Genomic DNA, 57,285 nt, shown 5'->3' on the forward strand with positions numbered 1-57,285 from the left:
GCTAACAAAGGCAATCCGACCGAACTTGCCAAGGGAATGGTGGCATTCATGGGCGGGGTGGCTTCCGGGTTTTCGCCCACGGCTTTTGGCAATCGCTTCGTGACCGAAGCCCAGAACGGCTGCGCCGCAAACTGCACCGGCAAACCGCTGCACCTGCAATCTATGGCTAGGCATATAGTCGATGCCCCTGACCATCGAGGGATTGGCAACGCATTGGCGCGCTTGCGTGACCTGATCGCGAACGAGGCTGCCTTTTCAGATGTCAGGGTCCATCATTCCCGAGAGTTTGCCGAAGCAATCCAGCTCGTCAGGTTCGAGGATCCCGATGAAGGCTTCGCCGAAATCGCGCGGAGACGCACCCATGCCCGACCCAAACTGCCCCCGAAAGCGATCAGCACCATTCATAAAGCCAAAGGGCTGGAGTTTGAGAACGTCATGTTGATGCCCTGCGATCTGCGGAATTTCAGCCAGACCCGCGCGGCTAGGGCGAAGCTCTATGTGGCTCTCAGCCGCGCCACCAGCAATCTCATGCTGATCGTGTCACGGGGCCAGCCCAGCCCTCTATTCAAAATCTAATGAATCCTGCGATTTTGACGCGGCCAAACAACATGGGCAGCGTCTCTAATTGCACCGCTATCTGCCTGATGCGCTCAGCGCCCCCGTCCGGGATCTTTGGGCAGTCGGTCAGGTGCGGGCGACACCGCCCTGTTTTGCTCCGCCTCAATTCTGCGCGCATGGTGGGCCGCGAACACCTCGGGCGTGGCATTCATGCCCTGATGCATGTCGAGGAAAGCACGCACGTCAGTAGCAAGCGCCCGGTCGTCGGATTGGCCGGTGGCGTCCAGCGCAGCGGCAGTTTGTTCATAGGCACGGCGTATCTCTCGCCAACGGACGGTGCCGGCTGCAATGAACGGCGGCAATTGATCCTGGCCGCGCGCGACGGCGATGGCTTGTTCGTTGGTGCGGCGGTCGGATTGGGTAATCTGGCGACTCCCTTCGGTTCGCAGCCGCGCCCTGAGCTTGACCAGTGCCATGCTTGATCCGGCAATCCCCTGTCCCCGCGCGCGTCTCGGCGTTGCTTCGGCAGCCACGCCCCGCGCCCGCAGTTCACGGGCAAAGCGTTCGCGGAAGCGATTGAGCTGAACCGGACGGGGATTGAAGCGGGTGCGATCCAGCCCCTCGGCCTGAACCGTCAGATGGACATGGGGGCGCGGTGTGTCGGTGTGGAGCGCCAGGGCATAATCGTGGTTGTCGCTCAGCTCGGCATGGGCAACCGCGCGAACGGCTCCCAAAACTTTGTCGGGGTCAGTGCCTTCGGGCATGGAGAAGATTAGCGACACCGACGACACCGTAGGCCGCGACCGCCATTGGACGGTATCGCTCCACTCCGCCGCGCGTTCGGCAATGTCTTCCTTCGCTGTAAGGGTTTCGCCGTCGCGGGTTTCGATGTCCACTTCGCCCTTGCGCCCGATATAGTCGAGATGGGCTTTGACATGGCTACCGCCGCGCTGGCGACCCGTGACCTTGACCACGACCTCGGGTGCCTTGCGGACAATCCGTGCGAGTTTGGCCCGCGCGGTCGGGCCGGTGGCAACACCGTAGCTGGCATAGAGCGGCACGCGCGGCGTGCTGGTGGGGTCATGGATATAGCGCACCCGAAATGCCGGACGAGTTGCTTCCCACAAGGCGGATTCCAGACCCATCAATCAGCCACCGTCCAGTAGCTCGCATCGCCGCGCATGGCATCGCCAACTGCTGTGACCTGCTCGGAAATCTCCATCCGCATATCCGCGATACGTTGCAGCTCGGGTTCGATCTGCTTGTCGCCGGACTCTAGCATGGCCGCATTGGCGGCCTTCATCGCCTGATTGAGATTGCGGCCGATGCGGAGCAACTGCATCCTGATCGGTGCGAGTTCGGCAAGCAGGCCATCATCGACGCGCGACTTCAACGCGAGGTGGCGGCGCACCAGTGCCTTGATCCACCCAGCGCGATCGGTCGACCGCTGGGATGCGCGGTGCGCGATCACGGCAATCTCGACATCGGTAAACCGCAGCGAAACACGATTGCGCGCCGCGCCTTCGGGCCGGTCGATATGAGGACGACCGGCACTCTCGCGCACCGTCTGTTCGATCATCTCCCGCAACACTGCGCTTCGTCCACCACGACCGACGGCGAAGCTGTCGAACGCCGTGAGCGCATCGGCATCGAGCCGGATGCTCAGCATCGCAGTGTTCGGAATTGGATTTGTCGCCATCAAACATGCCCGAGTGAAACAAGGGCAATGTATGACAATGCGCGCCGCTAGGCATATCCTGCATTGAAGACAAATCAGACAAACCCCCTAAGACAAGCGCCCCCAAAGCGCGTTTCCACTTCGATAAATGAGGGGCTTCGGGAGCGCTTGGGGTTTGAGTTTTCAGGCAGGATGGGAAGCACTACTTCCCATGCAGGCCTAAGATCGCCACACTATTTCATGCGGACGGCCGGCGGTCGCGCGCTCCCATTCGGCGATCTGGCCAAATGAGCGACCGCAGCCGGTGCAGACGCTGGCGTTAGTCCAGCGCGGTCAGAATCCTTGCGGCGCCCCCCGCACTATGACCCGTGCCGACATCATGGTTCGGGTGTGTCAGCGGCAAAGAGATAGCCTCCGACCCAAGTCGCGATCATCGCCCCTGCCAACTGCGCGACGATGAACATCGGCACATCGCTCGGTGCGATACCGGCAAAGCTGTTGCTCAAGCTCCGTGCGATGGTGATGGCGGGATTGGCGAAGCTAGTGGACGACGTGAACCAATAGGCGGCAGCGATATAGAGCGCGACGCTTGCCGGAATCCATTGAGGCCGGTGTCGCTCAGTGCCGATGATAGTGAGGATCAATCCAAATGTGGCGATGGCTTCTCCCGCCCATTGCCCGATGCCGGTGCGAGCCTTCAACGAAGTCTGGAGTATCGGCAAGTCGAACATAAGATGCGCGGCCCATGCGCCCACTATGCCAAAGCCGATTTGCACGGCGATGAAGGGCAGGACATCGCGCCACGCGATGCCGCGTCGCGCAGCGACAACCAGCGTGACGGCGGGATTGAAATGCGCCCCCGATATTGGCCCGAGCATCGTAATCAGGACGAACAGCATTGCCGCCGTCGCCATCGTGTTGCCCAGCAACGCGACAGCGACGTTACCGCCAGCCAGCTTCTCGGCCATGATGCCCGATCCGATAACGGTTGCGAACAGCAGGGCTGAACCGAGAGCTTCGGCAAGCAGGCGGCGCGCGAGTGGCACCGTCACTGGCTGCTCGCCGCGATCGCCGCGAGGTGCGCGGCTCCTGCTGGCGGACGGCCTTCCGACTTTCGTTCGGAATAACGGTCGGTTAGATAATCGCTCCGGTCGCGCGTCAGCAGCGTGAACTTGACCAGCTCCTCCATCACATCGACGACCCGTTCATAGAGCGGCCCTGGCTGCATCCGCCCGTCCTCGTCAAACTCGGTATAGGCTTTGGGGACGCTCGATTGGTTGGGGATGGTAATCATCCGCATCCAGCGCCCGAGCAATCGCAGCGTATTGACCGCGTTGAACGACTGGCTTCCGCCCGATACCTGCATCACGGCAAGCGTGCGGCCCTGGGTGGGGCGCACGCCGCCTTCTTCCAGCGGGAGCCAGTCAATCTGGGTCTTTATGATGCCGGTGATCGCACCGTGGCGTTCGGGCGAACACCAGACCTGCCCCTCCGACCAGAGCGACAAGGCGCGCAATTCGGCAACCTTGGGATGATCGCTCGCCACGCTATCGGGCAGCGGCAGTCCGGCGGGATTGTAAACCCGCGTATCGCAGCCCATCGCGCGCAACAGCCGTTCGGCTTCGAGCGTGAGGAGCTTGCTGAAGGATTGCTCGCGCAGCGACCCGTAGAGCAGCAAGATGCGCGGCGGGTGCGATGCGACCGGCGCGATGCCAAGGACAGAGGTTGTCGGGATATCGAAAAACGGGCCTTCAACATTGGGCAGGTCCGTCATGCGGGTATGACCTCACCGTCTTCCTTGGTGAAGTCGCTGCTCAAGCCCACGGGCAGGATCTCCAGCACCCGTTCTGAGGGACGGCACAGGCGGACGCCAAGCGGCGTTTCGACGAGCGGGCGGTTGATAAGGATGGGGTGCGCCATCATCGCGTCGATCATCGCATCATCGCTTAAGTCCAGGTCGCCAAGGCCGAGTTCCTGAAACGGCGTGCCCTTTTCGCGCAACAGCGATCGCGGCGAAATCCCGGCATCGGCGATCAACTGTATCAGTTTCGTCCGCTGCGGCGGCGTGTTCAGATATTCGATAACATCCGGTTCGGTGCCAGTGGCGCGGATCATGGCCAGTGTGTTGCGCGACGTCCCGCACGCCGGATTGTGATAAATGACAATATCGCTGGTCATGCTGGTGTCTCGTCCCGGATCGTGGTGCCTTCGGATTGCCCGATTTCTTTGATTTTTCGCCGCATCGCTAGTTCGTCGAGGCTCGCGTGCGGCAGGGCCAGGAACAGGGAAATCCGGTTCTGCAAATAGCGCAGCGCCTGAATAAAGGCATCGCGTTGCCCCTCGCCTTCGACGGCAGCGGGATCTTCAATCCCCCAATGCCCGGTCATTGGCTGGCCCATCCAGACCGGGCAGCTCTCGCCCGCCGCATTGTCGCAAACCGTGAAGATGAAATCGAACACGGGCGCGTCGGGGCCGGTGAATGTGTCCCAGCTTTTGGAGTGCATTCCCCCGGTGTCAAAACCCAGGCCATTGAGAACGGACAGAGCCATCGGATGCACTTGGCCTTTGGGGTGGCTTCCGGCGCTCCACGCCTTGAAACGACCTTCGCCGAGTTTGTTCATAAGCGCTTCGCCCAGAATCGAGCGGGCCGAATTACCGGTGCATAGGAACAGGACATTGTAAGGCCGGGACATCTCGTTTCCCTTGATTTTGTGTGTCACGCGGGATGATTTGAAATGGCTGGTTCTAGCGTGGGATCGCACATCATGTCGGGCAGACAGGCGACCCCACCGCAGCAATTTTCCGTGAGATAGCCAACTAGGGCGTTCATCGCCGCATAGTCGGCAGTATAGATCAGGGAACGGCTTTGCCGTTCCTGCTGGATCAGCCCCGCGCGGGTCAGATGGGCCAGGTGAAACGACAACGAACTGTTGGGCAGGTTCACAGCGTCGGCAATTGCTCCTGCCGCCATGCCTTCCGATCCGGCCTGAACGAGCAATCGGAATACCGCTAGCCGATGCTCATGCGCCAAAGCGCCAAGAGCCGATACCGCTGCCACTGTTTCAATTTGATCTGTCACAAGCCCGACTCACATTTCGACATTCATCGAACTATAAGTGCGAGCAACTCCGGTCAACGATATTTCCAGTATTATCGAAGCTATATGCGATATCGACTAAACGGGGCGGCAAAGCCGCCCCGCTGGGTGGTCAGTCGTGCTTTTCGTCATCGGCAGGGCCACCATCCTTCTTGGCGAGTATGGCGATGCCGTCGGCTATCAGATCGACGCCGTAGTGGGTGCTGCCGCCTGCCTCATACTGGTTCTGGCGGACGCGACCGGTGATGTGGACCAGGTCGCCCTTGCTGGCGGTCAGACGCTTGGCGAGCTTGTCGAACAGCGTGACGCTGTTCCAGTGCGCGTCGGTCTTCCAGTCGTCGCCGTCCTTGCGGTTGTAGTTCGAGGCCACCGAAAGATAAGTGACCTTCTCCTTGACCTCGACCTTGCCGATGCGGCCGATGATCCGAAATTCTGCGATGTTCTGCATGGGTCTTGCTCCGTCTTGGATTGCAGGGTGATTTCCTGACGGTCTTCAAGGGGGCCGCGAAGGAGCCGCGATCCAGCCAAAAAACGGAGGCTCCTCCCCATGCAATGGGGTGGAAACCGTAGGACGCCTCGCCCGCCTTGGCGGGCATCTGGAGGCGTCCGGTTTTTTGCTTGATCGTATTAGGCGACGCGCGCGGCCACGAAACCGGCAAACAAGGAAATCGTCCTGCCACCCCCGAACAAGAGAAGCTGCCGATCCGTCGCGGGATTGGTTCTGGCCGTATCGCCACCGAGGTCTGCGATGTCACAGCCGGTGCCAGCTCACCCGCCACCCACGGCACCACCAGGCCGCGTTCACCCGAACAGTCTCGCCGTCCACAAGCACGCGCGCGCTGCGCGCAGCGCCGCGGCCTTCAACCCATCCCGGCGATCCGCCACAACCACGGCAGCGGTATCATCACCAGCGGCGATTGCTTTCGGCTGGGCATGATCCCGACGAGGGCGGCGGCATGACGATCACAGCATGACCGGCTTTCCGGCATCAAGCTGCGCCATCCGCTCCGGCAACAAGGCAAGTATCGCGCACTGCCGTTCGGCAGTCGCGCCGCCCCATTCGCCGATCTCGTCTATGGTGCGACCGCAGCCAGTGCATAACCCTGCGCGCGCATCGAGCGCGCAGACTGCAACACAGGGCGATTGAGGACGGTCGATCATGCCCTTCCCCTAATCGCGAAGCGGCTGGCTCGCTATCCTTCGCGCGCAATCGGCACGGCAGCAATAAGCTGCCGTGCCGATTTGAGGCCGGTCGGAACGTCCGGCCTTTGCCCGTCCAGCAGGGACGGGCCGCGCGAACGATTTGCAGGGCAATGCGGCAACAAGAAAATGTGGGCGGGCCACTCGGCCCGCCCTCTCGATCATCAAGCCGCCTCTTCATCCTCGAACTCGGCGGCTTCGTCGTCCTCGCCGCCATCGTCGTCGTCGTCGAATGCGGCGCGCTCCTGCGCGACCTCGACGGGCGGCTCCGCGATCACAAGCGCGGGCGGCAGCCATCCGCGCCCTGCCATCCGCTCGGCGGCGGCAGTGGCAAGGTCGCCTTTCTTCATCTTGGCGCAATTGTCGGCAGCGGCCTTGCCCAGCGCCTCGGTCATGATCTTGGCAATCACAGGCTTTTTGAGCCGGTCGTAAAAAGCGACCGGTGCTTGCCACTTGGCGACCATATCGACGCCAGAGGCAAAGGCGATCTGGTCGAACCGCTGGTGGCGACGGTCACGGCGCGAACCGGACGTCTCGCCGCCGTTGATCTGGCGGGCGACAAGCAAAGCCAGCAAGCGGCCTTTGGCGTCCGCGTCCATCGCCTGAATAGCCGCGAACCGGTTAACCTCGGGCAATGCAGCGAAGTAGCCCCCCCCGATCTCATCTACCGATGCAATGTCGGCCATTGTCATCATGTCGTCGGGGACGGCAGCATTGAACCCTTCAAGCCGAAGCGACAGCGGGGAGTAATAAGACGGTTCGCTGTGGATGCCCTGCCCGACAAGACAATCGAGCAAGATGTCGAGCGCAAGCGCCGGATTGGTGGCAACCGCCTCCTGCACGGCCAGCGTCTTGATCTTCGATAGCGTTTCGATCATCGCCCCCGAATAATCGGGCTTGATCGCTGGTGCATCGCCGCTGCCGCCTTTGGCAATCCGCTTGGTGCGGATAGCCTTGGCCTCGATCTCGCCGCCATTGCCGACGAACAGCACCATCGCACTGTCTGCCTTCTGCGCATCGGTGAACACGCAGAGGCGGTTTTCAAGGATGCGGGCTTCGCGCTCCAGCCCGTTGAACACCCTGTCGCCCCACTGGTTGCCCTTGCCCAGTTCGGCAAGCCGCGCGTCGGCTGCTTCCTGAATACGGGCGCGCTCGGCCTGTTCGGTTTCGGTCGGCTCGCGCTTCCCCTCGGCGTGGACAGTGACAAGGTTGTAATAGTCGTCCGGTCGTTCGAGCGAGGCCCGAACATCGCTCCAGCCTTCCGCACGATAGCCCGCTTCTACCTCGGCCATTTTCACGGTCGCCAGCGTCTCGACCAAGGCAGGGTCGTTGGCAAAGCCGTCGCCGTCTGCCGCGAACAGGTCGGCCGTGATCGTTCCGCCCGCCGCGACATAGGCATCATGCCCGGCGAACAGGAACAGAGCGCTGGTCGTGCCGATCTTTTCCTCGGTCAGCATCCGCCTGATCTGATGCGCGCTGTTTCCGCACCGCTTCAACGCATCCAGTTGGCGCTCGTGATCGTCGGTCAGCGTCAATGCCTGTGCGGCTTCCATGCCGATCTTGTCCTGCGCTAGATATGCGAGCGCATCTGGGTGCAATGCCGATAGCCGCAACACCTTCCTAACATACGACAACGCCACGCCGAACCGCGCCGCAATATCCTCGGGCGATTTACCCTCGGCGCGGAGGTCGCCATAAGCGATCACCGCATCGGCAACGTGCATGTCCTCGCGGCTCACATTCTCGGCCAAGGACAGTTCGACCGCCTCGGCCTTGTCGCGCACGTCCACGCTGACAGGATGGCATGACGGAATCGCCCTGGCCTTCTCAAGCTGCTTGAAGGCGCGATAGCGTCGGCCTCCGGCGGCAACCTCGAAGCGATTGCCTTCGGCGTAAACGACAAGATTCTGCAACTGACCATGCGCCAGCATATCGGCGGCAAGCTGGTCGATGGCCTTGGGCTTCACGCGCCGCACGTTGAGCGGGGACAAACGAAGCTGCGAAAGTTTGACGGTCTGTAGGGTCATCGGAAACACTCCTGAAAATAGTTGGAAACGGGGAAGTCAGAACATCTCAAGCTGGTCGCGCATCGGGTTCCAAAACCCGATGTCGAGCGGGCGCTGTTCACGGCGGGGCTGCATCGGTTGCGCGGCAAGCCAGCCAAGCCGTTCGCCCATGCTGACGGGCGCGATGCCCGCAATCATGATCTGATCGGGGTCGGGTGGTGTGACGCTGGCAAGGTCTTTGCGTTTCATGGGGCTGCCTCCGCTCAATATTCATCGGACAGCATGATGGTCAGGACGCGCCGCGTGATCGCTGGGTTCGCCGCGTCGTCGCTGGCAAACTCCATCTGGCGGTCGTAGTAATCGAGTTTCCAGAACACCCGTTCGTGCTCATCCTCGCGCAATCGCGGGCGCTCGGTCGTCCAGACACCATCGGCAAGCTGGTAGATCGTCCCGAAATCGCGTTCGCCGTGCGGGTCGTTGTCCTCGTCGAAGGCGTCGAAGGTTTCGATCAACTCGCGGACGCATGATTGATCGGCATCGGGCAGCGAACGAAAACCGACCGTTGCAACGGCGGTGCAGGCAACGCCCATCGCGCGCCGTGCCAAGTCATTCAGACGGGCAATGCGCTCGCGCTGGCTGGTGAGGGTCGCGCTCATTGCACCCGCCCCTGTGTCTGATTGGCGCTCCGCGCTCCGCGCCCTTCGCAAATCAGGATCAACGCCCCGAAATCCTCGCGCTCGCCAAGCCGGTCAGCGATCTTGCGAACGCAATCCAGCGGCAAGCCGTTCTCGTTCGCGATCTCGCGCAAATAATCGTCGCGGCACTCCGCGCCGCAAGCACGGTAGTTCAAGAGTAAATCGGTCATCTGAAACCTTCCTTCCTCGGCAGGATGCCGCACTGGCTGCGACATGCGGCTCTGCCTTCCGGCGAGGATGGGAGGGGGAGGGAAAGCTGAATCGACGCCCTGGCGCGGGCCAGCGGGCGCGCAGCGACCGCCACACGGGGGCGGCTATTCTGCTTTGGGAACGAGAGGGCAAAGCCCTTGGCGTTCCCGCAACATCAAATGTACGGAGGCGGTCAGCCCCCCTCAGCCGCAGCGCGGCACAGGCAACGGCACCCTTGCACGGCGAGACGCTGACGGGCGACGTGGCGGCAAGCAGAGCAAAGACAAGGATGTTGCGCCATCGGCGCAGCGCCGCCCGTCGAAGCGAAAGCGCGGCCGGCGCTCGCACGGCAAGGAGAGAGGCATGAGTGCCTGCGGGTCAGCGCAAAGACTCCGCACCCTCAAGGAGCGCAGCGGGAAAGAGTGCGACCTTAGAAAATCCCGCTCATTTTCCCACGCTCCCGATCGTCACCCGAAGGGCCAAGACTACAGGCTTGGTGCGCGCAGCGCATAGAGCGGGTTGCCGTTAGGCAGCGCTATAACACAGAAGCATCTTCATCAGGACTCCATGATGGCCTTCAAATCCGCCATGTGCGTCCCGGTAAAATAGACCGTAGCGTCACTACCGGCCAAAATTATTTCGAGATTTCCATCATCGCAAGCCAGGAACATTTCGTGGATTACGTCGCCTGATCCGAGCGCATGTTGAAACATCGCAGCGTGGTTAGGACAGAGCGCTAGATAGTTCTGAAAATACCGTTTTTCAGCGTCGTCGAACAATTCAACTTTCTCGACATAATGCCGGCCGTCTGGAAGCCGAAAAGGCAACGGCTTGCTGCAAATTTGGCAGATCATTTCACCGTCGGGATTCGTATATTGCTGCCGCAGATATTGCTCAGCTTCATCCTTTACCGCCCCGATTCCGACCGAAACAGATCGTGTCCGCTGTTCACTGACTTTTCCCGGCGCATCGGCTGCCTGGGCGCTCACCTTAAGTGCGCGCCGCTCAGGATTCCTTGGTTCATTTTCCGGCATTTGAAAATTTTTTCGATGCTCCCATTCCGCGTGGAAACGGTTCAACTCATCAGGCGGAATTTCAGCGACCTTGCGGGCTGTTTCCGCATCGGCAAAACCCAACGCTTTAGCGGCCTCGTTCTGCGTTTTTTCCCGATCGGCGACGGTAGCAGCCTGTGCCTTGGCGGCGGCACTCTGCGCCTCGATATTCTTGCCAAAGTGGATCGCCTTTAGCCACGGCCATCCGGCATCGAAGGTAAACCCTTCCGGAAGCAGTTCTGATCGAGCGAGCGCAGGCTTTACGAATTCAGCCTCGCCCTGCGGCACCCATGCGTGGTTTCGAAGCTGATGGACAAGGACGGAATCGGCAAACCTCGTCCCGTTGCTTTCGTTCTTGCGATACGTCGCTCGCAGCGGGTTTTCATAAGTGGCCCAGTCATATCCGTGATGTGTTTCCGGCAATAGGCGCATCGTCTCCCAGACAAGCTTTGATAGTCTCACCGACTTTCGTTCTGCCAATTGTGTGAAGCGCTGGATGGCAAAATCCCGATCTATCGGTGAGGTAAAGCGCTCCCCAGGAACAGCTCGCAAAACAGCCCAGCTTGGATTATTTGCGCACCGCTGTTTTGTGACGCTGATCCGCGTCATGCTACCGAGCTTTTCGGCAAATCGCGCAATTTTCGGCGTGTCTATAGGTATGGACACATAGCCTTCAGCCAAGGCGAATATTTTGTCCGAATTACCGAGGATTTCGATATATTCACCAACACCGGTTTCTAGGAAGGGTGCATCAAGATATATGTTGGCCGGTTGGTGCCATTTATCATCTTTTCCGAGGAAGAGCTGATACGATGACAACCAGGATGCTGACGAGGGTTCATCATCCAAAAGCTTCATAAATCGGCGCAAATGCGTCGCATATTCGCGCTGGTTTAGTGTCCGGGTGTCGCTCGTATAACCGTCTTTGAGGATCGCTTCCACGAACTGCCGCTCGCCGACGCTGGTTACACCAAGATCATCAAGAAATTTTCGGGCGCTTTCCTGCTGGGCTTTGCCTTTTCCTGCTGTGTAGACAGCATGATCGACCCAAAGCACGGCAGTAGATTTCAGGCCGCTGTCACTCGGAAAATGACATTTCGGCCCCACGCTATAGCGCCCGTCAGCAAGCCGCACTATTCGGCACCGCTTCAGCCGCCAGATTGCGCTTTGTGCGTCGGCCTCTTTGGCCAATAGAGCATAGAATTGCTGGTGCCACTCGCCGTTCTTACCAGCCAGCCATTGCATAAATTCGGCGTTCACACCGCGCCAACTGCCTTCCGAAGCTTTCTCGTCGATGCAACTGACAAATTCGTCGATGTCCCAATCAGTGATTGCGAGACCATTCATGAATTTTTCGACATTGGTTCCCTGCAAGGCTCGGCTCGCGGCCCATTGCGGCGGGTCGTCGTCGTAGTCGATCAGGAACTCAATATCGTCGTGTGAGAGCAAATCTTTGAGTGCGGATTTGGCCTGAACCAAAGTTCGAGCGGGGGCGTGTCCCTTTGCGTGGGTCGGCGTTAACGGCTCGTTGTTCATCGCCTCGCAAATGGCGGCACGGATTGGAACGTATCGGGCACCCAACGAGTCTTGGGGGTTGGGCAAGACGCCCAGAAAATCATTCGAGAGTAACCCCAACTCCCGGATCGAATGAAGCGATGATGCGGTCAGAATCGCTAGCTGCTCGAACAGAGGCTTGTTGGCCGGGGTCTCTTTTATGCTGGCCCGACTTAGCTCAGGGACAAAAGGGGCGTGCAGATGGAAACGCAGACCTGATGTCTCTTTGCCGGCGGGGAAAAAGACGGCAACTTGGCCAGGAACGGGAACGATTTTTAGCTGGGCCGAGAGCGGTTTTTCGTTGGAGACGTTCTTGGTGCTGGGCAGCAATTCGAGTGCAAAAGCTATCGCAACACGTTGCTTCTCCAAACCTGCTACCGGCTGACTGAATTTGAGAAAGTGGTCGCTTGTCGTCGTGCGACCATCCACCTGCTTCATGACCTCAATGTGCGAATCAGTGTGAGAAATCCGGAGAATTTCGCCGGACATCTCGCCCTTCAATTCCCATTTGATCGATTCTATTTTCGGCAGAAATAGCAGCGTTGTTTCAGCTAGCTCGTTGAGACCTGTCTGGATTTCCTGATGAGCATCAGCGGCCGTCTTTTTGGGGTTATCAAATGGGAACTCAAAACGTGTCTGGCCCTGTAAGCTGTCGGGGCCTTCTAGCTCAAAGGGAAGAACCAATCGGCAGATTTTGAACGAGAATGTCGGCGACCAGATGTGTGGAGTTTCAGAGTAAGCGAACACGGCTTTGAATCCGACGCCGAAGCGGCCGATTTTGTCATCATCATGGGCCTTGGTACCTTCGCCAATATCTGTGATCGCATAAATATCCTGTGGGCGAAACGGCTCGCCATTATGCTCGAATATCAACTTATCAGGCGTGAGGATAAACTTGACCTCGGTAGCGCCACGATCCTCAGCGTTCTGCAAAAGTTCGTATATGAAGTGGGCGCTGTCCGGGTAAAGATCTTCAACGATCTTACGAATTCCGCTATGTTTCTCAAGTACGCGGGCCAAATCCTCGCGTTCCGCGCGGACATCATTAATGACGCTCATGCCGATGCCTTCACGATCCGCAACAAGCCAAACACAATGGGGGACGCACGGACATCACCGCCGCTAGTGGCTTGCTCAAGTTCAACGATGCGGCGATCAAAGTCCGCGTTTGCTCGCGCCAGCTCACCTTGGCGCATGACACGAATTTTGTCGTTCGTAGCGCGTCCAATTTGATCTTCGATGACAGTTGAACGGGCGCGGTGGCTAACCGTGAGGCTCTGAACCCTATGGTCAACTAACTGACGATTTGCGTCGATATGGTTTGCCTGAGCTTCCACCCATTTTGCATGATGGCGGAATTCCAAACCCTCAAAAATATCGAGTCCGGGCAACGCCAAATCGACATGATTGACTTGCGACAGAACCTCTAGCAATGAACTTTCTAGCGCCATGTCGGACGCAATGGCGACAAGCGCCTCATCTGGTCGCACGCCGTGTTTCGTCCAACGATATAGCGCAAAGGGGTGATCCCCAACGGGTAAATCGACGCTGTGGAGTTCCAGGGTGCAGAACTGGGGTTCATCGACATCGAGAAAGCGCGCCGCTTGACGCACAAGGGGATGGATGACCGAAATGTGGACTGTTTTGGGATTTTCGGATGCAGCTTCCTGATCGAACGTGACAGCCAAGGTCGGTTGCCCACCCTTAAGCCACTTTTCCCATTCCCGTGAGATCGGGTCAACCGAACGAGCTAGCCGACTAAAGTCTGACAAGAGGGCGGCCCGTGATTCTTGGCTTAACCTAAGCGTCTTGAGCGGCCCTGCGCCAAGGAGATGTTCGCCCTCGCTTTCCAGCCTTCCAGAAAGATAGGCTTCAACGGCGGCAGCGATCGCGGCAGGAGAAAGCCAAAATGTCTCCGCAGCCTCAACGTCGTCCCGCCATGACGGCTTTGGAACGTCTAGGCCAAAAAGCTCAGATTGCTTGTTTTCCAAGTCCTCCTCTTCCCGGAGTTGACGAATGACGTTGTCCGACAGTTGCCTTAGCCGGTTACGTTTTTCATCTTCGTTCAGACTGAAGCTTTCGGCAATGTCGTGAATTTCTCGGGTGATGGTCCCCAATATCTCTTCGTTGCCGCCAACCGCGTGCTGGAAAACACCGATCCTCCAGAGACAGCGCTGATAAATGTCGCCGTCAACCGTTCCCGGCGTGACAAGGTTCATGATCGCCACCGTCTGACTACGCTGGCCGTATCGATCAATTCGACCGATACGTTGCTCAATGCGCATCGGATTCCAGGGCAGATCATAATTTATCAGAAGGTCGCAAAACTGGAAATCGAGTCCCTCGCAACCGACTTCAGAAGATAGCAACACGTCGATTGCCTCGGGGTCGTCCTTCGCGAGTGCAAAGCGCCGCCTCAAATTCGCGCGTTCTTCATCGGGAATACCACCATGAACCACACCGAACCGCAGGCCGGTTTCGGCGGTATGTGCCGCAAGGTAGGAAAGCGTATGCCTGAACGTGGTGAAGACGAGAGACTTATTGTTTTCCAAACACCCCTTGTCGGCGAGAATTTTCTTGAATGCCTCAATCTTGCGATCCTCGGGATTCAAATTTTGGGAAAGGGCTAAGAGTTCATCAATTTCGCGACGCACGGACTGCACAAACCCTAGATCAACGTCACTGTCGCTGTCTGCCGCTTCCATCATTTCGAGCTGATCCAGCTTGCCAGCCAGAATGTCGGCGAGCAGTGGCGCTAACCCGTAAAGGCAACTGGCGGCTTGGCGACGAATCGTCGTCATCATGAATTTTACATTCTGCTGACCGTGGCATTTTGCGAGAATTCGGCCGATCAAATCCAAAAGCTTGTCGTGCAGCTCGCGCTGCTCTGACGTAAACTCGACCAATACGGTCTCAGGTTTTCGAGTTGTGAAATCGCCGATGTCGCGGCGACGGGTTCTATTTATGAGCGGGCTAAACGTGTAGAGTTCTTCCAGCTCCCTAATCAGCGGAATCCGGTCGGCATCCTCAAGCCCTTGCTGTCCTAGTCGATCATATACAGCTTGAAAATTGGGGGACTCCCGAAGGAAAAGCCGCCCCCATTCAGTTGCCGCCGCGTCGTTCAAGGCATCGACCGCACTCTGTTGCCAACCGTCCTCGACTGACCGGCAATGCTGAATAGCGGCGTTGATCGGTCGGTTAGGCTCGGCCATTTGTTCAAAGCTGGCGTGATCGATAACGAGATCAGGACGCAAAACATTTAGAAGCGTGAATAGGTCATCGCTACCAAGCTGAACGGGCGTAGCCGTTAGCAGCACGACCGCCTGTGCATTGTCGCAAAAATATCGGACGCCTTGGTGCAAGAACGTCTCGCTATTACGGATGTGGTGCGCCTCATCGACGATCACGAGATCGAATCTTGGGGGTGGGTCAAGCTCCAGTAGGCCGCGAACCTTTCGTCGGCCACGCCCTCCAGGTGTGCCAAGAAGCATATCGGAATCGAATAGTGAAAAAGGCAAAATTGCTTTGGAGTGCTGCTCAGGCCACTCGCCATCCAAGTCCATTTCTTGAATGCAATGACGGAGCATAGCACCATCAAGGGCATTAAAATGCTCATCGAAGCGCTTCATTTCGTTGAACCATTTTCGCTCAGCGACCAAGGCTTTCGGGCAAATTACGAGAACGGACTTGATGTCCATTCGCGCGCGCAACTCCTTGATGATGAGGCCCGCTTCAATCGTTTTGCCAACGCCCACTTCGTCAGCCACCAACAGGCGCGGTCGGTCAGCTCGTATGAGTTTTAGAACGGGCCGGTATTGGTAAGGGACAAATTGCACCCTGCCCGAGCGCAAAGAGTAGAGATTGGCTGTCGAACCCGACAGGATTTGAAATGCAGTCAGCCTTGCCCGCAACTGCGCCGCATTGAGCGGCGTAGGTCGCTCGGTGTCAGATTGTTCGGATTGGAGTTGGCTTTCATAAAAGACAGACTTCATGCCATTTTGGAAAACCCGATAGCGGGTTTCCGCACCCCCGAGCATCACCTCTATGACAGGCAACAAGAGAGTGGGAGCCGATCGCAATGCGACCAGATCGCCAACCTTGAACAACGATTGGGCGGCTGCACCTTTTACCTGCACGGCCTCTTCAGGCACCCGATTGATTGAGGCAGGGGTCAGAGCATCGTGTGGCTGACCATTCGAGGATGGAGGTGGGCTCATTGCCGCCATCGCCGCGTTTTTGGCCGCGTCCACCGCTAAGCGTGTCTCCGCATTCCCATCTATGGCTTCCAGAAGGCGGCCGAGCGTATCAGCGTCTCGATACGATTCACTGGGGGGGAGGTCGGTTGACGACAGGTGCGCCCACTTGTTCCTGACGGTTTGCAATTCCTTCAGCCACGAACGGGCTTCACGCGGCAGGCTAAGCGTCGAGCTGATCTCGAACCAATTCTGATCCAGAATACGCAATAAAGCGGCAAAGTCGAATTGATCTAACTGCTTAAACCCCCGCTCGCGGGCAGTGCGCTGTTGCTGAAAACTAAGCCGATCGATGACCAGCTTGTTCCACCAGTCAGGCGACAGTTTGGGAAGTTGGTTGGATAGGAAGCGCGAAACATCCCTTGTCGCTGCCCGAAGTAACTCGTTCATTAAGCCCCCTCAGCAATTTTTCCGGAGCGCCAAAGCCCTACCCAAACTGCTTCATCAAAAATTCCAGCGTCATATTTTCAGCAATCGCATCATGCGGGATCAGGGCATACTGCCACGGCTTCCCGCCATACGAACGCGCATGTTCACTCGCCCAGGCGCACCACTGGATCGCAACATCGCGCTTCGCCAGAACATCCTTGTCCTTCATCTGCGTTGCCATCTTGGGTTCGAGCATAAGAATGCGATCGTCAGTCTCAGCGACGAAATCGGGCTGATATTCGAGATGATCGTGACCGCTGCGGTAAAACATCTGGAACTGGCCCTTTGCGGGCCGCAGCCATTTGAGCGCCTCGCGTTCGAGAATGACCGCCAGCTTGCGTTCGGTGTCCGAATGAAACTTCGCCACCGTCGAAAGGCATTTCGTAAACCCGCCAAACAGATACCGCGCCATATTGCTCTTGTCGGCGGGCGGCACACGGAAATCGAGCGGGGCTTCGCGTGACGCCGTAAATGCGGTTTCCCTAAGTTCCGAGAAGCCCTGCCGGATCTCGTGATGATATTCGACCGCTTCGTCTTTCCAGAAATGATCCTGCATCTGGGCATGAACCGCACGCGCAATCTCGCGCTGGTGCAATGACAAGACCTGCCCCGCGTCGGTCTCGGAAAGGTAGGTGAGAAAGTGCCGCGCGACCTGTCCGGCAAGCTCATAGAGCAAGTCGGCATGTTCATCATAGGCAATGTCGGAAAAGTCGATCAGCCCGCTGACGACATAATCCTCCAACCGGTCTTCAAGCAGATTGCCTTGCGACAGGCCGATAATATCGACCTGATCCGTGCGCAGATGCTTGGCCCATAGCTCATCGCTCGGCGCGGGATAGCGCATCCCGGATAGGTCGAGTGTGAACGGCTTGAAGCCCGCCTTGACCTCGCCCTTGGGCATGACAGTAATGCGGGGGATGTCGATGGTGCGTTCGACCATCAATTTCGCGGTTGCGGCAATAACGGCTTCCATGTCGGGCGCGGGCTTCGCGATTCCGTCAAGTTCGAGCTGCGGTGCCTGATACTGACTGCGCACCTCGCGCACGACCTGTGCTTGAACATCGGCGCGAGAGAGATATGATACGCTCGGCACCTTGTCGGGTTCACGCGCGAGCTTTCGGAAAGCATCATAGGCGAGCTGCGCGACACGAATATCATTCGGGTCGGTGAAAGCCGGGGTCTGCGCGGGGCCGGAGGCCGTTGCCGCATCCACGCTCGGCGCGGGTTGTAGGCCAAGGCTGCCCAGGATCGTCGGCGAAGCCACGACGGTCACGGTCTTGCGCGACAAATCGGCCTCATCGAGCACAAGCTGCTTCAAACGGATTGTCGATTTGGGATCGTTCGCCGCGTCCACAATTTCTTGAAATCGGTCATGCGCGACGATGTTGAGACGATCCACTGCGGCAACGCCGGTGCGTTTGCCGTAAGGCAAGCGAAGCCCGCGCCCGATGCTCTGCTCGATCAAGGTGCGGGCGTTTGCAGCGCGCAGCGGAATGATTGTGTAAAGGTTGGTTACGTCCCAGCCTTCCTTGAGCATATTGACGTGAATGACGATCTCGACCGGATTGTCATTCTGTTCGACGGTCAACAGCTTCTCGACCGTCTCCTCTTCCTTCACGCTCGAATCGACCTGGATAACCTTGTCGGCGTAGCGGCCCTCGAAAAAGGCGTCGGACTGGATCAACCGAGTCAACTCTGCCGCGTGGGTCGTATCGCGTGCGATGACCAGAACGAAGGGCTTCACGATACGCTCGCCATTTTCGCGGGCGTAGGTTTCCAGATCGACCTTGACGCTTTCGTGCAGGCGAACGCCATCCTCCAGCTTCATAGTCTGGATCGCTTCGGGCGATTTTCCTACCGGATTGAAATCCTTGCGGGTGACGACGGCTGGCTCCTTGACGAAGCCATCCTCCATCGCGCGGGCGAGCGGATAATCAAAGATCACGTTGCTGAACGGCACCGGCCCGCGCGGGCTTTCGACGAACGGCGTCGCGGTCAGCTCAAGGCCAAGCACCGGCTTCAACTCGTTGATCGCACGCATTCCGGCCGTGGCGCGGTAGCGGTGCGATTCATCCATCAACAACACCAGGTCGGGCAGGCTCGCCAGATAATCGAAATAGCTCTCGCCGATCTCCTCGCGAAAAGAGCGGATACGCGGGCTTCGCCCGCCGCGCACTTCAGACGATATTTTGGCGATGTTGAAAATGTTGATGGTGGTCGGGAAGAGATTGCCGCCTGAGGCAATCTGCCGCTCATAGGTTTCGCCGGTGGTCAGCACCGGCGGCGAAATCGCGAACTCCGCGATGCCCTTGAACACATATTTGGACGTGTTCGGCGTGAAGTCGGCGATCAGCTTGTTGTAGATGGTGAGGTTGGGAGCGAGAACGAAGAAGTTGTTGATCCCGTGCGCGATCTTCAAATAGGCGATGAACGCCCCCATCAATCGTGTTTTGCCAACGCCGGTGGCGAGCGCGAAGCAAAGCGAGGGAAAGTCGCGTTCAAAATCGACCACACCGGGATATTCGCTCGCGATTATGTCCTTGGCGGCGGCAAGGTCAGCGGTTCGGGCCAGCGGCACAATCTCGGTAATCCGGTCAAGGATTTCGAGGCTACGACGCTGCGGCGGACGCAGGCTCAAGCGACCGGCGACGGCGTTGACGTGGCGCACATTGCTCATGCCACATCCTCCCCGTCGAACAGGCCGGATTGCGCGGGCGGCGGAGGCAGCGGTTCCTTCTCGGCCATAGGCAGGTTGGCGACGTTCAGCGAATAATCGTCATGCCCCCATTCGCACTTGCTGCGGATGTGGTTGGGGATTTTACGCAAGGTGAGGTTCGACCAGAGGTCGGCATTGCCCCGGAACGCGGCGCATAGGATCAGCAGCGAGCGGCCTTCGCCCACTTCATCGCTGAGCGCCGCCAGTTCCTCCGGCCCCAATGTCTGGGTGGTGACATAAAGAAAGTCACTTTCGGACGAATGGCCCTGCTGCCAATATACGCTATCGCTCGGATCGTAGGTGAAGCCCTCCAGTTTGCAGATAGCCTGCGCTAGCATCGCCGCGTCATAATCGCGCGAGATGACCTCCCGACCCCATTTGTCGGTTTCGAGCAACGACGGCGCGAGTTCATAATAGCGAAAACCGCCACCACCCTTCCAGTTCGCAGCTGTGCTGATTCCGCCTTGATCGCCGTCGATGACCTTTTGCAAACGCGGCACGATATGCGTGGTGCAATGGTCGCCCAACTCAACCATTATCCAACGGCGACGCATCTTCTGAGCGACTGCACCAGTCGTGCCCGAACCTGCGAAGGAGTCGAGAACAATGTCCTGATCCTCTGTGCTGATCTGCAAAATGCGCTGAATCAAACGCTCCGGTTTGGGCGTAGTGAACTGATCTCCGCCATCGAAAAGCGCTTGAATTTCAATCTTTGAAGTTCGGTTGCTCCCAACTTCGTTGTGAGGCCAAATCGTCTCCGGCGGCCGTCCGGTCGATCCATCTGCATAAATGCGGTAATATGCCGACCACCCGGCGCGACCGTTCACCCAGTCAATCCGATCGGCTTCTGCGGTAATCTTGTTCTGCGACCATCGCCAACGACCCTCAACGCCATCGGGCCTCATGGGGAAAACCTCAGTGCCGTCCGGGGCAGTGAGTGGGAAGTATAAGGTAGGCCTTGCTTCGCGAGTATCATCGCCGCTGCCCATCGCGCGCAGCGGTTTCGTATAGTAGCTTCGGCCATTATGATCAGTTTTGTTGAAATGGGCTGGAACATCGTCTGTCTGCATTCGAGATATTCGAGCGCGTTCGATAGCTTTGGCATAGACTAAAACATGGTCATGTCTGGACGAGAAGAAACGCGAGTCCATTTTGGGACTATCAGACTTTTCCCAAATGACGTTTGCGATGAAGTTCAACCGCCCAAAAACCTCATCACACAACACTTTTAGATAATGCGCCTCGTTGTCGTCGATGGTGATCCAAAGGGTGCCATCTTCCGACATGAGTTTGCGAATGATCTCTAGCCGGTCACGGATTAGGCCCAGCCATATCGAATGTTCCAGCCCGTCATCGTAATGGGTAAAAGCGCTGCCGGTGTTATAAGGCGGGTCGATAAATACGCACTTCACCTTCCCCGCGTAATCCGCCTCCAACGCCTTGAGTGCGAGCAGATTGTCGCCGTGGATCAGCACATTGTCGAAAATATCCGCGTCCGTCACCCGCGCGGCGGCGTGATAGCTCTTCGCCGGGTCTTCAATCAGAATGCGCGGCTCCAAACGGGGCCGGTTGTCTTTCCCCACCCATGTCAGTTCGAGTTTCTGTTTTTTGTTCATGGGTTGTCTACTTGGGTTCTTTCAGGGGGCGCATCCGGCGCGTTCCGCCGCTGTTCGCCCAGTGGTCGCCGGATCGGTCGCTCGTCGGCCAGCCGTGATCGGGGCAGATCATGGCATCCGCCAGCGCCATGACATGATTGGCGAAGGCCAGCGCCTTCGCGTCGGGAACGTCAAAACCATCGGTGTTGTAATGCGCTCCGACTTCGTTGCGCACGGTCACGATGGCAGAGATTTCGTCCAGAATTGGCTTGAATTGGATCTTGTCCTTGACGGTCACAGTCGTCCCGTCGCTCTCGATGATTTCGACATGCAGTTCGTCCCGCAATTTGCCTTTTACGTAGGGCAACAAATCCCCAAGCGCGTGCCGACCATTTGGCTTGAACGGTAATCTGCACGCATATCGTTCCGCCACGAAGATCAGCAGCGCCTCCAGAACCACGCCTGCCTTCCCGACAATGGCTTGCAGGTCGTGCGGCTGTTGGAGCGTCATTGCTCGCAGACGTTCAGTTTCGGGGATTGATCCGGTCGCCTGAATCACACCATCGAGCCCGGTGCCAAGCAAATGCACGAACTGGCAGGGATGGACGCCCTTGATCATCCCCCAGCGATATTTGTGCCGCCAAGGCCCGTAGTGCGTGGTGATAAGCGTATGAAGAAATTCCTTTGTCGTCGCGCAGATCATCTCGATCACCCGATCGACATGCGGTTCATCGACACTACCCAGTACATCATCGAGGATCAGCACGGCTTCTTCGGGCTTCTCCCGCAACGCCAGTGCGAGGAAGATGCAAAGTCCAAGTGTGTCGAGGTGCGACTGGCTGAAATAGGCTTGCGGTGGCGCGTCCTGCCCGGAAAACTCCGCGTTCAAGTCAATCGAAGCGCGCTTCGCGTGATCAATTGCCAGCGCGATCTTGTCCTTTCCCTCCCCCTTATGGACTTGCTCATACAGCTCACCGACTTTCGCCCCGATTTCGGCGATGATGCTGTCGGTGAAAGCCTGCCGCTGGCTCTTCACCAGCGTATAGGCTTGCTCCAGTTTTGGGATAAGCGCACCCAGTTCGGCAACCTTTGCCGTGTTGTCGTTGTAGCGTTGCAGGGCGCGCGCGGCGTTTTCCCGACGCTCTTTGCCCTGCCGCAACGATGCTTCAATGTCCTTCCACTTGCCATGCAGGTCATTGTTGGCATCCAGCCAAACCTGCAAATCCGCGATGGCCTGCGGCGGCAGGGTTTCGGGAAAGAGGTATTTCTGATCCCAGGCGAAGCCCGTCCTGGCCGCGTGATAGCCGGTCAGGTTTTCCACATAGCCGGATTGCAAGAGCGCCAAGTCCGCTTTGGCTCGCTCAAGAGCCGAACGGCACTTGTCGAGCTTGGTTTTCGCCTCCCGGACCGCTTCAAACTGATTGAGCCGATCCTTGATCGTGGTTGCCAATCCGGTGGCCCGCTCGGCGCTTTCGCATAAGGGGCAAACATCGGTATCGGGATGTGCTTCGAGATAATGTTGCCCCGCCTCTAGCACCGCAACGAGTTCGTTGGCGCTTGCGGTAGCGACGCTAGCCGATGCAGCCATTTCCAGTTGGGCCGTGTCGAAATCCGACTGCGCCGTGGCAACGACAGATTCACGCGTTTGCAGTTGACCGGGGTAAGCGGCCAGCGCCTGATACTGAACAACAAGCATATCGACGGCAGCTTGTTCCTGCGCCTCGTTCCCCTCGGGCTGGGCCAGCAGCTCAGCGGCCCATTCGGCTGGATTTTGCCCCGGCGCGTTGCCTGCCGACGCATAGACATCGGCTAATGCCGTGTAGGCTTGCAACACCATCCCGTCAGCAGACGACTTCTCGGTTCCGAGGTCGCCAACAAGTTTCTTGAGGTTCGCCTCCGATTGCTCGAAAGCCGATATGTCAATAAACTTTGCAATTGCCGTATATCGTTCGCCAGGCGTCGCTTCGACGAAATCGAGCATCTGCTTGCGACGCATGATTGCTAGCCGTGGTCGCCCCGATTCCGGCGTCACCACGACATTCTTGCCGCTTAGCTTTCCCGTGCAAGCCGCGCCCTGAGCGGTTTCCAGCGAAACCGCCAGGTCCTCCGGCTTCTTCTTAGCACTATTCAGGTATTTATGCCGGGTAGCGTCGATTCCTTTGTCCTTGAGCGAACCGGCCTCTCCCTTTGCGAGAACCTCGAACGCATCGCAGATGGTCGTTTTACCGGTGCCGTTCTCACCGTAAACAATAGTCAGCTTCTTCTTCGGCTCAAAATCCAGCTTGAAGGTTTCGGAAGCGCCGCGAAACGCCGTCAGCGTCAGGGATTTCAAGGGTGCCGCGGTCATGCCTCGCCTGCCTTCTCAACGCTCAAGTCAATTTCCAACCGCCAATCTTCACCCTTCATCTGCCCGGCTGCGATCTTGGCGATTACGGAATCCCGCTTCTCCGGACGGACAAGGCCAGACTGGATCAATTGATCCACGGTCTGTTCTGCCAACTTTGCCGATGGCGCTGCATCGTCGCTCATTTCACACTCCACCGAATTGTAAACAGCGGCTTGGTCTCCGCGCTCTGTTCGAGCTTACCTTCGATTTGGGCGATCAACACCGCCCGCTGCTCGTCGATTTTGTCCTGAGCGTCGAACAGCGAACGGCGCTTGTTCGAGCGTTCGGTTTCCAGCGCTTTGACCGCCTTCTGTCCCGCCAGCTTGTCCTCAAGCGTCTGCGCCAGCGTCGCGGCACGGCGGGCTTCCTTGATCTGGCGATCAAGCTCCTTCAGCTCGCGCTCCAGCCCGACTTTCAAATCATCCGCCCATCCGTCGAGCTTGTTAGCCTCGATCTCGAAGAAGCGAGCGTTGCGTTCAGATATATCCCGGCGGATGTGCGCTTGCTGCTCGGCCATCGATTGCGCAAGTGCGGTTGCGATTGCATCGGGCTGTGTGGCCGATCCAGTGACGGCGCCGGCGATGGTCATCAACCGCGAAGTGGCCTCGGCGCTAAGCGTGGTTCCGTCGTCAGTCGTTCCCGCGAGCAACAGGTGATCCTCGCTCTGGCCCAACGCCTCGACCGACAGCATCGACGCCGCGAGCCAGCCGGATCGACCTTTCAGGAGTTCGATTTGGGAAATGCGCCCATCGTGGCCCGAATAGTTGAAGGCGATCTCGGCGACAGGCAGGTCACGCGATTGCGCGCGGGCAACGATGGCCTGACCGAGCGGATGATTGACACGGAACAGATGCGCGTCGCCGGTGCGGCGCGGCAATTCATAAAGGCCGGTAGGAACACCCTCGTCCGAAATCCAATGCGGGACGGCATTGAGCCGAAACGATGATGAGTCGATGAAAACAGCATCACCGTCCAGCTCATGCGCCGCCAGCTTCATCAATTGCCGCTCGAACTGGCTGAGGTGCAAGTTCGTGTCGGCGTTGCGCATCTTGAGCTTCTCGCGCACCTCGTCATCGAAATTTTCCAGCAGTTTGCGCCGCGCGTGGGTCATTGCCTCGTTGATCTCAAGTGTGAGTTCGAGCTGGAGTTCGTCGAAAGCTGACTTGATCTCGGCGGTCTGGCGGCATTGTTGGTAGATACCGGCAATCCGCTTTTCAAAATCGACGCCAGATTCAATGGCTCCAAGCACCTCGTCGCTAGCTCCGAACACGCCCTCGAAAAGCTCGAATTTCTCGGACAGCAACTGATAAACCCGCTGGTCGGCCTCGTTCTTCCGGTTGAGGAAATTGACGACGACGACATCATGCTTCTGGCCGTAACGATGGCAACGCCCGATGCGCTGCTCGATACGCTGCGGATTCCAGGGCAGGTCATAGTTCACGACCATTGAGCAAAATTGGAGATTGATGCCCTCTGCTCCGGCCTCAGTGGCGATCATAATCCTGCCCTGCTCGCGAAAATAATCGACCAAGGCAGAGCGCATATCGGCGGTTCTCGATCCGGTGACGCGATCCGAACCTTCGTGGCGAGACACCCATTCGCGGTAGATCGCCTTCGATTGATCGTCGGTGTTGGTGCCGTTGAACAGGACTATGCGGTCGGCAAACGGACTGTCGGCCAGCACCCGCAGTAGATAGGATTGGGTGCGGCGCGATTCGGTGAAAATGATCGCCTTTTCATCGGCACCTAATTCGCGCGCCTTGGCGAAGCCTACTTCCAGTGCTTTCAGCAACGCCCTCCCTTTGGCGTTTTGGTCGATTGAGGTTGCCAATTCCGCAAACTCACGAAGCTCAACAATTTCGAGCTCAAGCGCCCTCTGATCGGCCTCCGTCAGTGGTTCAATTTCGTCGTCCGACCACTCCTCCGCCGTTTCATCCAGCGCCTCATAATCTTCGTCCAGCTCATCCAAGAGCGATGTGGGCCTACTCTGATCGAGCCGCTTTTGTAGCCGGTTGGATATTGAGGTGAGCGCGCCCGCAATGGCAAATGTGGACGACGCGAGCAGCTTACGAAGCACGAGCGTCATCAGAGAGCGTTGGCTGGCGGGAAGCGCCTGTAGGTTGTCGCGCTGCAAATACTCAGTCACGAGATTGTAGAGCCGGTCTTCAGCTTCGTCCGGGCTGAACTCCTCCAAAATTGCGTGGCGTTTGGTGTAGGGGACATAGGCTGTCACCTGCCGACGAAGCGTGCGGTGACAAACCGGCTTCAAACGCTCACGCAGAATCTCGAAGGTGCGCTCCTGCGAAAGATTGGCGAATTGCTCCCGAAAGCTCTTCAAATCGCCAAACGTATGTTCGTCAATGAAGCTGACCAATCCGAACAGCTCCAATAGCGAGTTTTGCAGAGGCGTCGCTGTCAGCAACAGCTTGTGCCGTTCCGCCAGCGCCATTTTCAAAGTGTTGGCGATCACATTCGACGGCTTATAGACGTTCCGTAGTCGGTGAGCTTCGTCAATAACGACAAGATCCCAAGGCATCGAATGCACATCAGCGGCTTTGTTACGGGCAAATTGATAAGAGCAGATCACAACACTGTCATTCAGGTCGAATGGTCGGAAATTGCCTGCCTTGATCGCAGCGTTGTATGACTTAGATTCGATGATGGAGCAGGGAATGAAGAACTTCTCGTTCATTTCCTGATACCACTGCTTACGCAGATTGGATGGGGCGATAATCAACACCCGTCGTTTTCCCTCGGCCCAGCGTTGAGAGATGACTAGGCCCGCTTCAATGGTCTTTCCAAGCCCGACCTCATCGGCAAGCAAAGCGCCTTTTGACAAAGGTGATGCGAATGCAAAGAGTGCGGCGTCAACTTGGTGCGGGTTCATATCCACCTGCGCGCCAGCGACGGCTACGGCCAACTTGTCGCTGCTGTCTGATGATCGACGCCGCACAAGATCGCTAGCCAAGTATTTTGAGTGATAATCTGTAATCATTTCATTCTTCACTTGCACTGTGATCGACCGTTATTCCAGCAGCAAGTCGATACCGTGCATAGCGACGCTCGCCGCTGCGGATCAGCGCCCCCTTTTCAACTAGGTCGTTCAAATCGCGCGTCGTAGTGGCGAGACTGGCATCTGTGATCGTCCGATAATTTTCGGCGCTCAAACCGCCCACAAAACCATCCGGCCCTTCGCGGAACATACGTAGCAGGGCCTTTTCCTGCCGTTCGTTGATTTCGCCGCGCAAGCGATCGAGCAGTCGCGTTTTTTCGATCAGGAAGCGGATACGGGTGATTGTCCGCGCCTGCGCCTCGATGACAATATCGGCAAACCACGTCAGCCAGGCATTGATGTCGTTGCTCTGGCTGCCAAGTTGAAGCGCGGCGTAATAGGCTTTGCGGTGGCGGTGGATCGTTTCCGCGAGTGCCGTCAGCGTCGGGGCAGCGAGATTTTGGGCCAATGCCTTTTCCGCAATCGCGCGCCCGAGGCGGCCATTGCCGTCCTCAAAGGGATGGATGCTCTCGAACCACAAGTGCGAGATTGCGGCACGGGTGATCGCGGGAAGCGGGTTTGGTGACGACGGCGCGCTGTCGTTGAACCACGCGATGAAGCGGGACATTTCCATCGGGACGGCATCTGACGGCGGTGCCTCGAAATGGACACGCGGCTCATGGAGTGCGCCCGAAACGATCTGCATCGCATCTTCGTGTGTCCGGTAGCGCCCGACATCAGCAATGTCGCGACGGCCGTTCATCAGCATGGCGTGCCATGCGAACAGCGTCCGATCGTCGAGCGGCGCTGCATGACTGCGATAAACGTCGGCCATGAGTTCGGCGGCCCCGGCCTCCGCCGCGCTTGCACGGCGCTGGTCGGAAGCAAAGCCCAGATGCCGTGCGAGCGACGACTGGACACTGGCGCGGTCGAGGATCTCGCCCTCGATGGCAGAGCTATCGACAACCTCCTGCGAAATGAGTTCGATGGTCAATCCATCGCGCTCATCGGCGTCCAGGTGGTGTAGCGCGCCAATAACGACGCCGGAGCCTTTCAGGAACTGCTCTTCGGACGCGCGGATGCGTTCCGCGTCGAAGCGGAAATCAGGCCAGTCGGGGAGTTGCCAATTCCAGCGCATGATGGATAGGAAGCCTTTCTATCCATCACGATATAGCCCAATTATGATTGATAAAGCGATAGCCAATCAATCACCAAAGGCACATTGTCGCTTCGCGGGGTCAATTTGTGGCGATGGCTGCATCCCGGATGGGCTGTAAAGTGCCAGCATGACAATGCCGTTCGATTGTCATTTCGCGCAGCGGAGCGCGGGACGTGCGACCCCAGGCGATCCGCTGATGCAGGCTCCTGTCCCCCGTGCGGTGGACTTTACAGAGCCTGCTATCTTGGATGGTGCGGGCGGTGGGAATCGAACCCACACTCCTTGCGGAACGGGATTTTGAATCCCGCGCGTCTACCAATTCCACCACGCCCGCGTTGCGAGACGCCTATAGCGCCGCCATCAAAACACGCAACGGCAAACATCAGCTACTTGGCTTATGTTGTTGGCATCGCGGCCTTCTTTCGGGCGGCGACTTTCGGGGGTTTAGCCTTGCGAACATTGACGGCAGATGCGTCGATGTTGTTCTTCAAATGCCGCCCGTAAAACTTCTCGATCATCTCGACACTGGTGCGGCAGTTCTTAGCGACCTGATAAATGTCCGCCCCTTCGAGCAATCGTAGACAGATATAGGTATGCCGAAGGCTGTAGCAGGTGCGGATGTGGCCATCGCGGTCGAACTTCAGATTCAGCTCGTCGAGGACGGTGTTCATCAACTCTCGTGGCGATTTCCCGAAGATGCGATCGGTCGGTTTGAGCTGCTTGCGCTTGCGAACGCGCTCGAAAGGATGGATCGCACCGGGCATCGACTTGCAGAAACCGACACCACGCTTGCCGCGCACCTCGATCTCCAGGATGCGCTCGCCGGTCGATTCGTCGTTCACGATCTTGACGTCCCGCAGCTCAAGCCGTGCGGACTCATCGGGCCGCAGCCCGGTGTTGCCCATGAACAGAACATAATCGTGGAAGGTCTCGCAGACTTCACGCCAGCGCGGCTTGGGCGGGTTTTTGGCCCGCTCGCGCGTGGCCTCATAAAGCATCTTGTATTCCTCGGGCGAGAACCAGGCGCGATGCTCGACCTTGCCGGACGTCTTGTAGGGCGCCGACATGTCGGGCAGCGCCGCGATCCAGCCCTTGCGATTGGCGGTCTTCAGCACCTGCCGGAGCGTCACGATCTCGTGGTGCAAGGTCGCGCGGGCAGGCTTCTTCGGCTTGCCGGTTTTCGGGTCTATGCGGGATGTCTGGCGATGCGCCCGATACTCCTGCACCTTGCCCGCCGTGATGTCCTCAAGGGCCGTTTCGCCAAAGAACGGCAAGAGGTGGACGCGCACGATGTCGGCCTTCGATTTCACATATCCGGCATTGCGTTCGCCCAGCGTGATGACCTCGAACTCGCTGGTAAACGCTTTGGCGGCATCCTCGAAGCTGGGGCCGGTTGGCGTTCGCCGACGCCGACCATCGATCGGCGCGCCGGTATCGGCGATTAGAGGCTGGACAGGGCTGCCCAGCAAAGGAACGCCACCGCGTCGGCGCTGGCGATCTTCGACGCACCGCTCCATATACCAGTCGCGCGCGAAATCCTTGGCGGCGGCAAGGCTGGCCTCCTTGGTCGTCTGCCGGTAGTTACGGCTGCCAAGATAGGTCGAGCATTGCCAGTAGCGGCTGTTCTCACGCCGATAGACATGCAGCGCCCCATCCATCAGCAGATGGCTTTCTGTCGGCATTGCGAGAACTCCAAAGTGTGTAAGACATGTGTAAGTCTTTTTGGAGGTCTCGTCCTTGCTCAAACCATTGGTTTTACGGGGTTTTTGGCTTACTTTTTTAGGCTAAACGCAATTTTGAGTCCGGCGCGTCTACCAATTCCACCACGCCCGCGTGCCGACCAGAGGGTTAAATGCCCCCCAATCGAAGAAGCGCCGGGCTATAAGCGAGCGCCGGACAGATTTCCAGACGAGAATTGGCTCCCCGGAGGCGCGCCTTGCGGTGCCCATCGTGACGTGAATGGACGGTATGTGCCACGGTCGAACGCGGCATCAGTCGAACACCCCGGCCAGGTCGTCCGCCGTCTCCGGCGCTCGGGGATCGATGCCGTAACGATTCACGCCGCGTGTCCCGTCGAGGCAATAGAAGACGATCAAGGTGACGGCTCCCCCCAGGATCAATAGCGCAAAAAACCACGCAAAGAGGAGCATGGTAAAACTGCCCGACAGGCCGCCGATCGCCAGCGAGGCGAAGGAAAGGCCCCATGGCGCGACCGGCAAGAAGATCCACCAGCCAGAGCGATTGCTGTCATGCAGCCGACGTACCTGGACCGCGAGATGCGGCACCAGGATCATCAGCCAAAACATCCAGGTCAACAGACCGGCACTCCAGAAAAGCTGAAAAACAAACGTCAACACCGCGGCGCCGGACAGCTCGGGGCTGCGCGGGCGCGCGCCGAGACCCAGTAAGTCATCGAGCACGACCATCACGATCGTGACGAGCAGCAGAAACAACATCCACATCCAGAACTCGATGGCCTGCGATCGCCCGCGAAAGTCGGCGTAGCGGCGCAACGGCATGATCATCCAGCCCATCGGATTCCCCCTCGTCACCGTCCGCCCCAGGACCGCGCGCCGGCATCATGGCGAGGGCGCGCGCGCCTCGCAACCCGTCAGCTGCGCGGCGCCTGCCGCCGATAGCTCAGCGCCTCGGCGATGTGGATGCGCCCTACCCCGCCGCTCCCGGCGAGATCGGCGATGGTGCGCGCGACGCGCAGGATGCGGGTGTAACCGCGCGCCGACAGCCGCATCGCCTCCGATGCCTGGGCGAGCAAGGTTCGGCCAGGCTGGTCGGGCGTGGCGACGGCTTCGAGCAAAGTCCCGTCGACCTCGGCATTGGTGCGGATCGGGTGATCGGCGTAGCGCGCGGCCTGGACGGCGCGGGCGGCCGCGACGCGCGCGGCGACCTGTGCCGACCCTTCGGCCGGCGGCGGCAGGACGAGATCGGCGGCGCTGAGCGCGGCGACCTCGACATGCAGGTCGATGCGATCGAGCAGCGGGCCGGATATCTTGGCCTGATAATCTGCGGCGCAGCGCGGCGCGCGCGAACAGGCCAAGGCCGCATCGCCGAGATGGCCGCATTTGCACGGGTTCATCGCCGCGACGAGCTGGATGCGGCTGGGAAAGGTGACGTGCGCATTGGCGCGGGCGATGCTGACCGTGCCAGTTTCGAGCGGCTGGCGCAGCGAATCGAGCACCGCGCGCTGGAATTCGGGCAGCTCGTCGAGGAACAGCACGCCGAGATGCGCGAGGCTGACCTCGCCCGGACGCACGCGCAGCCCGCCGCCGACCAGCGCCGCCATCGACGCCGAATGATGCGGCGCGCGGAACGGCCGGGTGCGCGTCAGCCGCCCGCCAACCAGCGTGCCCGCGACGCTCGCCACCATCGACACCTCGAGCGCCTCGGCAGCGTCGAGCGGCGGGAGGATGCCCGGCAGACACGCCGCCATCAGCGACTTGCCCGCGCCCGGCGGGCCGACCATGATGAGGTTGTGGCCGCCAGCGGCGGCGATCTCCAGCGCGCGCTTCGCGGTTTCCTGGCCTTTGACCTGGGCAAGATCGGGGCCGATGACGGCGTCGTCCGCCTCGCCTGGCTGCGGCGCGCCAAGCAGGCCGTGCCCCTTCAAATGGTTGAGCAGCGACAGGATGTCGGGCGCGGCGACGATCTGGATCGACCCGGCCCAGGCGGCCTCGGCGCCCTGCGCCGCCGGGCAGACCAGCCCCTTGCCGATCGCCGAGGCGTGCAGCGCGGCGAGCAGCACGCCGGGCGACGGCGCGATCCGCGCGTCGAGGCCGAGTTCGCCGACGACGACGAAATCGGCCAGCGCCTCGGCATCGACCACGCCCATGGCGGCGAGCAGGCCGATGGCGATCGGCAGGTCGAAATGCGTGCCTTCCTTGGGCAGATCGGCCGGCGAGAGGTTGACGACGATGCGTTTGGGCGGAAGCGCGAGCCCCAATGCGGCGATCGCGCCGCGCACGCGCTCGCGGCTTTCGGCGACCGCCTTGTCGGCGAGACCAACGACGTTGAACGCCGGGAGGCCAGCGATGAGTTGCACCTGCACCTCGACCGCCCGCGCCTCGAGCCCGAGATACGCCACCGTCGATACGCTCGCGACCATTTACCTGCCCCCCGGAAGTGACGGTGAACATAGCGGGAATCTGCGGCAGGGGAAGTTCAAGCCCGGCGCGATTTCTCCCAGCGCCAGACGAGACCGTCTTCGGGGTCCAGCACCTCGCCGACATGGCTGAAACCGTGCCGCGCGAGCACCGCGTTCGAGGCATTGGGGAGCGGCAGGGTATGGGCGACGACCAGCGCTACCTCGCGCCACGCATGGGCGACCAGTGCCGCGATGGTGCGCGTGGCGTAACCATGGCCTTCATAGCGGGGAAAGGTGAGGTAGCCGATCTCAACCGCACCGTTCGCGGGCGGTGCCTTGAAGCCCGACAGCCCGACCATGCGCTCGCCGGCAGTGTCTACACTCCAGAAGGAACCCCAGCGTGCGGGCCGGGATATCGTCGCGAACTGCGCCATCACGTCGCGCAGCATGCCGACCCCCGCGTCGCGATCAGCGAAGCCATGTTCGATGCCCGCGATCAGGCGCGGCGACAGCCGGTCGATATCGGCCATGGTGGCGGGCACGAGAAGGACGGGGGTGCGTACGTGCGGCATGGATATCCCGGGGACCTCGCCAATCGGACCAAGAAATGGGGGCGGCACCCCGAGGCTGCAGGCTATGTCGCGCTCATTCCCCGGTCAACGCGAGAGCTTCATCGAACATCGTCGAGACCGTCTTGTCAATCCAACACACCACTCCCACATCGCGATGATGGAGATCGAACGCCGCCACCCTGCCCTGCGCGTCGCCCAGCTCGTACTCGGCGTGATCCTGATCCTTTGCGCCGGTATCGTCGGGCCGATCCCCGGCCCCGGCGGGATTTTCTTCTTTGCCGGGGGTATGATCCTGATCCTGCGCAACTCGCGCTGGGCGCGGCGCCAGTTCGCGCGGTGGAAGCGGCGCTGGCCCAAGACCGGCCATGTCGTCGACCTGTCGATGCGGCGCGGCAGCGCGGTACGGCGGCGCGCACGCAGCAAGGCCGAGCTCGCCGCCGACACGGCAAGCGAGTCCGCGAATTGACTTTCGCGGGAGGCGCGCTTATGCGCCAGCCCAACGAGGCCGTCCTTTGGGCGGCCCTTTTCCATTCTGACGACCAGGTGATGAGCGATGAAGCGGACCTTTCAACCGAGCAACCTCGTGCGTGCACGCCGCCACGGCTTTCGCTCGCGCATGGCGACGCCGGGCGGCCGCAACGTGATCCGCGCCCGCCGCAACCGCGGCCGCAAGAAGCTGTCGGCCTGAACACGCTGACGCGCCGCGCGGATTTCCTCGCGGCGAATAGCGGAAAGCGTGCACCGATGCCGGGCTTCGTCCTGCTGGTGCGCGACCGGGAAGACGGCGATCCGATGATGCGGATCGGCTATACGGTGACCAAGAAGATCGGCGGCGCGGTGGTACGCAACCGCATGAAGCGCCGCCTTCGTGCGCTGGCGCGAGAATTGCTGCCCGAATCGGGCGTGCGCGGTGCCGACCATGTCCTGATCGGCCGCGCCGGCGGGATCGAACGCGATTTCGCGACGCTGCGCGGTGAACTGGCCAAGGCGCTCGGCAAGATCGCGCGGCCGGCGCGCGACCGGGCCCAGCCCTGATCGATGCTGACCCGGCTGCTCATCGCGCTGGTCCGCTTCTGGCAGATCGGCCCATCGGTCGTGCTGCCGCCTTCGTGCCGTTACGACCCGACGTGTTCGCGCTATGCAATCGAGGCGCTTCGCCGCTATGGCGCGCTCAAGGGCGGGTGGCTGGCGGCCAGACGAATCGCGCGGTGCCATCCCTGGGGCGGACATGGTTATGACCCCGTCCCGTGACATTGCGCGCCTAAGCCAAACAGGAATTTCCAGGTGAACGAAGAACAGAGGAACTGGGTGCTGTTCGCGGTGCTCGCCGCGCTGGTGCTGATTGGCGGCCAATTTCTCACCGCGCGGTTCTTTCCCACAGCCAACCCGCCGGTGACGCAGGTCGCGGGCGGCAAGACCACACCCGTGTCGAGCGCACCGGTTACGACGCCGGCCAAGGCGCGCGACCGCAACAAGGTGCTGGCCGAGACGCCGCGCGTGAAGATCGTCACGCCGTCGCTCAACGGCTCGATCAACCTGAAGGGCGCGCGGATCGACGATCTCTTGCTGCCGACCTACAAGGAAACCATCGCCAAGGATTCGGCACCGGTCCGGCTGTTCTCGCCGTCGGGCACCGACAACGCCTATTTCGCCAATTTCGGCTGGACCGGCGATGGCGTCGCGGTGCCCGGCCCCGACACGGTGTTCACCGCCAGCGCGCCGGTGCTGGCGCCGGGCAAGCCGGTGACGCTGAGCTGGACCAACGCCAGCAACCAGCGTTTCGACATCACCATCGCGGTCGATGCCAAGTTCATGTTCACGGTGACGCAGCAGGTCAGCAATGCCGGCGCCGCGCCGATCTCGGTCAAGCCCTATGCGCTGGTCTCGCGCCACGGCCCGGGCACCGATCTCGACACTTGGACCAACCATGTCGGCCCGATCGGCGTGTTCGGCAACGGTGCCGAATATGACATCACCTACAAGAATCTCGACGGGCAGGAGCCGGGCTTTTTCGTCAAGCTGTTCGGCAACAGCGGCAAGCCGGGCGAGAATCATTTCGACGCGACCGGCGGCTGGGCCGGCTTCGGCGACAAATATTGGCTCGCAGCGCTGATCCCCGACCAGAAGGCGGCAGTCCATCTCGGTTTCGCGGCTGCCGCAGACAGCCAGTATCAGGCCGATGTGACGCGCGCGCCCATCGTCGTCGCGCCGGGCAAGGCGATTGCCGTGACGACCCGCCTGTTCAGCGGCGCCAAGGAAGTCGCGACGCTCAACGCCTATACCGACGACGCCAAGACCGGCATTGCGCATTTCGACAATGCGATCGACTGGGGCTGGTTCCGCATCGTCGAAAAGCCGATCTTCACCTATCTCGACTGGCTGTTCCGCCTGGTCGGCAATTTCGGCGTCGCGATCATCCTGTTGACGATCACGATCCGCGCGCTGATCTTCCCGATCGCGCAGCGCCAGTTCGCCTCGATGGCGGCGATGAAGGCGATCCAGCCCAAGATGAAGGCGCTGCAGGAGCGCTACAAGGACGACAAGGCACGCCAGCAGCAGGAAGTGATGGCGCTGTACAAGGCGGAAGGCGTCAACCCGCTCGCCGGCTGCCTGCCGACCTTCCTGCAGATCCCGATCATGTATTCGCTCTACAAGGTCCTGCTGCTGACGATCGAAATGCGTCACCAGCCGTTCGTGCTGTGGATCAAGGATCTGTCAGCGCCCGACCCGCTGACGCCGCTCAACCTGTTCGGCGTGCTGCAGTTCCACCCGCCGACGATGATCGCGATCGGCGTGATCCCGATCCTGCTCGGCGTGTCGATGTACTTCCAGTTCAAGCTCAACCCGGCGCCGATGGACGAGGCGCAGAAGCAGGTCTTCGCGATCATGCCCTGGGTGCTGATGTTCGTGATGGCGGGGTTCGCGGTCGGCCTGCAGGTTTACTGGATCACCTCGAACTGCATCACCATCCTGCAGCAGCGGCTGCTCTATGCGCGGCATCCGGGTCTGAAGACGGCGGTGGTGAAGTGATTGTCGCCTTCATTCCTCCCCATGCCTGCATGGGGAGGGGGACCATCACTTCGTGGTCCCCCTCCCCATCTGCGATGGGGAGGATTTGATGTTTACGGACGAAGCCCTCGAATCCGCCCGCAAGACCTTTGCCGGGCCGATCGCGTTCCTGAAATCGGCGCCGACGCTAGAATTCCTGCCCGATCCCGACGTGCCCGAGGTTGCCTTTGCCGGGCGGTCCAATGTCGGCAAGTCGTCGCTGCTCAACGCGCTGACCGGGCGCAACACGCTGGCGCGCACCTCGAACACGCCGGGGCGCACGCAGGAACTGAACTTCTTCGACGTCGGCGAACCGCTGCTGATGCGGCTGGTCGACATGCCGGGCTATGGCTTTGCCAAGGCGCCGCCGGCGGTGGTCAAGAAGTGGCGGTTCCTGATCAACGACTTCCTGCGCGGGCGGCAGGTGCTCAAGCGCGCGCTGGTGCTGATCGACGCGCGGCACGGCATCAAGGATGTCGACCGCGACATTCTCGAAATGCTCGACAAGGCGGCGGTGAGTTATCGCGTGGTGCTGACCAAGGCCGACAAGATCAAGGCGACCGACCTTGCCGAGGTGACGCAGCGCACGATCGACGAGGCGCGCAAGCGCAGCGCCGCGCACCCGGAGATCCTCGTCACGTCAAGCGAGACGGGACTCGGCATCGCCGAACTGCGCGCGGCCGTGCTCGAGACGCTGGGCTGACATGACCGGACCGTCGGTCCGTCCGGTTGTTCGCGCGGATTACGAGCAATGGTTGCCGCTATGGAATGGCTATAACGAATTTTACGGCCGCAGCGGCGCGACCGCGCTCGATCCGGCGATCACCGCCTCCACCTGGGCGCGCTTCTTCGACGAGGCCGAGCCGGTCCATGCGCTGGTCGCGGAGCAGGACGGCGCACTGGTCGGGCTGACCCATTATCTGTTCCACCGCAGCACCACGGCGATCGCACCAACCTGTTACCTGCAGGACCTGTTCACCAGCGCGGCGGTGCGTGGCCGCGGCGTCGGGCGGGCGCTGATCGAGGCGGTCTATGACCGCGCCCAGGCGGCCGGTGCGCCCCGCGTCTATTGGCAGACGCACGAAACCAACGCGACCGCGATGCGGCTCTACGATCAGGTCGCCGAGCGCTCGGGGTTCCTCGTTTACGGCAAGCGTTTTTGATCCGGCCGGAACGGTCCTGACGATCGGTGCGTTAAGCGCAGAACGGGAGAACGGGACATGGCAGGTGTGAACCGGCCGGCGATCATCATCGCCGGCATCGCGGGATTGTGCGTGAGCGTGGCGACCGGGGTTGGTTTGGGGAGTTACACGGCCAGCGGAATGAACCCGCTTTATGGCCGGGCCGGTATCGTATCGGCCTATGCTGACGCCGAGGCACCGCTCATTGTCGACGGTGCCGGCGAGCACGTCAGATCCAATGACCAGTTCAGTGAAACCGTCGCGCGCAGCCTGACCGGCGGTGGTTTTGGCGATCGGCCCAACGACCCGTCCTGATCCGCAATTGCCGGGGCACCGCGCGGCGGTTATCCCCTGCGCATGGCCTCCGCCCCGCCGCCCCGCCTGACCGGGCTCGATCTGTTTCGCGGCACCGCTGTGGCGGGCATGATCATCGTCAACACGCCGGGCTCCGGGCACTATGTCTGGTGGCCGCTCGACCATGCCGCGTGGAATGGTTTCACCCCGACCGACCTCGTCTTCCCTGCCTTTCTCTTCGCGGTCGGCGTCGCGCTGGCACTGTCCTTCCCGCGGCGCGTCGATGCGACGCTGTGGTGGCGCGTCGCGCGGCGCACGGCGAGCCTGATCGCTTTGGGCTGGGCGTGGCAGATGCTGGCGCGGCCGGGCCTTGCGACCTTCCGGCTGATGGGCGTGCTGCCGCGGATCGGGCTTTGCTATGGCATGGTTGCCGTCTTCGTCATGCTGACCGCGCGACGTGACGCGGACGGGCGCGCGCGGCTCGACGCCCGGCTGATCGGCGGCGCGGCTGTCGCGATCCTCGCCGGTTATGCCGCGCTGATGCTGTTGGTGGCGGTGCCCGGCCATGGTGCGGGCCAGTTGACCCCCGACGGCAATCTCGCCGGCTATGTCGACCGGATGCTGCTGACCCCGGCGCATATGTGGCGGTTCGGCACCGGCGCCGGCGGCACGGTGGTTTACGATCCCGAAGGGCTGCTCTCGACCCTGCCCGCGCTCGCCAATATACTGTTCGGGATGCTCGCCGCGATCGCGTGGCAGCGCGCCCCGGCGCGCGCGGTGGCGTGGATCGCGATCGGCGGGGTCGTGCTGGTCGCCGCGGGGCTGCTGCTCGATCCCGTCTTCCCGATCAACAAGCGGCTGTGGAGCAGCAGCTATGCGCTGTTCTCGTCGGGGCTGTCCGCATTGCTGCTGGCGCTGACGATGCTGGCAAGCAGGCGCGCCTTCATGAACCGCCTGTTCGCGCCGCTCTACCTGCTGGGGATGAACGCGATCCTCGGTTATATGGTGTCGCTGCTGCTCGGGCTGGCCGGGATGCGGCTCTACCTGGGCGCCACGACGCTCGGCGCGCACGCCTTTGCCGCGATGCAGGCGGTGGCGCCCGATCCGTACCTCGCCTCGTTCCTCTGCTCGCTCGCCGTGCTCGCGCTGGTGATCGGGCTGCTCGTGCCGCTGCACCGGCGCGGAATCCATTTGCGGCTTTGACCGTCTCCTCGCTAAGCGCAGCGCATGCTCAAACTCATCATCGGTAACAAGGCCTATAGCAGCTGGTCGCTGCGCGGCTGGCTCGCGGCGAAGCAATCGGGATTGCCGTTCGAGGAAATGGTCGTCCCGCTTTACGATGCCGAGTGGGACAGGCGCCGCGCCGGCGACGAGTTCGCCCCCTCGTCCGGCAAGGTGCCGATCCTGTGGGACGGCGATGTCGTGGTCTGGGACAGCCTGGCGATCGTCGAATATCTCAACGAGAAATCGGGCGGCACGCGCTTCTGGCCGGCCGACGACGCGGCGCGCGCGATGGCGCGCTCGATGGCGGCGGAGATGCATTCGGGTTTCGCCGCGCTGCGCCGCAAGCACAGCATGAACGTGCGCCAGGTCTTCCCGCCGAGCCGCCCCGATGACGATGTCGTCGCCGATCTCAGCCGGATCATGGAATTATGGGCGCAGGCGCGTGCGCGTTTCGGCGGCGAGGGGCAATTCCTGTTCGGCGATTTCGGCGCGGCCGACATCATGTACGCGCCGGTGATAACGCGCATCGTCACCTACAGCCTGCCGGTCGCGCGCTTCGCCACGGGCTACATGGACGCGGTGCTCCACCACCCCTTCATGCAGGACTGGATCGCCGCGGCGCAGGAAGAGGAGTGGGTGATCGAACAGTTCGAGAAGCCCGTTAGCGGTTGACGGCGCCATGACGGCCACGATCGATCCCTTTCACGCCATCGCGATCAGCCGCGCCGCGCACCGTCTTGGGGCGGAGGGGCGCTCGGTGATCCATATGGAGTTCGGCCAGCCCTCAACCGGGGCACCCGCCGCCGCCATCGCCACCGCGCACCGCATCCTCGACAACGACGGCATGGGTTATTGGGAGAGCCCCGCGCTCAAGGCGCGCATCGCCCGCAGCTATGCGGACAGCTATGGCGTCGCGGTCGACCCCGAACAGGTGATCCTGACCTGCGGCGCCTCGCCCGCCTTCGTGCTGGCCTTGTCGTGCCTGTTCGCACCGGGTGATCGCGTGGCCTTCGCGCGGCCAGGCTATGTCGCCTATCGCAATACGGTGAAGGCGCTGCACCTCGAGCCGGTCGAGATCGGCTGCGGCGAAGCCGAGCGGTACCAGATCACCGCCGCCGCGATCGAAGCGCTCGATCCCGCGCCGCACGGGTTGATCCTCGCCAGCCCGGCCAATCCGACCGGGACGATCATCGCGCCCGATGAGCTGGCGGCGATCGTGGCGGTGTGTCGCCGACGCGGCATCCGCATCATCTCGGACGAAATCTATCACGGGCTGAGTTATGTCGGCGCGGCGCGCTCGGTGCTGCAGGACGAGCCCGAGGCGCTGGTCGTCAACAGCTTCTCGAAATATTTCAGCATGGCCGGCTGGCGGCTGGGCTGGCTGATCGTGCCGCCAACGCTGATCGATGCAGCGCGGGCGCGGATGGGCAATCTGTTCCTCACCCCCCCATCGCTGGCGCAGCATGCCGGCCTCGTCGCGTTCGATTGCCGCGACGAGCTCGAGGGCCATGTCCAAGGCTATGCGCGCAATCGCGAGCTGATGCTGGCGGCGCTGCCCGCGCTCGGCCTGCGCCGCATCGCGCCGCCCGATGGGGCCTTCTACATCTATGCCGATATCGGGCATTTGACCGATGACAGCATGGATTTCTGCATGCGGTTGCTGCTCGACACCGGCGTGGCGACCGCGCCGGGAATCGATTTCGACCCTGTCGAGGGTCACCGCTTCATGCGCTTCAGCTTCGCGGTATCGACCGACCGGGTCGAGGAAGCGCTGCGGCGGATGACGCCGTGGTTTGCGGCGCAGGCGGTGGCGGTGGCGGCAGCGTAGCACGGCCCCGTGCTAGCTACTGACAGGCTGAATCAGACCCGATCGAGATAGCAGGACAGCGACACGAGCAGCCCATCGACGACCGCGCGATTGCGATCGTCGCCGGCCTGTTCGATGCTCGCGCCGAAATCGGTGATCGCCTGGAAGCCGAACGCGCCGCCGGAACCGCGAAGATTGTGCCCCAGCGTGCTCACGCCCGGAAAATCGCCGCGTGCCAGCGCACCGCGCATCGCGGCGACATTGTCGCGGCAATTGTTCAGATAAGCGGGCGTCTGTTCGGCCAGCCGCATCGCCGAACGATCGCCGCCGGCCGGTACGCCGCGCTTCGCGCGCGCCGCCTTGGGCGTGGCGGCGGCGAAATCCCTGATCGCCTGGCGCAAAACATCCTGCTTGATCGGCTTGGTGAGATAGGCCGTGCATCCGGCGGCGAGGCAGGTTTCGCGGTCGCCCTTCAATGCCGAAGCGGTCAGCGCGATGATCGGGGTCGGCGGTCGGCCATGCGCCTTTTCCCAGGCGCGCAGCGTGCGCGTGGCGGTCAGCCCGTCCATCACCGGCATCTGGCGGTCCATCAGCACGAGATCATAATCGCCGGCGCGAAACATGTCGCAGGCGATCGCGCCGGTTTCGGCGATGTCGATGCGGTAGGGCGTGTCCTCGAGATAGGCCAAGGCGATGGTGCAATTGTCGGGCGAGTCCTCGGCCATCAGGATGCGCAGCGCCGGCAACGGCGCGTCGGGATCGGTCCCGATCGGGGCGCTTTCCGCCCGGGGGCCGGCGACCCATGTTTCGAACGGCACGGCGAAGCCGAAGTCGCTGCCCCTGTCGACCACGCTGGTGACCCAGATGCTGCCGCCCATCAGCTCGACCAGGCGCTTCGAGATCGTCAGGCCGAGGCCCGAGCCGCCGAAACGCCGCGTGGTGGAGGAATCCGCCTGGGTGAAGCGCTCGAACACACGCGCGAGTTTCTCTCCGGCAATCCCGATGCCGGTGTCCGACACGGTGAAGCGCAAGGCCGTCGGGACGGCATGATCGCCGTCGCGTTCCACCTTGAGCGCGACGCTGCCCTGCGCGGTGAACTTGATCGCGTTGCCGAGCAGGTTGAGCAGCACCTGGCGCAGCCGCGTCGGGTCGCCGACGAGATCGTTGCCGACATCGGGATCGATCGTGCAGCGCAGTTCCAGCCCCTTCTCGGCGGCGCGCGGCGCGACCATCTCGATGACCTTTTCGAGATGATCGCTGAGCGAAAAGCCGGTCCGCTCGAGGTCGAGCTGCGAGGCCTCGACCTTGGACAGATCGAGAATGTCGTTGATCAGGTTGAGCAGATTGTCGCCCGAGCGGCGGAATATCTGGACATATTTGTCCTGCTCGGGGGTCAGCGCGGTCTTCGCCAGCAGATCGGCAATGCCCATGATGGCGTTCATCGGGGTGCGGATTTCGTGGCTCATGCTGGCGAGGAAATCTGACTTGGTCCGGCTGGCGCTTTCCGCCGCCGCCTTGGCCTGTTGCAATTCCTCCTCGACGCGCTTGCGCTCGGTGACGTCGCGCGCCGCGGCGAACACGCCCTGCAGCGTGCGGCTGCGGTCGTAAAAGGTCGTCGCATTGTACGACACCACGGTCTGCTTGCCGTCGCGGGCGCGCGCGGTCAGCTCGTAATCGGTGACCGATTTCTCGCTCAGCACGCGCCGGATGCCGGCTTCAGCGCGGTCGGGGTCGGTGAAGCAATCCTTGAAGGGGGCGCCGATCAGCTCGTCGCGCGTACAGCCGGTCAGCGCCTCCATCTGCTTGTTGACGTCGGTGATGATGCCGGCGGGGTCGGTCGTCATCAGCGCGTCGATGTTCGATTCGATCAGCGAGCGGGTGTAGAATTGCTGGTCGCGCAGCCGCTGGTCGGATTTCTTCTGCTCCTCCTCGACCAGCTTGCGTGCGGTGTTGTCGGTGCCGATCAACAGATAGCCGATGATCAGCCCGGTCGCGTCGCGCAATGCGGTGACCGAGACCACCGCCGGCAGGCGCGAGCCGTCCTTGCGGACATAGGTCAGCTCATAAATGTCCTCGATGCCGCGCGATGCCTTGAACACCAGCGCCTCGAAGCCCGGCGTGATCGGCGTCGCCAGCTCGATGCTCAGCGCCTGCGCGCGCGCGATCAGTTCCTGCGGGTCAGAGATATCCGCTGGCGTGATCGTGTTCATCACTTCGGCCGCGGTGTAACCGAGCATGCGCTCGGCACCGACATTGAAGATCTGGATCACGCCCTTCGCATCGGTCGCGATGCTGGAAAAGTTGGCGCTGTTGAAGATCGCGCTCTGCAGTGCCCCGGCCTTGAGGATCGATTCCTCGGTCTGCCCCTGTGCCGTGGCGGGGAAGCTCTCGGAGAGCAGGGTGCCCAGCTCTGTCGTGGAAGTCGGAATCTGCTGTCCTGACACGATGGTCGGGCCCGGGAATGTATTGCAGGCTGGGCGCCGTGGTGAACCTGGAGTGGGGGAAGAGAGAGAGGCTATTGCAACATTTCGCCCATGCAGGTCGCGAGCTGAGCGGAGGAATAGGGCTTTTGGAGGAACCGGCCGCCGGCGACGAACTGGCCGGCCATTGCGGGCGTGAGCGTGCTTCCGGAGGTGTAGAGCACCGGCAGACCGGGGCGGATGCTGACCGCACGATCGGCAATCTCATATCCCCCCAGCGCCAGCGCGGCGAGGCGGATGTCGACGAAGAGCGCGTCGATCTTCGTCGCGGCGGAAAGATGGGCAAGCGCGGACGCAAGATCGAAGGCGAGCAAGGTGCCGTGCCCGAGATCGTCAATCGTCCACGCAGCGTGCTGGCGAATGAAGACCTCGTCCTCGACGACGAGAATCACGGCCATCAGGGCCGCGACTGAGGATGATGCTGCATCGTGAAAATTCCCCGCGTCGCGCAAAGCCTATGCGAGACGCGAGACCCAAACGCACAATCGCCACAATGGTTCCGCGCTAAACGGGCTGATGTCAGAATTCGCTGCCATCCTTGCGCACGAAGCTCCCGCCGCCCGGCAAATGCATGTCGATGTCGGGATAATGGCAATCGCTCTCGGCCTTGCCGGCCGTCGGCGCATTGCCACCGACCGCCACGAATACGCAATCTGCCGCGCCGCGGTTCTGCAACACATGGCCATTGCCGTCGCCCTTGGGAAAGCTCGCACAATCGCCGGCGCGCATCACATGCTCGCCGTCATTGTCGACCAGTACCGCCTCGCCCGACAGCAGCACGACGAATTCGTCCTCGCCTTCATGCCAGTGGCGCTGCGACGACCAGGCGCCGGGTTTGAGCGTCACGTGACTGACGCCGAAATCCGTCAGCCCGGCAGCCGGGGCGAGGCGGCGGTACCAGCGGCCCTGCACCTTGTCCGAATAGGGCGCGGGATAGCCGGTGCGGTTGGTCTGCGGGATTGTATCGAGATCGAGCTTGGGCAATGTCGCCTCCCATGAACAATGCCGCCCTATTGCCCGATGTCCTGGACCTGACCAAGGCGCTGATCGCCTGCGAAAGCGTCACCCCTGCGCGCGGGAGCGTGTTCGATGCGCTCGAAGCGACGCTGGTGCCGCTCGGTTTCGCGGTCGACCGCTTCGTCGCCGGCGAGGCGCCTGACGGCCCGGTCGAGAATCTGCTCGCGACGCGCAGCGGGGTCGGCACGCATCTCGCCTTTGCCGGCCATCTCGACGTCGTGCCGCCCGGCAGTGGCTGGACGAGCGGCGCCTTCGCGCCCGAGATTCGCGGCGGGCTACTCCACGGCCGCGGCGCGGTCGACATGAAGGGCGCGATCGCCGCCTTCGTCGCCGCCGTGGCGCGCGCGCCGATGCACGCGCCGCTCAGCCTGATCATCACCGGCGACGAGGAAGGGCCGGCGACCTTCGGCACCGTCGCGCTGATCGAGCGCATGGCGACTTTGGGGGTGAAGCCCGATCTTTGTCTGGTCGGCGAACCGACCTCGGCGCACCGGCTCGGCGACATGATCAAGATCGGACGGCGCGGCTCGGTCAATCTGTGGATCGAGGTGCCGGGGCGGCAGGGCCATGTCGCCTACCCGCACCTTGCCGACAATCCGATCCCCAGACTGGTCGCGGCGCTTGCCGAGATCCACGCCGTCGTGCTCGACACCGGCACCGACTGGTTCCAGCCCTCGCATATCGAGACGACCGACATCACCGTCGGCAATCCGGCGACCAACGTCATTCCGGCGCACGCCTCGGCGCGGCTGTCGATCCGCTTCAACGATCAGCAGCGTGGCGTCGATCTCGTTGCGCGCATCGAGGGGATCGTCGCGCGCCACGCGCCCGCCGCGCAGGTGATCGCGCGGATCTCGGGCGAAGCCTTTCTCACCGCCCCCGGCGCCTTCTCGACCTTGATCGGCGATGCGATCGAAGCAGCGCTGGGTCTGCGACCCGAGCTATCGACCACCGGCGGCACATCCGACGCGCGATTCCTGTCGAAGCTGTGTCCGGTGGTCGAGTTCGGGCTGGTCAATGCGACGATGCACAAGCTCGACGAGGCGGTCGCGATCGACGACCTGCACGCGCTGACCGGGATCTACGCCGATATCATCGCGCGCGTGGCGATGCTGTAGCCGCGACGCGTGCGCTCAGCGCCGCGTGCGGCCTTTCGCGCCGGCCCCACCGGCTGCGACCAGATCGGCGACGCGTCCCGCCTTCCCCTCCAGCGCACCGATCCACCGCACGACGACGCGGTGTCCCGGCGTCACGATCTCCATGGTGCGATAGGTCGCGCTATTGTCGGGCTCGGCCGGCAGGGTCGAGGCGGTGAGATAGAGCGCCTCGTCGGCGAGCAACGCATCGAGCGCTGCGCCATCAGCCTTCGACAAGCGCCGGAGCTTTTCCGGAACGACGCGGAGCTTGATTGCCTTCGCCGCCGGGCCGATCTCGCCCATCGTCCCGACCGTCCAGCTGCCATCGTCGTTGCGCGTGGCGATCGAGCTGTATTCCTCGCGAATTTCGCGGAGGGCGAGGCTGTGGAGATAGACCACCGTCGCGGCGGTGCGACCCGGAATGTGGTAGCGCGAGCGCAGGATGAACTGCTCCTTGGTCTCGGGCGCCATCACCGTCCCGGTCAGCTGCGCCAGGGCGGGGGCACCGGGCGCGATGCCCAGGACGAGAAGGATCGCGAACGCTATCTGTTTCATGGCCGCCATTCTGCTGAGGGTTGATCACGGTGGCAAGGCCCCGCGCGGTGGATGGTGCGGCGGCGGATTCAATGACTTCCACCACCTTTTGATATCGGCAGCGGAAGGATGTCAGACGAAGCGTTGAGAAAGCGTCGTAGCGCAAACTTCAGACTCCGACTCAAGTGATTCCAAAGACTCACATTTTGGCAACGACTCGCCGGAATCATTAGGCTTTTTCCGGGTATTTGTGGACGCGAGTCGCAGATTCCCGTATCGCTTTAACCATGATGGGGGCCTTTGCATCGATCGAACCCTGGTTCGTCGTCGCCGTGACGTGCAGCGTCGCGGCTTATGCGCTGTACCTCGTCGGGCTGCGGAGACAGCTGGTCCGCCCCAATCGCATCTCGTGGCTGATCTGGAGCGGCGCGACCGCGGCGGAAGCGGCGACCTATGCCGCGGTCAACCAGGGCGTGCTGCAAGGCTGGGTGTTCGGCATTTCGGCGATTGCCTGTATCGCCATCACGCTCGGCCTGTGGCGCGGGGCGGTGTGGGAGCGGCCCTCGACCGGCGAGACGGTATCGCTCGCCGCCTGCTTCGCGGCGCTTATCCTATGGGTGGCTTTCCGCCAGACCTATTGGGCGCACATGCTGCTCGTCATCGCGGTACCGATCAGCTTCTGGCCGACCTGGCAAAGCGTATGGGAAGACCGCACGCGCGAGCGCTCCCCGGCCTGGGGGCTGTGGACGGTCGGCGATCTCGCCACGTTGATCGTCACGACCCGCACGGGCGACCAGCATGTCGCCGAATATGCCTATGTGCTGGTCGAACTGCTGTGCCATGCCAGCGTGTGGTTCATGGTCGGGCTCGCGACGATCAACCCGCTGCGCTCGCTCGGTTTCCGCGACGGGCGTTTCTTCGTGCTCGATGCCTATGCCCCGGCGGCCAATCTCTTCTCGGTCGGCGAGACGCATCTCGGCAAGGCGGTCTATGCCGCACAGGGCTTTGCCGAGGGGGAGGAGATCATCCGCTTCACTGGCCGTCGCTTCCGCAGCGACCGCGTGCCGAGCCTGATGCGCGGGTCGAGCGACCGCTTCGTCCAGGTCACGCCCGAACATTATATGGGTCCCTCGGGGCGGATCGACGACCTCATCAACCACAGCTGCTCGCCCAATGCCGGGCTGCGCTTTGCCGAGAGCGGTCCGGTGCTCGTCGCGATCCGCGAGATCGCTGCCGGCGAGGAAATCGCGTGGGATTATTCGACCACGCTCAAGGAATCGAACTGGCACATGATCTGCCAGTGCCGCAGCCCCGAATGCCGCCGCGTGATCGGCAATTTCGCGACGCTGAGCCCCGAGCGCCAGGAATTCTTCCGCGCGCGCAATCTTGTCGCGCCTTATCTGCGGCGGCGCGATACCCCGGCCGAGCGCGACCGGGCGGCATAAGCGGAAATCCCCTCGCCCCGTTTGAACGGGATCAGCGTGCCCCCACCAACCGCGTGATCCGCGCGGCCAGCGCATCGATCGTGAAGGGCTTGGCGAGCAGTTCCATTCCCTCTTCCAGCGGACCGTCGCCGACCACCGCATTCTCGGCAAAGCCGGTGATGAACAGCACGGGCAGGCCCGGGCGCAGTTCGCGGGCGATGTCGGCGACCTGGCGGCCGTTCATGCCGCCGGGCAGGCCGACATCGGTGATCAGCAGGTCGATCCGCGCATCCGAGCGCAATGCGGCGACGCCTTCCGCGCCGTCGCCTGCCTCGATCGCGCGATAGCCGAGCTCGTCGAGCAGATCGGTGACGAGCATGCGCACGCCCGGCTCGTCCTCGACCACCAGCACGACGTCATCGGTTGCCACCTGCCGGATCGTCGCGCGCCGGCCGCCCTCGCCCGGCGTGACCACCGTGCCGACATGGCGCGGCAGATACAGGCTCATCGTCGTGCCGGCGCCGGGTGCTGAGCGGATGTGGATCTGCCCGCCCGACTGGCGGGCGAAGCCATAGATCATCGACAGGCCGAGGCCGGTGCCCTGTTCCTTGGGCTTGGTCGTGAAGAACGGCTCGAACGCGCGGGCGGCGACCTCGGGCGGCATGCCGATACCGGTGTCGGACACGCACAGGGTCAGATACGCGCCCGGCGACAGATCGCGCTCGGCCGCGCCCGCCTCGTCGAGCCAGACATTGGCCGTCTCGACCGTCAGCACGCCGCCGTCGGGCATAGCATCGCGCGCATTGATGCACAGGTTGAGCAGTGCATTTTCGAGCTGGTTGGCATCGACCTGCACCGCCCAGCTGTCCGCGGCATGCAGGATGCGCAAGTCGATGCCCGGCCCCACCGTGCCGCGCAGCAGATCCTCCATCCCGGCGATCAATCGCCCGACATCGCTCGGGCGCGGATCGAGCGGCTGGCGGCGCGCAAAGGCGAGCAGCCGATGGGTCAGCGCGGCGGCGCGCCCCGCCGCGGTTTGCGCCGCGCCGATATAGCGCGGCAAGGCGTCGATCCGGCCCTGTTTGAGGCGCAGCTGCATCATCTCCAGCGCGCCGGAAATGCCGGTCAGCAGATTGTTGAAATCATGCGCCAGCCCCCCGGTCAGCTGGCCGACCGCCTCCATTTTCTGCGCCTGGCGCAGACTCTCCTCGAGCTCGCGCAAACGCGTCACGTCGATGCCGACGCCGACGACCGATTCGAGCTGGCCCTGGTCGTTGAGCAGCGCATGGTTGCGGACCATCACCCAGCGTTGCGACCCATCGGGTCGAACGACGCGATATTCGACCTCGTCGCCGCCGATCTGGTCGCGCATCTCGGCGAACACACCCATGAGGCGTTCGATATCCTCGGGATGGACCCGCGCGAGCAGTTCCGCCATCGACGCGCCGGATTCCGCCTGCTCGGCGGAGAAGCCGTAGAGCGCGGCAAAACCGGCATCGCTCTGGAAGCGGTCGTTGGCGATGTCGTAAGACCAGATACCGACCCCATCCATCGCGCCGAGGACGAGCTGCGTGCGCTGTTCCGCAGCACGCAACGCCGCCTGCTGGCGGCGCTCGTCGGTGACATCGCGCGCGATGGCATAGAGCCGGTCCTCGGCCAGTGTCGCGGTCCATGACAGGTAACGATAGTCGCCGTCGCGCGTCCGCATGCGCAGCTCGTAGCGGTTGATCTCGTCACCGCGATGCAGCGTCGCGAGCCGTTCCCGGCGCGTAGCGAGTTCGTCCGGATGAAGCAGCCATTCGGAAGTCCTGCCGATCAGCTCATGCGCTTCCCAGCCGAGCATTCGCGTCCAGGCCGGGTTGACGCTGCGCCAGGTGCCGTCGGGATCGGCAACGCCGAGCAGATCGTGACTGACCTCCCATACCCGGTCGCGTTCGGCGGTGCGCTCGGCGACCTCACCGACGAGGCGACGGTTGCGCTTGCGCAACTGCGATGCGGCGCGGGCCCGCTCGACGGCATCCCAGGCGAGCTGCGCCGCTTCCTCGACCAGCGCGATTTCACCTTCCGACCAGCGCCGGCTTTCCGCCTGGCCAAGGTAAAAGGCGCCCTCCCAGCGCCCGTGACGGACGAGCGGCACGCTGATCCCGGCACGCGTGCCGGTCGCGGCCAGGCCATTGCTGGCGGGAAACACCGCGTCCGCTTCGTCACCGCTGAAGACCAGTGTGCCGCCGCTGCGGATCACCCGACCCACCGCATCGCCGAAGGTTGCGGAGGGCATGTCGCCGGTCAGCGGCGCGAGCTTGCCCCCTGTCCAGCACGGTCCGAAGCGAATGATCGTGTCATCGACGACCTCGAAAAATCCCGTGCGATCGACAGCGAGCCGCAGGCCGATCGCCTCCGCGGTCATCCGCATCAGGTCGTCGGGATCCTGCAGCAACCGCTGCCGTTCGACCAGCGACAGGATGAATTCGCGCTCTTCCTTCTCTTGGCGCAGATCGGCTTCGGCGCGCTTGGTCGCCGTAATGTCGAAGGTGACGCCGGCGAACAGCGTCGGACGACCGTCGGGCCCATGCCGACAACGCCCCTGGACCGAAATCCAGCGCTGCTCGCCATCCGGCATGCGCAGCCGACACTCGGTTTCGAGCGACGCACCGCTGGCGATCGCGGCGATGAACCGGTCGCTGACCGGATCGTGATCGTCGGGATGGACGTGCACGAGGAAGCTGGCAGACGGTGCCCCTTCCGCCGCCAGCGGCGGATCGATGCCGTAGAGCCGTGCGGTCCGTTCGTCGCCGGAGATGATATCTTTGGTAAGGTCCCATTCCCAGGTGCCGATGCGACCCGACGCGTCGAGCGCCATGCGCAGCCGGTCCGCGCTGCCGCGTTCGGTCATGGTAGCGCAGGGGTTGAAAGAGGCATCGGCACTCGTCACCCGGACCAGATTACAGGCAAGCCGCGGACGTTGCCGCTTGCCCGGCGAGCCTCGCGCACGAACGGCGGCGCTGTCAACAGCGTCGCAGCGACTGGCGTCGCCCGACGGACCGCGCTAGGAGATAGTTTCACAAGAAACCACTTCTCGCAGGACAGGAACAGCATGACCCTCCACGACCTGAGCCATTACGGGCTGTCGGGCGAACGCGGCTATCTCTCGCACGCCGAGATCGACGATGTCGAATTGCCCGACGATTTCGCCGAGGTCGAAGGGGCGGCGGCGATGCTGTCGGCGCTGGTCACGACGGGCCGGATTCGGCACTGGCTCGACAGCCTGGCCATGCCCGACATGGACGCGTTCCTCGCCAGCGCGAGCGAGGAAGAGATCGGCGTCGCGATGGTGCGCTATTCCTTCCTCGTCCAGGCCTATGTGTGGGGCGAGCCGACGCCACCGGCGTTTCTGCCGGCCAATCTCGCGCTGCCGCTGGTCGCGCTCAGCGATCATATCGGCTTCCCGCCGGTGATGAACTATGCCGGCTATGTGCTCGACAACTGGTACCGGCTCGACAAGGACGGCCCCGTCGCACTCGAGAACATCGTGATGGACCAGCATTTTGCCGGCGGGCAGGACGAGAACTGGTTCGTCCTCGTCCATGTTGCGATCGAAGCGACGGCGGGCCGGGCGCTTCAGCTCGGCGTCGAGCTGGTGCGCGCCAGCGATGCCGGCGATGCCGCGCGGGTCGAGGCGCTGCTGACCGAGATGAACGGCGTGTGGGACGAGATCAACGCGATCTTCGACCGCATGACCGAGAAGTGCGATCCGTACATCTATTACAACCGCGTCCGCCCCTATATCCATGGCTGGAAGAACAATCCGGCGATGCCCGAGGGGCTGATCTACGAAGGCGTGGCGAAGTTCGGCGGCAAGCCGCAGCCGTTCCGCGGGCAGACCGGATCGCAAAGCTCGATCGTGCCGGCGATGGACGGGCTGTTCCAGGTCGTTCATACTCAGGACGAACTGCGCGATTTCCTGGCGGACCTGCATCAGTACCGCCCGCGCAAGCACCGTGCCTTTATCGAGGACATGCAGGCGGCGAGCCATCTGCGCGACTTCGCCAAGGGCCAGCACCAGAGCCTCAAGGACGCGTTCAACGCCTGTGTCGAGCAGGTCGCGCGCTTCCGCAGCCGCCATCTCGAATATGCCGCCGCCTATATCAACAAGCAGGCCTCGTCGGGCGCGGGCAACGACCCCGATGTCGGCACCGGCGGCACGCCGTTCATGAAGTATCTCAAAAAGCATCGCGACGAGAATAGGGCGCAGACGATTTGAGCCTACTCCCTCTCCCCTCAATGGGGAGAGGGTCGGGGAGAGGGGTGGCCACAAATGCGAACGTTCGCGTTACTGCCCTCTCCCGACCTCGCTACGCTCGGCCACCAGCAACGGGTGAACAGCGCCCCGCGCTGTTCAGGCCATGCCGGGGGCATGGCCGACCCGTTGCTCCCCAAAGGGGAGAGGGCAAAAAGTCACAGATCGTCGAAGTCGATCGGGCCGTCCTTGTCGATTGCGACATTGGCCGCCGGCATCGGATATTTCAGCCCGGTCGCGCAGTTGAACAGCACGACCTCGTCATCCTCGTCGACCAGCCCGGTGTTGAGCGCCTCGTGATAGGCCGCCAGCGTCGCACCGCCCTCCGGGCAGAGCAGCAGGCCGTCCTTCTTCGCGCAATCGTCGACCGCCTTGAGAATCGCGGGGTCGCCCACGGCCATGGCCTTGCCGCCACTCTCGCGCACCGCGCGCAGGATCAGGAAGTCGCCGACCGCCTTCGGCACGCGGATGCCGGCGGCGACGGTGCTGGCATCCTCCCAGCGCTCGGCATGCTCGACGCCCTCTTCGAAGGCGCGGACGATCGGCGCACAACCCGATGCCTGCACTGCAAACATCTTCGGCCGCTCGGCGCCGATCCAGCCGAGTTTCTCGAGTTCGTCGAACGCCTTCCACATGCCGATCAGCCCGGTGCCGCCACCCGTCGGGTAGAAGATCGCCTTGGGCAACCGCCAGCCGAACTGCGCGGCGAGTTCCAGCCCCATCGTCTTCTTGCCCTCGATCCGGTAGGGCTCCTTGAGCGTCGAGAAGTCGAACCACTTCCCCTCCGCCGCGCCCTTGCCGACGATCGCGCCGCAATCGTCGATCAGCCCGTTGACGCGGTAGACGCGCGCGCCCTGCATGGCGATCTCGCGGACGTTGATCTCGGGGGTGTCGTCGGGGCAGAAGACGATCGTCTCGATCCCGCAGCGCGTCGCATAGGCGGCAAGCGCAGCCCCGGCATTGCCGTTGGTCGGCATCGCGATCTTCGTGACGCCGAGTTCGCGCGCCATCGCCACCGCCATGACCAGCCCGCGCGCCTTGAACGAGCCCGTCGGCAAGCGGCCCTCGTCCTTGACCAGCACCTTCGGGCCGCCCGACCGGGGAATCGGCACGAGCGGCGTTTCGATCTCGCCGAGGCTGACGATGCTGCCGGTGTGGCGCACTGGCAGCAGCTCTCGCCAGCGCCACAGATCGGTCGGCCGCGCCGCGATCATCGCGCGCGGCGCGACGGCGCGTACCATGTCGAGATCGTAGCGTACCAGCAGCGGCCGCCCGGCGCGCGACAGGCCGTGAAGCTGGTCGGCCTCGTAACGCTCGCCGGTCAGCGAGCATTCGAGATGCGTCACGAAGGTCGGGCGATCGGTGGTGAGGTTCGGGTTCATCTCTACTCCTCCCCTCCCTGGAAGGGAGGGGCCGGGGGTGGGTAGGTATGAGGTGAGCGAGTCATTCCCTCGCGGGCCGACCCACCCCCAACCCCTCCCTGACCAGGGAGGGGAGTCGAAACAGTCAGTCCGCCTTCTTCGCCACCCCGACCAGCGCCGGACGCAGCAGACGGTCCTTGATCATGTAACCGGCCTGCATTTCCTGCACGACGGTGCCGGGCTTCTCGTCGCTCGGCAGTTCGAACATCGCCTGGTGGCGATTGGGGTCGAGCGCTTCGCCGATCGTCGTGATCTTGACGATGCCGTGACGCGTGAAGACGGCGGCGAGTTCGCGGCCGGTCGCTTCGAGGCCGGTGACCAGCCCCTTCATCTTATCGTCGTCGCGCAGTTCGGCGGGAATCGCCTCCAGCGCCCGGCTGAGATTGTCGGCAACGGTCAGGATGTCGCGCGCGAAGCCGGTCGCGGCATAGGTGCGCGCATCGGCGATCTCCTTTTCCGACCGGCGGCGGACATTCTGCGCCTCGGCATGGGCATAGAGCACCGCCGCCTTCGAATCGGCCAGTTCCTTTTCGAGCTCGGCGACGCGGTCATGCTCCGCCACTTCCGGCGCGGCCTGCGCGGTTTCGGCGCGCAGCTCCTCGGCTTCGGAAACATCGACGGCACTATCGTTCTTGTCCTTGGTCATTCTGCTCTCTTAACTCATGAGCCGCGCGAGGGTCGCGGCCGTGAAATCCACCATGGGCACGACGCGCGCATAGTTCAACCGAGTCGGGCCAATGACGCCGACGACTCCGACGACGCGACCGCCCGCGCCGTGGAACGGCCGCGCGATGACCGACGAGCCCGACAACGAGAAAAGCTTGTTCTCCGCGCCGATGAAGATCCGCGTCGCATCACCCGCCGCGGCGCTGTCGAGCAGGCGCGAAATCTCCTGCTTGCCCTCGAGATCGTCGAGCAGTTCGGTGATGCGTTCGAGCTGCGCCGCGTCGGCGGCATCGATCAGACGGCCCTGCCCGCGCACGATCAGCACGGGCCGGCGATCGCCATCCTCGCTCCACACCGCGAGACCGCGCTCGACCAGCGTCCGCGCCGCACCGTCGAGTTCCGCGCGCTCCGCCGCGACCTGACGCGCGATGCGCTCACGTGCCTCGACCAGCGTGAGGCCGCCGAGCGTCGCGGTCATGTAATTGCCCGCCTCGATCAGCGCGATCGGCGAGATGTCGCGCGGCAGGTCGATGACGCGATTCTCGACCGCGCCCGTGTCGCTGACCAGCACGGCCAGGGCCTTGTCCGCCGACAGCGGCACGAAGCTGACCTGACGCAGCACCAGTTCACGCTTGGGCACGAAAACTAGGCCCGCACAGGCGGATAGTCCGGAAAGCGCGGCCGTTGTCGCGGCGAGCGCCTCCTCGACCGGGCCGGACTGCCCGGCCCGCGCTTCGATCGCCGCGCGCTCCTCGGCACTCGGTTCGAGCGCCTGCATCATGCCGTCGACGAACAGCCGCAGGCCGGAATCGGTCGGCATCCGCCCGGCGCTGGTGTGCGGCGCGGCGAGCAGGCCGAATTCCTCGAGGTCCTGCATCACGTTACGGATCGAGGCCGGCGACAGATTGAGGCCCGAGAGCTGGGCAATGGTGCGCGAGCCGATCGGTGCGCCGGTGTGCAGGTAACTTTCCACGACGACGCGGAAGACGTCGCGCGCGCGATCGTTCAGTTCGGTGATGGGAGGCGCGGACATCACCGGCATGTAGGGGCTGACGCGCCTTCGCTCAACCGCGCCGACGGAAGGGCCGTGGCACTATTGGCCGCCGCTCATCATTCGCTCCTGCTGCCCTGGTTTCGACGCCCAGGATCAAAGCGGAATCCGGGTCGAGGCCCAGCGCCGACATGGCGAGGCCAAAGGCGCGCGACACAGCTTCGTTGTCATGACAGGCGCGCAAGCGCGTAGCCGTGCGATTGTTCCACCAGGCGATAGTGAAGTCCGCAGCCCCGCTGGCGGATGCTGCCACGCCGCGATCGCAGCCGAGGAGAGAATCTGAACCTCCTGGCATCAGGCCAGAGAGTAGATTCGATGCCTTGAGGAAGCGCGCAGGGGCTATATGCGAGCGAACGATGCGGTCCGCCTCGCCCGGACCAGCCGTGAGGCGCCTTTCAAGTCGTCCATCCGCATGCACGGTCACGTCGAAGCTGGGGCATTTTCCAAGGCATATGCGCGGCAGAAAGTGAGAGCCAAGGGTGAGCGCCTCAATTCTTGCGGATCGTGAGGGGGCAGCGTTTGCCGGTAGGGCCAATGTCGCGAGAATGAGCAGAATCCATTTCACATATTTACCCCTTCCGGCTGCACCGAGACTGGCGCCTGCGCCGCTCCACGTCTAGGCAGCGCCGCAACCATTCTCAGGAGACTCCCCATGCGCCCCTCCGGCCGCGCCCCCGATCAGATGCGTGCGATCAGCATCGAGCCGCACTTCACCCGCCACGCCGAAGGATCGGTGCTGATCGGGTTCGGCGACACCAGGGTGCTGGTCACCGCCTCGGTCGAGGAGCGCCTGCCGCCCTGGCTGCGCGGCAAGGGCGAGGGCTGGGTCACGGCCGAATATGGCATGTTGCCCCGCGCCACGCATACGCGAGGCAACCGCGAAGCGGCCAAGGGCAAGCAATCGGGACGGACGCAGGAGATCCAGCGGCTGATCGGCCGGAGCCTGCGCGCGGTCACCGACCTCAAGCTGCTCGGCGAGCGCCAGATCACGCTCGATTGCGATGTGATCCAGGCCGATGGCGGGACGCGCACCGCGGCAATCTCCGGCGCGTGGGTCGCGCTGCGGCTGGCGATCGACGGCCTGATGGCCGAGGGCAAGCTCACCGCCGATCCGCTGACGCAGAAGGTTGCCGCCGTCTCGTGCGGTATCTTCAAGGGCACGCCGGTGCTCGACCTCGATTATGATGAGGATTCGAACGCCGACGCCGACGCCAATTTCGTTCTGCTCGAAAACGGCAACATCGCCGAGGCACAGGCGACGGCGGAAGGTGCTACCTATGACGAGGAAGCGCTCCTCCGTCTATTGCGCCTGGCGCGGATCGGTTGCGCCGACATCTTCGCCGCACAGGCCAAGGCCGTCGCGAAGTGAGCGGCGAGGGCGAGACCCCGCAGGCGATCCGCAAGCTCGCCCCCGGAAAGCTCGTCATCGCCAGTCATAATGCCGGCAAGGTCCGCGAGATCAGGGCATTGCTCGGCCCCTATGGCATCGAGCCGGTCTCGGCTGCCGATCTCGACCTGCCCGAACCCGAGGAAACCGGCACGACCTTCGTCGCCAATGCCGAGTTGAAGGCAATGCAGGCCGCCGACCTGTCGGGCCTGCCCGCGCTGGCCGACGATTCGGGTCTGTGCGTCGATGCGCTTGGTGGCGAGCCGGGCATCTTCTCGGCGCGCTGGGCGGGGCCGGACAAGGATTTCGGGCTGGCGATGCGGCTGGTCGAGGAGCGGGTGAGCGCGATCGACGACGCGCCACGCAGTGCGCATTTCGTCTGCGCGCTCGCGCTGGCCTGGCCCGACGGCCATGTCGAATGGTTCGAGGGACGCGTCGACGGCACGCTGGTCTGGCCGCCGCGCGGCGAGCATGGCTTCGGCTACGATCCGATGTTCCTGCCCGATGGCGAGACACTGACCTTCGGCGAGATGGCGCCCGAGGCCAAGACCCCCCTCACCCACCGCGCCGCCGCCTTCCGGCAACTGGTCGCCGCGGTCCTCTGATCGCTGCGCGAACAGCGCTACGCACCACGGCTTCGCCCCGACGCTTTCCGGACGGCGGCGGATCAGCCCGGTGGTGAAACGGTGAAGTCGACCATGATCTCGCCCGAAATCGCTTCCAACGCCGCGCCGACCGCATCGGTCGCCGTGCCGGCCGGGACAAGCAGCCGCGCGGTGGCGCGGAAGAGCTTCTCGCCCGACCAGGCGCCATTCTCCACGCTGGTCGCGAAATCCTCGATATTCACGCCAAGCCGCGCGAGGACGCTCGTCACCTCGCGCACGATCCCCGGACGGTCCTGGCCGACCAGGTCGAGGTGCAGCGCTTGACCCGCGAGCGGCAGCTGCTCAACCGCGGCGAGCAGCGTGACAGCGAGCCCATCGGCATCGATGCGATGCGCGGCGGCCTCCAGTGCAGCCAATCCGCCGGTGGGAATATCGACCAGCACCGAGCCGACATATCGCCCCCCGAGGCGCGCCAGCCGGCTTTCCAACCAGTTGCCGCCCGCCGCCTGCACCGCCTCGGCCAGCGCCGCGGTCAGCCCGGGGCGATCGCTGCCCGCCACCGTCAATATCACCGCTGCCATCCTCACCTCGTCTCCGCTGGTCGCATGCAGCGTCGCACAAGGCGGCGCCGCTTGCTAGAAGGCGCGCTGCCCGACGACATTGCCGGGCGGCGCGTAGCGGCAAACGAGATAGTCATTGTCGCGATTGCTCGCCAGCGCACAGCCGACCGTCGTTGAGGTGCGCCAGACCATCTGGGTGTAATGCGCGACATCGCCCCAGCGGCCGGTGCTACTGAAATCGGGCGTCGGCGCCGCTCGGTAATAGCGCCGTTCGGCGACCCAGTGGCCGAGCATTTCGTCAAAGCCAAAGGCGTCGCGCGTCCCCATCCACAGATTTTCGCCCTCGCGCGACGGCCCCTGCGGCTGGGCGGCATGTTCGAAGCGATTTTCGCGCGCCAGCGTGGCGGCATACGCGGCGGCGTCGGTCGCGAGGCGATCGTCCCAGACCAGCGGCGCGACCCCGACCGCCGCGCGTGCGGCATTGTGGCCGCGCAGCATTGCGGTGCGCAGTAGCGCACCGCCGCGCGGCGCGGGTGCCATCGTGGTCCGCCGTTCGACGACCTGGGTCGGCGCCTCGGCGGCGCAACCGGCCAGCGCCAGTATCGCAAGCAGGATCGCACGCATCTTCCCACACTCCTCGACCCACGTCATAGCGCACCCCCATGAACGTCGCCGAAACGCCGCCGCTCGCGCTTTATGTCCATTGGCCGTTCTGCGTCTCGAAATGTCCCTATTGCGACTTCAACAGCCATGTCCGGGACGCCGTCGACCAGGTGGCATGGCGCGCGGCGCTGCTCGCCGACCTGGCGCATGAGGCGGCATTGTTGCCGGGGCGGCGCCTGGGGTCGATCTTCTTCGGTGGCGGCACCCCCTCGCTGATGCCGCCCGAGACGGTCGCGGCGATCATCGACGCGGCATCCGCG

The 57,285-nt window shown here is 62.5% G+C and carries 54 protein-coding genes, 1 tRNA gene and 1 pseudogene (2 of these 56 running past the window's edge); 19 read left to right on the top strand and 37 right to left on the bottom strand.

All coding sequences use genetic code 11. The features are described 5' to 3' along the window. Positions 1–576, top strand: the 3' end of a protein-coding gene (locus U1839_RS02710) for a UvrD-helicase domain-containing protein (RefSeq protein ID WP_332802140.1). 948 nt of this gene lie to the left of the window's left edge; 576 of the gene's 1,524 nt are visible here — the last part of the coding sequence; the start codon falls outside the window, past its left edge; it ends in the stop codon at positions 574–576. 74 nt (positions 577–650) lie between these two features. On the opposite strand, the gene U1839_RS02715 is transcribed toward U1839_RS02710, so the two are convergent. From U1839_RS02715 to U1839_RS02750, 9 genes and pseudogenes are all read right to left on the bottom strand, one after another. After that, entirely contained in the window at positions 651–1,703 is a 1,053-nt protein-coding gene (locus U1839_RS02715; RefSeq protein WP_332802141.1) for a relaxase/mobilization nuclease domain-containing protein, read from the bottom strand. Then, entirely contained in the window at positions 1,703–2,257 is a 555-nt protein-coding gene (locus tag U1839_RS02720) for a hypothetical protein (protein ID WP_332802142.1), read from the bottom strand. Before U1839_RS02720 ends, U1839_RS02715 begins: the two co-directional genes overlap by 1 nt. Positions 2,258–2,455: 198 nt before the next feature. Beyond that, a pseudogene (locus U1839_RS26775) lies at positions 2,456–2,545 on the bottom strand (hypothetical protein); the annotation flags it as partial. Between the two features lie 68 nt (positions 2,546–2,613). Further along, a complete protein-coding gene (locus U1839_RS02725) occupies positions 2,614–3,288 on the bottom strand; it encodes an aquaporin (protein ID WP_332802143.1) in 675 nt (224 codons plus the stop codon). Next, positions 3,285–4,010 carry an arsenical resistance protein ArsH gene (gene arsH, locus U1839_RS02730; protein WP_332802144.1) on the bottom strand — a complete coding sequence of 242 codons (726 nt, stop codon included), beginning with the start codon at positions 4,008–4,010 and terminating at the stop codon, positions 3,285–3,287. The genes U1839_RS02725 and arsH overlap by 4 nt, the downstream gene beginning before the upstream one ends. Further along, on the bottom strand, positions 4,007–4,414 hold the full coding sequence (arsC, locus tag U1839_RS02735) for an arsenate reductase (glutaredoxin) (RefSeq protein WP_332802145.1): 408 nt from the start codon (positions 4,412–4,414) through the stop codon (positions 4,007–4,009). Before arsC ends, arsH begins: the two co-directional genes overlap by 4 nt. Next, on the bottom strand, positions 4,411–4,929 hold the full coding sequence (locus U1839_RS02740; RefSeq protein WP_332802146.1) for an arsenate reductase ArsC: 519 nt from the start codon (positions 4,927–4,929) through the stop codon (positions 4,411–4,413). The genes arsC and U1839_RS02740 overlap by 4 nt, the downstream gene beginning before the upstream one ends. Positions 4,930–4,952: 23 nt before the next feature. After that, positions 4,953–5,315: an ArsR/SmtB family transcription factor gene (locus tag U1839_RS02745; protein ID WP_443030559.1), complete on the bottom strand. Its 363-nt coding sequence runs from the start codon at positions 5,313–5,315 to the stop codon at positions 4,953–4,955. 130 nt (positions 5,316–5,445) lie between these two features. Then, positions 5,446–5,781 (bottom strand): single-stranded DNA-binding protein, encoded by a 336-nt coding sequence (locus U1839_RS02750; protein ID WP_332802147.1) that lies wholly within the window; start codon positions 5,779–5,781, stop codon positions 5,446–5,448. 137 nt (positions 5,782–5,918) lie between these two features. Here U1839_RS02750 and U1839_RS02755 point away from each other — a divergent pair, with 137 nt between their 5' ends. Further along, positions 5,919–6,293 carry a hypothetical protein gene (locus U1839_RS02755; protein ID WP_332802148.1) on the top strand — a complete coding sequence of 125 codons (375 nt, stop codon included), beginning with the start codon at positions 5,919–5,921 and terminating at the stop codon, positions 6,291–6,293. A gap of 3 nt (positions 6,294–6,296) precedes the next feature. Here the strand turns inward: U1839_RS02755 and U1839_RS02760 are convergent, their stop codons facing one another. The 18 genes from U1839_RS02760 to U1839_RS02845 form a co-directional block, all read right to left on the bottom strand. Further along, on the bottom strand, positions 6,297–6,494 hold the full coding sequence (locus U1839_RS02760; protein WP_332802149.1) for a DUF1289 domain-containing protein: 198 nt from the start codon (positions 6,492–6,494) through the stop codon (positions 6,297–6,299). 203 nt (positions 6,495–6,697) lie between these two features. Then, positions 6,698–8,560: a ParB/RepB/Spo0J family partition protein gene (locus U1839_RS02765; protein ID WP_332802150.1), complete on the bottom strand. Its 1,863-nt coding sequence runs from the start codon at positions 8,558–8,560 to the stop codon at positions 6,698–6,700. A gap of 36 nt (positions 8,561–8,596) precedes the next feature. Beyond that, positions 8,597–8,788, bottom strand: a complete 192-nt coding sequence (locus U1839_RS02770; protein ID WP_332802151.1) for a hypothetical protein — start codon at positions 8,786–8,788, stop codon at positions 8,597–8,599. Positions 8,789–8,802: 14 nt separating this feature from the next. Beyond that, positions 8,803–9,195, bottom strand: coding sequence for a DUF3768 domain-containing protein (locus U1839_RS02775; protein ID WP_332802152.1), 393 nt, complete (start codon positions 9,193–9,195; stop codon positions 8,803–8,805). After that, a complete protein-coding gene (locus tag U1839_RS02780; RefSeq protein ID WP_332802153.1) occupies positions 9,192–9,404 on the bottom strand; it encodes a hypothetical protein in 213 nt (70 codons plus the stop codon). Before U1839_RS02780 ends, U1839_RS02775 begins: the two co-directional genes overlap by 4 nt. Before the next feature lie 576 nt (positions 9,405–9,980). Continuing rightward, on the bottom strand, positions 9,981–13,088 hold the full coding sequence (locus U1839_RS02785; protein ID WP_332802154.1) for a sacsin N-terminal ATP-binding-like domain-containing protein: 3,108 nt from the start codon (positions 13,086–13,088) through the stop codon (positions 9,981–9,983). After that, the gene (locus U1839_RS02790; protein ID WP_332802155.1) at positions 13,085–16,672 is read right to left on the bottom strand and encodes a DEAD/DEAH box helicase; all 3,588 of its coding nucleotides are present in this window, start codon (positions 16,670–16,672) and stop codon (positions 13,085–13,087) included. The genes U1839_RS02785 and U1839_RS02790 overlap by 4 nt, the downstream gene beginning before the upstream one ends. Before the next feature lie 37 nt (positions 16,673–16,709). Beyond that, on the bottom strand, positions 16,710–19,388 hold the full coding sequence (locus tag U1839_RS02795) for a DEAD/DEAH box helicase (protein ID WP_332802156.1): 2,679 nt from the start codon (positions 19,386–19,388) through the stop codon (positions 16,710–16,712). Beyond that, a complete protein-coding gene (locus U1839_RS02800) occupies positions 19,385–21,043 on the bottom strand; it encodes a site-specific DNA-methyltransferase (protein WP_332802157.1) in 1,659 nt (552 codons plus the stop codon). Before U1839_RS02800 ends, U1839_RS02795 begins: the two co-directional genes overlap by 4 nt. Before the next feature lie 7 nt (positions 21,044–21,050). Beyond that, positions 21,051–23,369 carry an AAA family ATPase gene (locus tag U1839_RS02805; RefSeq protein ID WP_332802158.1) on the bottom strand — a complete coding sequence of 773 codons (2,319 nt, stop codon included), beginning with the start codon at positions 23,367–23,369 and terminating at the stop codon, positions 21,051–21,053. Further along, a complete protein-coding gene (locus tag U1839_RS02810) occupies positions 23,366–23,551 on the bottom strand; it encodes a hypothetical protein (RefSeq protein WP_332802159.1) in 186 nt (61 codons plus the stop codon). The genes U1839_RS02805 and U1839_RS02810 overlap by 4 nt, the downstream gene beginning before the upstream one ends. Further along, positions 23,548–26,415, bottom strand: a complete 2,868-nt coding sequence (locus tag U1839_RS02815) for an SNF2-related protein (RefSeq protein ID WP_332802160.1) — start codon at positions 26,413–26,415, stop codon at positions 23,548–23,550. The genes U1839_RS02810 and U1839_RS02815 overlap by 4 nt, the downstream gene beginning before the upstream one ends. Next, a complete protein-coding gene (locus U1839_RS02820) occupies positions 26,405–27,538 on the bottom strand; it encodes a Fic family protein (RefSeq protein ID WP_332802161.1) in 1,134 nt (377 codons plus the stop codon). The genes U1839_RS02815 and U1839_RS02820 overlap by 11 nt, the downstream gene beginning before the upstream one ends. Before the next feature lie 270 nt (positions 27,539–27,808). Continuing rightward, positions 27,809–27,893, bottom strand: a tRNA-Leu gene (locus tag U1839_RS02825). Positions 27,894–27,954: 61 nt separating this feature from the next. Next, positions 27,955–29,241 carry a site-specific integrase gene (locus tag U1839_RS02830; protein ID WP_332802162.1) on the bottom strand — a complete coding sequence of 429 codons (1,287 nt, stop codon included), beginning with the start codon at positions 29,239–29,241 and terminating at the stop codon, positions 27,955–27,957. Between the two features lie 309 nt (positions 29,242–29,550). Next, positions 29,551–30,093 (bottom strand): DUF805 domain-containing protein, encoded by a 543-nt coding sequence (locus U1839_RS02835; RefSeq protein ID WP_332802163.1) that lies wholly within the window; start codon positions 30,091–30,093, stop codon positions 29,551–29,553. A 77-nt stretch (positions 30,094–30,170) separates the two neighbouring features. Continuing rightward, positions 30,171–31,679: a YifB family Mg chelatase-like AAA ATPase gene (locus tag U1839_RS02840; protein WP_332802164.1), complete on the bottom strand. Its 1,509-nt coding sequence runs from the start codon at positions 31,677–31,679 to the stop codon at positions 30,171–30,173. Positions 31,680–31,735: 56 nt separating this feature from the next. Beyond that, positions 31,736–32,230: a GNAT family N-acetyltransferase gene (locus U1839_RS02845; RefSeq protein ID WP_332802165.1), complete on the bottom strand. Its 495-nt coding sequence runs from the start codon at positions 32,228–32,230 to the stop codon at positions 31,736–31,738. 157 nt (positions 32,231–32,387) lie between these two features. Between U1839_RS02845 and U1839_RS02850 the strand changes: the two genes are divergently transcribed. From U1839_RS02850 to U1839_RS02900, 11 genes are all read left to right on the top strand, one after another. Next, positions 32,388–32,696, top strand: a complete 309-nt coding sequence (locus U1839_RS02850; RefSeq protein ID WP_332802166.1) for a hypothetical protein — start codon at positions 32,388–32,390, stop codon at positions 32,694–32,696. 87 nt (positions 32,697–32,783) lie between these two features. Beyond that, complete coding sequence (gene rpmH, locus U1839_RS02855) at positions 32,784–32,918, top strand: 50S ribosomal protein L34 (RefSeq protein WP_010162954.1); 135 nt, start codon at positions 32,784–32,786, stop codon at positions 32,916–32,918. 5 nt (positions 32,919–32,923) lie between these two features. After that, the gene (gene rnpA, locus U1839_RS02860) at positions 32,924–33,265 is read left to right on the top strand and encodes a ribonuclease P protein component (RefSeq protein ID WP_332802357.1); all 342 of its coding nucleotides are present in this window, start codon (positions 32,924–32,926) and stop codon (positions 33,263–33,265) included. Positions 33,266–33,268: 3 nt separating this feature from the next. Then, a complete protein-coding gene (gene yidD / locus U1839_RS02865) occupies positions 33,269–33,481 on the top strand; it encodes a membrane protein insertion efficiency factor YidD (protein ID WP_281128864.1) in 213 nt (70 codons plus the stop codon). Positions 33,482–33,514: 33 nt separating this feature from the next. Beyond that, positions 33,515–35,260 carry a membrane protein insertase YidC gene (gene yidC / locus U1839_RS02870; RefSeq protein WP_332802167.1) on the top strand — a complete coding sequence of 582 codons (1,746 nt, stop codon included), beginning with the start codon at positions 33,515–33,517 and terminating at the stop codon, positions 35,258–35,260. An 88-nt stretch (positions 35,261–35,348) separates the two neighbouring features. Beyond that, the gene (gene yihA / locus U1839_RS02875; RefSeq protein WP_332802168.1) at positions 35,349–35,981 is read left to right on the top strand and encodes a ribosome biogenesis GTP-binding protein YihA/YsxC; all 633 of its coding nucleotides are present in this window, start codon (positions 35,349–35,351) and stop codon (positions 35,979–35,981) included. A 1-nt stretch (position 35,982) separates the two neighbouring features. Next, positions 35,983–36,441, top strand: a complete 459-nt coding sequence (locus U1839_RS02880; protein WP_332802169.1) for a GNAT family N-acetyltransferase — start codon at positions 35,983–35,985, stop codon at positions 36,439–36,441. A gap of 57 nt (positions 36,442–36,498) precedes the next feature. Then, the gene (locus U1839_RS02885) at positions 36,499–36,774 is read left to right on the top strand and encodes a hypothetical protein (protein WP_332802170.1); all 276 of its coding nucleotides are present in this window, start codon (positions 36,499–36,501) and stop codon (positions 36,772–36,774) included. A 42-nt stretch (positions 36,775–36,816) separates the two neighbouring features. Then, the gene (locus tag U1839_RS02890; protein ID WP_332802171.1) at positions 36,817–37,956 is read left to right on the top strand and encodes an acyltransferase family protein; all 1,140 of its coding nucleotides are present in this window, start codon (positions 36,817–36,819) and stop codon (positions 37,954–37,956) included. Between the two features lie 24 nt (positions 37,957–37,980). Next, the gene (locus tag U1839_RS02895; protein WP_332802172.1) at positions 37,981–38,649 is read left to right on the top strand and encodes a glutathione S-transferase family protein; all 669 of its coding nucleotides are present in this window, start codon (positions 37,981–37,983) and stop codon (positions 38,647–38,649) included. Between the two features lie 7 nt (positions 38,650–38,656). After that, a complete protein-coding gene (locus U1839_RS02900; protein WP_332802173.1) occupies positions 38,657–39,805 on the top strand; it encodes an aminotransferase class I/II-fold pyridoxal phosphate-dependent enzyme in 1,149 nt (382 codons plus the stop codon). Positions 39,806–39,837: 32 nt separating this feature from the next. Here the strand turns inward: U1839_RS02900 and U1839_RS02905 are convergent, their stop codons facing one another. The 3 genes from U1839_RS02905 to U1839_RS02915 all read right to left on the bottom strand — a co-directional run bounded on the left by U1839_RS02905 (position 39,838) and on the right by U1839_RS02915 (position 43,248). After that, positions 39,838–42,228 carry a PAS domain S-box protein gene (locus U1839_RS02905; RefSeq protein WP_332802174.1) on the bottom strand — a complete coding sequence of 797 codons (2,391 nt, stop codon included), beginning with the start codon at positions 42,226–42,228 and terminating at the stop codon, positions 39,838–39,840. A 71-nt stretch (positions 42,229–42,299) separates the two neighbouring features. Further along, positions 42,300–42,662, bottom strand: a complete 363-nt coding sequence (locus U1839_RS02910) for a response regulator (RefSeq protein ID WP_332802175.1) — start codon at positions 42,660–42,662, stop codon at positions 42,300–42,302. Positions 42,663–42,783: 121 nt separating this feature from the next. Continuing rightward, the gene (locus U1839_RS02915) at positions 42,784–43,248 is read right to left on the bottom strand and encodes a cupin domain-containing protein (RefSeq protein ID WP_332802176.1); all 465 of its coding nucleotides are present in this window, start codon (positions 43,246–43,248) and stop codon (positions 42,784–42,786) included. An 11-nt stretch (positions 43,249–43,259) separates the two neighbouring features. On the opposite strand from U1839_RS02915, the gene dapE reads away from it, so the two are divergent. Next, the gene (gene dapE / locus U1839_RS02920) at positions 43,260–44,399 is read left to right on the top strand and encodes a succinyl-diaminopimelate desuccinylase (protein ID WP_332802177.1); all 1,140 of its coding nucleotides are present in this window, start codon (positions 43,260–43,262) and stop codon (positions 44,397–44,399) included. 15 nt (positions 44,400–44,414) lie between these two features. Here dapE and U1839_RS02925 read toward each other — a convergent pair whose 3' ends face one another. Further along, a complete protein-coding gene (locus U1839_RS02925; protein WP_332802178.1) occupies positions 44,415–44,972 on the bottom strand; it encodes a hypothetical protein in 558 nt (185 codons plus the stop codon). Positions 44,973–45,238: 266 nt separating this feature from the next. On the opposite strand from U1839_RS02925, the gene U1839_RS02930 reads away from it, so the two are divergent. Then, positions 45,239–46,396 carry an SET domain-containing protein-lysine N-methyltransferase gene (locus U1839_RS02930; RefSeq protein ID WP_332802179.1) on the top strand — a complete coding sequence of 386 codons (1,158 nt, stop codon included), beginning with the start codon at positions 45,239–45,241 and terminating at the stop codon, positions 46,394–46,396. 31 nt (positions 46,397–46,427) lie between these two features. Here U1839_RS02930 and U1839_RS02935 read toward each other — a convergent pair whose 3' ends face one another. After that, positions 46,428–49,268 carry a PAS domain-containing protein gene (locus tag U1839_RS02935; RefSeq protein WP_332802180.1) on the bottom strand — a complete coding sequence of 947 codons (2,841 nt, stop codon included), beginning with the start codon at positions 49,266–49,268 and terminating at the stop codon, positions 46,428–46,430. Between the two features lie 201 nt (positions 49,269–49,469). Here U1839_RS02935 and U1839_RS02940 point away from each other — a divergent pair, with 201 nt between their 5' ends. Next, complete coding sequence (locus U1839_RS02940; RefSeq protein WP_332802181.1) at positions 49,470–50,636, top strand: PrnB family protein; 1,167 nt, start codon at positions 49,470–49,472, stop codon at positions 50,634–50,636. A 194-nt stretch (positions 50,637–50,830) separates the two neighbouring features. Here the strand turns inward: U1839_RS02940 and U1839_RS02945 are convergent, their stop codons facing one another. From U1839_RS02945 to hrcA, 3 genes are all read right to left on the bottom strand, one after another. Next, positions 50,831–52,054: a threonine synthase gene (locus tag U1839_RS02945; protein ID WP_332802182.1), complete on the bottom strand. Its 1,224-nt coding sequence runs from the start codon at positions 52,052–52,054 to the stop codon at positions 50,831–50,833. Between the two features lie 124 nt (positions 52,055–52,178). Continuing rightward, complete coding sequence (grpE, locus tag U1839_RS02950; protein WP_332802183.1) at positions 52,179–52,739, bottom strand: nucleotide exchange factor GrpE; 561 nt, start codon at positions 52,737–52,739, stop codon at positions 52,179–52,181. Positions 52,740–52,748: 9 nt separating this feature from the next. Beyond that, positions 52,749–53,792: a heat-inducible transcriptional repressor HrcA gene (hrcA, locus tag U1839_RS02955; RefSeq protein ID WP_332802184.1), complete on the bottom strand. Its 1,044-nt coding sequence runs from the start codon at positions 53,790–53,792 to the stop codon at positions 52,749–52,751. A 670-nt stretch (positions 53,793–54,462) separates the two neighbouring features. On the opposite strand from hrcA, the gene rph reads away from it, so the two are divergent. Next, positions 54,463–55,179: a ribonuclease PH gene (rph, locus tag U1839_RS02960; RefSeq protein WP_332802185.1), complete on the top strand. Its 717-nt coding sequence runs from the start codon at positions 54,463–54,465 to the stop codon at positions 55,177–55,179. Then, a complete protein-coding gene (gene rdgB, locus U1839_RS02965; protein WP_332802186.1) occupies positions 55,176–55,802 on the top strand; it encodes an RdgB/HAM1 family non-canonical purine NTP pyrophosphatase in 627 nt (208 codons plus the stop codon). The genes rph and rdgB overlap by 4 nt, the downstream gene beginning before the upstream one ends. 62 nt (positions 55,803–55,864) lie before the next feature. Here the strand turns inward: rdgB and U1839_RS02970 are convergent, their stop codons facing one another. Beyond that, positions 55,865–56,383: a glycine cleavage system transcriptional repressor gene (locus U1839_RS02970; protein ID WP_332802187.1), complete on the bottom strand. Its 519-nt coding sequence runs from the start codon at positions 56,381–56,383 to the stop codon at positions 55,865–55,867. A 54-nt stretch (positions 56,384–56,437) separates the two neighbouring features. Then, complete coding sequence (locus U1839_RS02975; RefSeq protein ID WP_332802188.1) at positions 56,438–56,986, bottom strand: CAP domain-containing protein; 549 nt, start codon at positions 56,984–56,986, stop codon at positions 56,438–56,440. A 38-nt stretch (positions 56,987–57,024) separates the two neighbouring features. On the opposite strand from U1839_RS02975, the gene hemW reads away from it, so the two are divergent. Then, positions 57,025–57,285, top strand: the start of a protein-coding gene (hemW, locus tag U1839_RS02980; RefSeq protein ID WP_332802189.1) for a radical SAM family heme chaperone HemW. It continues 894 nt past the right edge of the window; 261 of the gene's 1,155 nt are visible here — the first part of the coding sequence; it begins with the start codon at positions 57,025–57,027; its stop codon lies beyond the right edge, outside the window.

Source organism: Parasphingomonas halimpatiens, from assembly GCF_036663795.1.
GTDB lineage: Bacteria > Pseudomonadota > Alphaproteobacteria > Sphingomonadales > Sphingomonadaceae > Sphingomonas.

Bases quoted from the DNA above. Each gene is read 5' to 3' on its own strand.
- U1839_RS02715 (WP_332802141.1), bottom strand. From the start codon at position 1,703: ATGGGTCTGGAATCCGCCTTGTGGGAAGCAACTCGTCCGGCATTTCGG.
- U1839_RS02720 (WP_332802142.1), bottom strand. From the start codon at position 2,257: ATGGCGACAAATCCAATTCCGAACACTGCGATGCTGAGCATCCGGCTC.
- arsH (WP_332802144.1), bottom strand. From the start codon at position 4,010: ATGACGGACCTGCCCAATGTTGAAGGCCCGTTTTTCGATATCCCGACA.
- arsC (WP_332802145.1), bottom strand. From the start codon at position 4,414: ATGACCAGCGATATTGTCATTTATCACAATCCGGCGTGCGGGACGTCG.
- U1839_RS02740 (WP_332802146.1), bottom strand. From the start codon at position 4,929: ATGTCCCGGCCTTACAATGTCCTGTTCCTATGCACCGGTAATTCGGCC.
- U1839_RS02750 (WP_332802147.1), bottom strand. From the start codon at position 5,781: ATGCAGAACATCGCAGAATTTCGGATCATCGGCCGCATCGGCAAGGTC.
- U1839_RS02760 (WP_332802149.1), bottom strand. From the start codon at position 6,494: ATGATCGACCGTCCTCAATCGCCCTGTGTTGCAGTCTGCGCGCTCGAT.
- U1839_RS02765 (WP_332802150.1), bottom strand. From the start codon at position 8,560: ATGACCCTACAGACCGTCAAACTTTCGCAGCTTCGTTTGTCCCCGCTC.
- U1839_RS02770 (WP_332802151.1), bottom strand. From the start codon at position 8,788: ATGAAACGCAAAGACCTTGCCAGCGTCACACCACCCGACCCCGATCAG.
- U1839_RS02775 (WP_332802152.1), bottom strand. From the start codon at position 9,195: ATGAGCGCGACCCTCACCAGCCAGCGCGAGCGCATTGCCCGTCTGAAT.
- U1839_RS02780 (WP_332802153.1), bottom strand. From the start codon at position 9,404: ATGACCGATTTACTCTTGAACTACCGTGCTTGCGGCGCGGAGTGCCGC.
- U1839_RS02785 (WP_332802154.1), bottom strand. From the start codon at position 13,088: ATGAGCGTCATTAATGATGTCCGCGCGGAACGCGAGGATTTGGCCCGC.
- U1839_RS02790 (WP_332802155.1), bottom strand. From the start codon at position 16,672: ATGAACGAGTTACTTCGGGCAGCGACAAGGGATGTTTCGCGCTTCCTA.
- U1839_RS02795 (WP_332802156.1), bottom strand. From the start codon at position 19,388: ATGAGCAATGTGCGCCACGTCAACGCCGTCGCCGGTCGCTTGAGCCTG.
- U1839_RS02800 (WP_332802157.1), bottom strand. From the start codon at position 21,043: ATGAACAAAAAACAGAAACTCGAACTGACATGGGTGGGGAAAGACAAC.
- U1839_RS02805 (WP_332802158.1), bottom strand. From the start codon at position 23,369: ATGACCGCGGCACCCTTGAAATCCCTGACGCTGACGGCGTTTCGCGGC.
- U1839_RS02810 (WP_332802159.1), bottom strand. From the start codon at position 23,551: ATGAGCGACGATGCAGCGCCATCGGCAAAGTTGGCAGAACAGACCGTG.
- U1839_RS02820 (WP_332802161.1), bottom strand. From the start codon at position 27,538: ATGCGCTGGAATTGGCAACTCCCCGACTGGCCTGATTTCCGCTTCGAC.
- U1839_RS02830 (WP_332802162.1), bottom strand. From the start codon at position 29,241: ATGCCGACAGAAAGCCATCTGCTGATGGATGGGGCGCTGCATGTCTAT.
- U1839_RS02835 (WP_332802163.1), bottom strand. From the start codon at position 30,093: ATGGGCTGGATGATCATGCCGTTGCGCCGCTACGCCGACTTTCGCGGG.
- U1839_RS02840 (WP_332802164.1), bottom strand. From the start codon at position 31,679: ATGGTCGCGAGCGTATCGACGGTGGCGTATCTCGGGCTCGAGGCGCGG.
- U1839_RS02845 (WP_332802165.1), bottom strand. From the start codon at position 32,230: ATGCCGCACGTACGCACCCCCGTCCTTCTCGTGCCCGCCACCATGGCC.
- U1839_RS02850 (WP_332802166.1), top strand. From the start codon at position 32,388: ATGGAGATCGAACGCCGCCACCCTGCCCTGCGCGTCGCCCAGCTCGTA.
- rpmH (WP_010162954.1), top strand. From the start codon at position 32,784: ATGAAGCGGACCTTTCAACCGAGCAACCTCGTGCGTGCACGCCGCCAC.
- yidD (WP_281128864.1), top strand. From the start codon at position 33,269: ATGCTGACCCGGCTGCTCATCGCGCTGGTCCGCTTCTGGCAGATCGGC.
- yihA (WP_332802168.1), top strand. From the start codon at position 35,349: ATGTTTACGGACGAAGCCCTCGAATCCGCCCGCAAGACCTTTGCCGGG.
- U1839_RS02880 (WP_332802169.1), top strand. From the start codon at position 35,983: ATGACCGGACCGTCGGTCCGTCCGGTTGTTCGCGCGGATTACGAGCAA.
- U1839_RS02885 (WP_332802170.1), top strand. From the start codon at position 36,499: ATGGCAGGTGTGAACCGGCCGGCGATCATCATCGCCGGCATCGCGGGA.
- U1839_RS02890 (WP_332802171.1), top strand. From the start codon at position 36,817: ATGGCCTCCGCCCCGCCGCCCCGCCTGACCGGGCTCGATCTGTTTCGC.
- U1839_RS02895 (WP_332802172.1), top strand. From the start codon at position 37,981: ATGCTCAAACTCATCATCGGTAACAAGGCCTATAGCAGCTGGTCGCTG.
- U1839_RS02900 (WP_332802173.1), top strand. From the start codon at position 38,657: ATGACGGCCACGATCGATCCCTTTCACGCCATCGCGATCAGCCGCGCC.
- U1839_RS02910 (WP_332802175.1), bottom strand. From the start codon at position 42,662: ATGGCCGTGATTCTCGTCGTCGAGGACGAGGTCTTCATTCGCCAGCAC.
- dapE (WP_332802177.1), top strand. From the start codon at position 43,260: ATGAACAATGCCGCCCTATTGCCCGATGTCCTGGACCTGACCAAGGCG.
- U1839_RS02925 (WP_332802178.1), bottom strand. From the start codon at position 44,972: ATGAAACAGATAGCGTTCGCGATCCTTCTCGTCCTGGGCATCGCGCCC.
- U1839_RS02930 (WP_332802179.1), top strand. From the start codon at position 45,239: ATGATGGGGGCCTTTGCATCGATCGAACCCTGGTTCGTCGTCGCCGTG.
- U1839_RS02935 (WP_332802180.1), bottom strand. From the start codon at position 49,268: ATGACCGAACGCGGCAGCGCGGACCGGCTGCGCATGGCGCTCGACGCG.
- U1839_RS02940 (WP_332802181.1), top strand. From the start codon at position 49,470: ATGACCCTCCACGACCTGAGCCATTACGGGCTGTCGGGCGAACGCGGC.
- U1839_RS02945 (WP_332802182.1), bottom strand. From the start codon at position 52,054: ATGAACCCGAACCTCACCACCGATCGCCCGACCTTCGTGACGCATCTC.
- grpE (WP_332802183.1), bottom strand. From the start codon at position 52,739: ATGACCAAGGACAAGAACGATAGTGCCGTCGATGTTTCCGAAGCCGAG.
- hrcA (WP_332802184.1), bottom strand. From the start codon at position 53,792: ATGTCCGCGCCTCCCATCACCGAACTGAACGATCGCGCGCGCGACGTC.
- rph (WP_332802185.1), top strand. From the start codon at position 54,463: ATGCGCCCCTCCGGCCGCGCCCCCGATCAGATGCGTGCGATCAGCATC.
- U1839_RS02970 (WP_332802187.1), bottom strand. From the start codon at position 56,383: ATGGCAGCGGTGATATTGACGGTGGCGGGCAGCGATCGCCCCGGGCTG.
- U1839_RS02975 (WP_332802188.1), bottom strand. From the start codon at position 56,986: ATGCGTGCGATCCTGCTTGCGATACTGGCGCTGGCCGGTTGCGCCGCC.